The 57,671-nt window shown below is 49.6% G+C and carries 56 protein-coding genes (2 of these 56 cut by a window edge); 44 read left to right on the forward strand and 12 right to left on the reverse strand.

Features of this window, described 5'->3' with window-relative positions; translation table 11 throughout:
- The 27 genes from atpB to glmU form a co-directional block, all read left to right on the forward strand.
- Positions 1 to 20, forward strand: the end of a protein-coding gene (gene atpB, locus LHL18_RS05200) for a F0F1 ATP synthase subunit A (RefSeq protein WP_226766055.1). Its footprint begins 841 nt before the window's first position; only the last 20 of its 861 coding nucleotides appear in the window; its start codon lies beyond the left edge, outside the window; it ends in the stop codon at positions 18 to 20.
- Between the two features lie 45 nt (positions 21 to 65).
- Positions 66 to 299, forward strand: coding sequence for a F0F1 ATP synthase subunit C (gene atpE, locus LHL18_RS05205; RefSeq protein WP_134053432.1), 234 nt, complete (start codon positions 66 to 68; stop codon positions 297 to 299).
- A 49-nt stretch (positions 300 to 348) separates the two neighbouring features.
- Positions 349 to 819: a F0F1 ATP synthase subunit B gene (gene atpF / locus LHL18_RS05210; RefSeq protein ID WP_134053430.1), complete on the forward strand. Its 471-nt coding sequence runs from the start codon at positions 349 to 351 to the stop codon at positions 817 to 819.
- A gap of 12 nt (positions 820 to 831) precedes the next feature.
- A complete protein-coding gene (gene atpH, locus LHL18_RS05215) occupies positions 832 to 1,365 on the forward strand; it encodes a F0F1 ATP synthase subunit delta (protein ID WP_226766056.1) in 534 nt (177 codons plus the stop codon).
- Between the two features lie 14 nt (positions 1,366 to 1,379).
- A complete protein-coding gene (gene atpA / locus LHL18_RS05220; RefSeq protein ID WP_226766057.1) occupies positions 1,380 to 2,921 on the forward strand; it encodes a F0F1 ATP synthase subunit alpha in 1,542 nt (513 codons plus the stop codon).
- A gap of 52 nt (positions 2,922 to 2,973) precedes the next feature.
- A complete protein-coding gene (atpG, locus tag LHL18_RS05225; RefSeq protein ID WP_134053424.1) occupies positions 2,974 to 3,837 on the forward strand; it encodes a F0F1 ATP synthase subunit gamma in 864 nt (287 codons plus the stop codon).
- A 33-nt stretch (positions 3,838 to 3,870) separates the two neighbouring features.
- The gene (gene atpD / locus LHL18_RS05230; protein ID WP_134053422.1) at positions 3,871 to 5,256 is read left to right on the forward strand and encodes a F0F1 ATP synthase subunit beta; all 1,386 of its coding nucleotides are present in this window, start codon (positions 3,871 to 3,873) and stop codon (positions 5,254 to 5,256) included.
- Between the two features lie 23 nt (positions 5,257 to 5,279).
- Positions 5,280 to 5,696, forward strand: a complete 417-nt coding sequence (locus LHL18_RS05235; protein ID WP_027670541.1) for a F0F1 ATP synthase subunit epsilon — start codon at positions 5,280 to 5,282, stop codon at positions 5,694 to 5,696.
- Between the two features lie 229 nt (positions 5,697 to 5,925).
- Complete coding sequence (locus LHL18_RS05240) at positions 5,926 to 7,977, forward strand: winged helix-turn-helix domain-containing protein (RefSeq protein WP_226766058.1); 2,052 nt, start codon at positions 5,926 to 5,928, stop codon at positions 7,975 to 7,977.
- Between the two features lie 103 nt (positions 7,978 to 8,080).
- The gene (locus LHL18_RS05245) at positions 8,081 to 8,269 is read left to right on the forward strand and encodes a hypothetical protein (RefSeq protein ID WP_226766059.1); all 189 of its coding nucleotides are present in this window, start codon (positions 8,081 to 8,083) and stop codon (positions 8,267 to 8,269) included.
- Between the two features lie 21 nt (positions 8,270 to 8,290).
- Positions 8,291 to 8,938: a helix-turn-helix transcriptional regulator gene (locus LHL18_RS19760; RefSeq protein ID WP_319004163.1), complete on the forward strand. Its 648-nt coding sequence runs from the start codon at positions 8,291 to 8,293 to the stop codon at positions 8,936 to 8,938.
- A gap of 412 nt (positions 8,939 to 9,350) precedes the next feature.
- Positions 9,351 to 9,491 carry a class IIb bacteriocin, lactobin A/cerein 7B family gene (locus tag LHL18_RS05255; RefSeq protein ID WP_226766060.1) on the forward strand — a complete coding sequence of 47 codons (141 nt, stop codon included), beginning with the start codon at positions 9,351 to 9,353 and terminating at the stop codon, positions 9,489 to 9,491.
- A gap of 15 nt (positions 9,492 to 9,506) precedes the next feature.
- Entirely contained in the window at positions 9,507 to 9,638 is a 132-nt protein-coding gene (locus tag LHL18_RS05260) for a class IIb bacteriocin, lactobin A/cerein 7B family (protein WP_226766061.1), read from the forward strand.
- Positions 9,639 to 9,653: 15 nt separating this feature from the next.
- A complete protein-coding gene (locus LHL18_RS05265) occupies positions 9,654 to 9,803 on the forward strand; it encodes a hypothetical protein (RefSeq protein WP_226766062.1) in 150 nt (49 codons plus the stop codon).
- Between the two features lie 185 nt (positions 9,804 to 9,988).
- Positions 9,989 to 10,900, forward strand: coding sequence for an NAD(P)/FAD-dependent oxidoreductase (locus tag LHL18_RS05270; protein WP_226766063.1), 912 nt, complete (start codon positions 9,989 to 9,991; stop codon positions 10,898 to 10,900).
- A 560-nt stretch (positions 10,901 to 11,460) separates the two neighbouring features.
- Positions 11,461 to 11,697 (forward strand): hypothetical protein, encoded by a 237-nt coding sequence (locus LHL18_RS05275; protein WP_226766064.1) that lies wholly within the window; start codon positions 11,461 to 11,463, stop codon positions 11,695 to 11,697.
- Between the two features lie 212 nt (positions 11,698 to 11,909).
- Complete coding sequence (locus LHL18_RS19625; protein WP_264190094.1) at positions 11,910 to 12,032, forward strand: hypothetical protein; 123 nt, start codon at positions 11,910 to 11,912, stop codon at positions 12,030 to 12,032.
- A 14-nt stretch (positions 12,033 to 12,046) separates the two neighbouring features.
- On the forward strand, positions 12,047 to 12,169 hold the full coding sequence (locus tag LHL18_RS19630; RefSeq protein WP_264190095.1) for a hypothetical protein: 123 nt from the start codon (positions 12,047 to 12,049) through the stop codon (positions 12,167 to 12,169).
- 139 nt (positions 12,170 to 12,308) lie between these two features.
- Complete coding sequence (locus LHL18_RS19635) at positions 12,309 to 12,431, forward strand: hypothetical protein (protein ID WP_264190096.1); 123 nt, start codon at positions 12,309 to 12,311, stop codon at positions 12,429 to 12,431.
- 140 nt (positions 12,432 to 12,571) lie between these two features.
- Positions 12,572 to 14,665, forward strand: a complete 2,094-nt coding sequence (locus LHL18_RS05280) for a peptidase domain-containing ABC transporter (protein ID WP_134053406.1) — start codon at positions 12,572 to 12,574, stop codon at positions 14,663 to 14,665.
- A 168-nt stretch (positions 14,666 to 14,833) separates the two neighbouring features.
- Positions 14,834 to 15,025: a hypothetical protein gene (locus LHL18_RS05285; protein WP_134053404.1), complete on the forward strand. Its 192-nt coding sequence runs from the start codon at positions 14,834 to 14,836 to the stop codon at positions 15,023 to 15,025.
- Positions 15,026 to 15,101: 76 nt separating this feature from the next.
- Complete coding sequence (locus tag LHL18_RS05290; protein ID WP_226766065.1) at positions 15,102 to 16,511, forward strand: radical SAM/SPASM domain-containing protein; 1,410 nt, start codon at positions 15,102 to 15,104, stop codon at positions 16,509 to 16,511.
- Positions 16,512 to 16,654: 143 nt separating this feature from the next.
- Positions 16,655 to 17,572, forward strand: coding sequence for an ATP-grasp domain-containing protein (locus LHL18_RS05295; RefSeq protein WP_226766066.1), 918 nt, complete (start codon positions 16,655 to 16,657; stop codon positions 17,570 to 17,572).
- A gap of 117 nt (positions 17,573 to 17,689) precedes the next feature.
- Positions 17,690 to 17,938, forward strand: a complete 249-nt coding sequence (locus LHL18_RS05300; protein WP_226766067.1) for a hypothetical protein — start codon at positions 17,690 to 17,692, stop codon at positions 17,936 to 17,938.
- 196 nt (positions 17,939 to 18,134) lie between these two features.
- Positions 18,135 to 19,385, forward strand: a complete 1,251-nt coding sequence (locus LHL18_RS05305; protein WP_134053396.1) for an HlyD family secretion protein — start codon at positions 18,135 to 18,137, stop codon at positions 19,383 to 19,385.
- Between the two features lie 11 nt (positions 19,386 to 19,396).
- Positions 19,397 to 19,750, forward strand: coding sequence for a hypothetical protein (locus LHL18_RS05310; protein WP_134053394.1), 354 nt, complete (start codon positions 19,397 to 19,399; stop codon positions 19,748 to 19,750).
- A 100-nt stretch (positions 19,751 to 19,850) separates the two neighbouring features.
- Complete coding sequence (glmU, locus tag LHL18_RS05315; RefSeq protein WP_226766068.1) at positions 19,851 to 21,215, forward strand: bifunctional UDP-N-acetylglucosamine diphosphorylase/glucosamine-1-phosphate N-acetyltransferase GlmU; 1,365 nt, start codon at positions 19,851 to 19,853, stop codon at positions 21,213 to 21,215.
- Between the two features lie 247 nt (positions 21,216 to 21,462).
- On the opposite strand, the gene LHL18_RS05320 is transcribed toward glmU, so the two are convergent.
- A complete protein-coding gene (locus LHL18_RS05320) occupies positions 21,463 to 22,602 on the reverse strand; it encodes a dicarboxylate/amino acid:cation symporter (protein WP_226766069.1) in 1,140 nt (379 codons plus the stop codon).
- Between the two features lie 237 nt (positions 22,603 to 22,839).
- On the opposite strand from LHL18_RS05320, the gene LHL18_RS05325 reads away from it, so the two are divergent.
- Entirely contained in the window at positions 22,840 to 23,400 is a 561-nt protein-coding gene (locus LHL18_RS05325; protein WP_226766070.1) for a DUF1439 domain-containing protein, read from the forward strand.
- On the opposite strand, the gene LHL18_RS05330 is transcribed toward LHL18_RS05325, so the two are convergent.
- Positions 23,397 to 25,187, reverse strand: a complete 1,791-nt coding sequence (locus tag LHL18_RS05330; RefSeq protein WP_226766071.1) for a flavodoxin domain-containing protein — start codon at positions 25,185 to 25,187, stop codon at positions 23,397 to 23,399. The genes LHL18_RS05325 and LHL18_RS05330 overlap by 4 nt on opposite strands.
- Positions 25,188 to 25,479: 292 nt before the next feature.
- On the opposite strand from LHL18_RS05330, the gene LHL18_RS05335 reads away from it, so the two are divergent.
- The 8 genes from LHL18_RS05335 to LHL18_RS05370 all read left to right on the forward strand — a co-directional run bounded on the left by LHL18_RS05335 (position 25,480) and on the right by LHL18_RS05370 (position 35,651).
- Positions 25,480 to 26,196 (forward strand): PEP-CTERM sorting domain-containing protein, encoded by a 717-nt coding sequence (locus LHL18_RS05335; protein ID WP_226766072.1) that lies wholly within the window; start codon positions 25,480 to 25,482, stop codon positions 26,194 to 26,196.
- Between the two features lie 72 nt (positions 26,197 to 26,268).
- Entirely contained in the window at positions 26,269 to 28,485 is a 2,217-nt protein-coding gene (locus LHL18_RS05340; RefSeq protein WP_226766073.1) for a glycosyl transferase family protein, read from the forward strand.
- A complete protein-coding gene (locus LHL18_RS05345) occupies positions 28,482 to 31,421 on the forward strand; it encodes an NfrA family protein (protein WP_226766074.1) in 2,940 nt (979 codons plus the stop codon). The genes LHL18_RS05340 and LHL18_RS05345 overlap by 4 nt, the downstream gene beginning before the upstream one ends.
- Positions 31,346 to 32,266: a DUF4434 domain-containing protein gene (locus LHL18_RS05350; protein WP_226766075.1), complete on the forward strand. Its 921-nt coding sequence runs from the start codon at positions 31,346 to 31,348 to the stop codon at positions 32,264 to 32,266. Before LHL18_RS05345 ends, LHL18_RS05350 begins: the two co-directional genes overlap by 76 nt.
- Positions 32,267 to 32,348: 82 nt before the next feature.
- A complete protein-coding gene (locus tag LHL18_RS05355) occupies positions 32,349 to 33,116 on the forward strand; it encodes a DeoR/GlpR family DNA-binding transcription regulator (protein WP_226766076.1) in 768 nt (255 codons plus the stop codon).
- Between the two features lie 51 nt (positions 33,117 to 33,167).
- The gene (glmS, locus tag LHL18_RS05360) at positions 33,168 to 34,997 is read left to right on the forward strand and encodes a glutamine--fructose-6-phosphate transaminase (isomerizing) (RefSeq protein ID WP_226766077.1); all 1,830 of its coding nucleotides are present in this window, start codon (positions 33,168 to 33,170) and stop codon (positions 34,995 to 34,997) included.
- A gap of 127 nt (positions 34,998 to 35,124) precedes the next feature.
- Positions 35,125 to 35,358 (forward strand): addiction module protein, encoded by a 234-nt coding sequence (locus LHL18_RS05365; protein ID WP_226766078.1) that lies wholly within the window; start codon positions 35,125 to 35,127, stop codon positions 35,356 to 35,358.
- A complete protein-coding gene (locus tag LHL18_RS05370) occupies positions 35,355 to 35,651 on the forward strand; it encodes a type II toxin-antitoxin system RelE/ParE family toxin (RefSeq protein ID WP_226766079.1) in 297 nt (98 codons plus the stop codon). Before LHL18_RS05365 ends, LHL18_RS05370 begins: the two co-directional genes overlap by 4 nt.
- A 413-nt stretch (positions 35,652 to 36,064) precedes the next feature.
- Here the strand turns inward: LHL18_RS05370 and LHL18_RS05375 are convergent, their stop codons facing one another.
- The 4 genes from LHL18_RS05375 to LHL18_RS05390 all read right to left on the reverse strand — a co-directional run bounded on the left by LHL18_RS05375 (position 36,065) and on the right by LHL18_RS05390 (position 38,183).
- A complete protein-coding gene (locus tag LHL18_RS05375) occupies positions 36,065 to 36,550 on the reverse strand; it encodes a DUF2269 family protein (protein ID WP_226766080.1) in 486 nt (161 codons plus the stop codon).
- Entirely contained in the window at positions 36,534 to 37,184 is a 651-nt protein-coding gene (locus LHL18_RS05380) for a hypothetical protein (protein WP_226766081.1), read from the reverse strand. Before LHL18_RS05380 ends, LHL18_RS05375 begins: the two co-directional genes overlap by 17 nt.
- Positions 37,185 to 37,255: 71 nt before the next feature.
- The gene (locus LHL18_RS05385) at positions 37,256 to 37,849 is read right to left on the reverse strand and encodes a hypothetical protein (RefSeq protein WP_226766082.1); all 594 of its coding nucleotides are present in this window, start codon (positions 37,847 to 37,849) and stop codon (positions 37,256 to 37,258) included.
- Entirely contained in the window at positions 37,842 to 38,183 is a 342-nt protein-coding gene (locus LHL18_RS05390; RefSeq protein ID WP_226766083.1) for an FKBP-type peptidyl-prolyl cis-trans isomerase, read from the reverse strand. The genes LHL18_RS05385 and LHL18_RS05390 overlap by 8 nt, the downstream gene beginning before the upstream one ends.
- A gap of 349 nt (positions 38,184 to 38,532) precedes the next feature.
- On the opposite strand from LHL18_RS05390, the gene LHL18_RS05395 reads away from it, so the two are divergent.
- The 3 genes from LHL18_RS05395 (at position 38,533) to LHL18_RS05405 (ending at position 43,330) form a co-directional block, all read left to right on the forward strand.
- Positions 38,533 to 41,487 (forward strand): TonB-dependent receptor, encoded by a 2,955-nt coding sequence (locus LHL18_RS05395; RefSeq protein WP_134053367.1) that lies wholly within the window; start codon positions 38,533 to 38,535, stop codon positions 41,485 to 41,487.
- A gap of 88 nt (positions 41,488 to 41,575) precedes the next feature.
- On the forward strand, positions 41,576 to 42,298 hold the full coding sequence (locus tag LHL18_RS05400; RefSeq protein ID WP_226766084.1) for a SapC family protein: 723 nt from the start codon (positions 41,576 to 41,578) through the stop codon (positions 42,296 to 42,298).
- Positions 42,299 to 42,328: 30 nt separating this feature from the next.
- A complete protein-coding gene (locus LHL18_RS05405; protein WP_226766085.1) occupies positions 42,329 to 43,330 on the forward strand; it encodes a cupin-like domain-containing protein in 1,002 nt (333 codons plus the stop codon).
- Here LHL18_RS05405 and LHL18_RS05410 read toward each other — a convergent pair.
- The 3 genes from LHL18_RS05410 to LHL18_RS05420 are packed head-to-tail and all read right to left on the reverse strand — an operon-like array spanning position 43,327 to position 48,082.
- Positions 43,327 to 44,295, reverse strand: a complete 969-nt coding sequence (locus LHL18_RS05410) for a glycoside hydrolase family 16 protein (RefSeq protein WP_226766086.1) — start codon at positions 44,293 to 44,295, stop codon at positions 43,327 to 43,329. The two genes, LHL18_RS05405 and LHL18_RS05410, sit on opposite strands and share 4 nt — an antisense overlap.
- Before the next feature lie 3 nt (positions 44,296 to 44,298).
- Positions 44,299 to 46,824 carry a glycoside hydrolase family 3 protein gene (locus LHL18_RS05415; RefSeq protein WP_226766087.1) on the reverse strand — a complete coding sequence of 842 codons (2,526 nt, stop codon included), beginning with the start codon at positions 46,822 to 46,824 and terminating at the stop codon, positions 44,299 to 44,301.
- Positions 46,825 to 46,834: 10 nt separating this feature from the next.
- A complete protein-coding gene (locus tag LHL18_RS05420; RefSeq protein ID WP_226766088.1) occupies positions 46,835 to 48,082 on the reverse strand; it encodes a sugar MFS transporter in 1,248 nt (415 codons plus the stop codon).
- A 154-nt stretch (positions 48,083 to 48,236) separates the two neighbouring features.
- Between LHL18_RS05420 and LHL18_RS05425 the strand changes: the two genes are divergently transcribed.
- From LHL18_RS05425 to LHL18_RS05435, 3 genes are read left to right on the forward strand one after another with little or no spacing between them, the layout of a single operon-like run.
- Entirely contained in the window at positions 48,237 to 49,574 is a 1,338-nt protein-coding gene (locus tag LHL18_RS05425) for a GH1 family beta-glucosidase (protein WP_226766089.1), read from the forward strand.
- Positions 49,575 to 49,618: 44 nt separating this feature from the next.
- Positions 49,619 to 50,980: a glycoside-pentoside-hexuronide (GPH):cation symporter gene (locus tag LHL18_RS05430; protein WP_226766090.1), complete on the forward strand. Its 1,362-nt coding sequence runs from the start codon at positions 49,619 to 49,621 to the stop codon at positions 50,978 to 50,980.
- A 21-nt stretch (positions 50,981 to 51,001) separates the two neighbouring features.
- Positions 51,002 to 52,000, forward strand: a complete 999-nt coding sequence (locus LHL18_RS05435; RefSeq protein WP_226766091.1) for a LacI family DNA-binding transcriptional regulator — start codon at positions 51,002 to 51,004, stop codon at positions 51,998 to 52,000.
- Between the two features lie 118 nt (positions 52,001 to 52,118).
- Here the strand turns inward: LHL18_RS05435 and LHL18_RS05440 are convergent, their stop codons facing one another.
- Positions 52,119 to 53,321 carry an MFS transporter gene (locus LHL18_RS05440; RefSeq protein WP_226766092.1) on the reverse strand — a complete coding sequence of 401 codons (1,203 nt, stop codon included), beginning with the start codon at positions 53,319 to 53,321 and terminating at the stop codon, positions 52,119 to 52,121.
- A 158-nt stretch (positions 53,322 to 53,479) separates the two neighbouring features.
- Here LHL18_RS05440 and LHL18_RS05445 point away from each other — a divergent pair, with 158 nt between their 5' ends.
- A complete protein-coding gene (locus LHL18_RS05445) occupies positions 53,480 to 54,955 on the forward strand; it encodes a coniferyl aldehyde dehydrogenase (RefSeq protein WP_226766093.1) in 1,476 nt (491 codons plus the stop codon).
- Positions 54,955 to 55,605, forward strand: a complete 651-nt coding sequence (locus LHL18_RS05450; RefSeq protein WP_226766094.1) for a TetR family transcriptional regulator — start codon at positions 54,955 to 54,957, stop codon at positions 55,603 to 55,605. Before LHL18_RS05445 ends, LHL18_RS05450 begins: the two co-directional genes overlap by 1 nt.
- Before the next feature lies 1 nt (position 55,606).
- On the opposite strand, the gene LHL18_RS05455 is transcribed toward LHL18_RS05450, so the two are convergent.
- The gene (locus tag LHL18_RS05455; protein WP_226766095.1) at positions 55,607 to 56,584 is read right to left on the reverse strand and encodes an aldo/keto reductase; all 978 of its coding nucleotides are present in this window, start codon (positions 56,582 to 56,584) and stop codon (positions 55,607 to 55,609) included.
- Between the two features lie 23 nt (positions 56,585 to 56,607).
- Positions 56,608 to 57,671 carry the 3' portion of a dGTPase gene (gene dgt / locus LHL18_RS05460; RefSeq protein ID WP_226766096.1) on the reverse strand. 391 nt of this gene lie beyond the right edge of the window, so 1,064 of the gene's 1,455 nt are visible here — the last part of the coding sequence; its start codon lies off the right edge, out of view; it ends in the stop codon at positions 56,608 to 56,610.

The following is a 57,671-nucleotide window of genomic DNA, read 5'->3' on the forward strand; positions in this document are numbered from 1 at the left end:
CCAGTTCAGACAATCACTAATTTTTTTAAACTTTAACTTTAACTATTGAAATATCGGAGAAAAAAATGGAACTAGTATTAGGTCTGAAATTAATCGCAGTTGCTCTGTTAATCGGTTTCGGTGCTATCGGTACTGCACTGGGTTTCGGTAACATGGGCGGTAAGTTCTTAGAAGCCTGTGCACGTCAACCAGAACTGGCCCCTTCACTGCAAGTTAAAATGTTCATCCTGGCAGGTCTGATCGACGCCGTTGCGATGATCGGTGTGGGTATCGCCATGTACATGTTGTTCGCACTGTAATTGAAGGTTTGTGTTAATCCGAACAACTGTTAACTAAGGAGGAGCGGTCGTGAATTTAAACGCCACTCTGATCGGCGAATTAATCGCATTTGCGGTGTTCGTGCTGTTCTGTATGAAGTTTGTTTGGCCGCCGCTGATCAACGCGATCGAAGCGCGCCAGAAAAAAATTGCTGACGGTTTAGCAGCTTCTGATCGTGCGGAAAAAGACCTGGCTTTAGCCCAGGATAAAGCCAAAGATCAGTTAAAAGAAGCTAAAGCACAAGCGGCAGAAATTATTGAGCAAGCGAAAAAACGCGAAGCCAAGATGATTGATGAAGCCGTGCATAAAGCCAATGCTGAACGTGAAAACATTCTGGCGATTGGTCGGGCAGAACTTGAAGCGGAACGTAACCGTTTACGCGAAGAGCTGCGCAAGCAGGTTGCTGCTCTGGCAGTAGCCGGCGCAGAGAAAATTCTGCAACGGTCTATTGATGAAGCTGCTCACAGCGACATTCTGGAAAAACTGGTTCAAGAACTGTAATGAGGATGAGCTATGTCTGATTTGACTAATATTGCTCGTCCTTACGCCAAGGCAGCTTTCGACTTTGCTGTAGAGCAAAACGCGTTAGATGCCTGGCTGCAGATGTTGGCCTTTGCTGCGGAAGTGGCGAAGAATGACCAGGTTGGTGCTTATTTAAGTGCCAATGGCGCTGCGGATAAGCAGGCCGGTCTGTTTATTCAGGTATGTGGTGAGCAACTCAATGAGCACGGCCAGAACTTTATTAAAGTGATGGCAGAAAATCATCGCTTGTTGGCGTTGCCTGAAGTGTTAACTGCCTTTGTTGCACTGAAAGCTGAATATGAAAAAGAAATCGACGTTACTGTGGTTTCTGCTACCAAGCTTTCTAAAGCACAACAGGACAAGTTAGCCACGGCATTATCGCAACGTTTGGCACGCAAAGTTAAATTGAACTGTAGCGAAGATCCTGCAGTAGTCGGCGGTATGCTGATTAAAGCAGGTGACATGGTTATTGATGGCTCGGTCCGCGGCAAGCTGGATCGTTTAGCAACTGCGCTGCAGTCTTAATTGGGGAACAGAGAATGCAACTGAATTCCACTGAAATATCAGAACTGATCAAAAGTCGTATTGCTCAGTTCGAAGTGGTCAGTGAAGCTCGTAACGAAGGTACTATCGTTCAGGTAACTGACGGTATTATCCGTATCAACGGCCTTGCAGATTGTATGCAAGGTGAAATGATTGAGCTTCCTGGCAACCGCTATGCTATCGCACTGAACTTAGAGCGTAACTCAGTTGGTGCCGTAGTGATGGGTCCGTATGCGGACTTAACTGAAGGCACTAAAGTAAAAAGCACTGGCCGTATTTTAGAAGTACCGGTTGGCCCACAGCTGTTAGGCCGTGTGGTTAACACCTTAGGTGCACCTATCGACGGTAAAGGCCCGATTGACGCTGCTGGATTTGAACCGGTAGAAAAAATTGCGCCGGGCGTTATCGACCGTCAATCAGTAGACCAGCCAATGCAAACGGGTTATAAGTCTGTTGATGCGATGATCCCTATCGGTCGTGGTCAGCGTGAATTGTTAATCGGTGACCGTCAAACCGGTAAAACCGCGCTGGCAATCGACGCCATCATCAACCAGAAAGGCACTGGCGTTAAATGTATTTACGTAGCAGTAGGCCAAAAGGCTTCTACTATCGCTAACGTAGTACGTAAGCTGGAAGAGCACGGCGCATTGGCCCACACTATCGTGGTGGTTGCGTCTGCGTCAGAAGCGGCTGCACTGCAGTTCCTGGCACCTTACTCTGGCTGTACCATGGGCGAATACTTCCGTGACCGCGGTGAAGACGCGCTGATCGTATACGATGACCTGTCTAAGCAAGCTGTTGCTTACCGTCAGATCTCGTTACTGTTACGCCGTCCACCAGGCCGTGAAGCTTACCCGGGTGACGTTTTCTATTTGCACTCACGTCTGCTGGAGCGTGCATCACGCGTCAATGCTGACTATGTTGAGCGTTACACCAAGGGTGAAGTAAAAGGTAAAACCGGTTCATTAACCGCGCTGCCAATTATCGAAACTCAGGCCGGTGACGTTTCTGCGTTCGTACCAACTAACGTAATTTCGATTACTGACGGTCAGATCTTCTTAGAAACTGACTTGTTCAACGCCGGTATCCGTCCTGCGGTGAACGCGGGTATTTCAGTATCTCGGGTTGGTGGTGCAGCACAAACTAAGATCATCAAGAAATTAGGTGGTGGTATTCGTCTGGCATTAGCCCAATACTCAGAGCTGGCAGCGTTCGCGCAGTTTGCCTCTGACTTAGACGAAGCGACCCGCGCTCAGTTAGAGCACGGCCAAAAGGTTACTGAACTGATGAAACAGTTACAGTACAGCCCGATGTCTGTTGCTGAAATGGGTGTATCTATTTTCGCTATCGAAAAAGGCTTTATGAAAGATGTCGACGTTGCCAAAATCCTGGATTTTGAAGCCGGCTTAATCGCTTTCATGAAAGCTGAACACGCTGAGCTGATGGCTGATATCGATAAAACCGGTAACTACAACGACCAAATCGAGTCTACGTTCAAAGCTGCCATTGATAAATTCAAGGCAACGCAGACCTGGTAATCAATGCGGGTGGCTTGCCACCCCATTCGTTGAATGAATCGGAGATACAGTCATGGCCGGTGGTAAAGAGATAAAAAGTAAGATCGGGAGTATTAACAATACTCGCAAGATCACCAGTGCTATGGAAAAGGTTGCGGTCAGCAAAATGCGCAAAGCGCAGGACCGCGTAGCTGCAACTCGCCCATACGCTGAAGGTATGCGCAAAGTGATTGGTAACGTTGCCAATGGCAGCCTGGAATACCGCCATCCGTATTTAGCGGAGCGTGAGGTAAAACGGGTTGGTTACATTGTCATTTCTACTGATCGTGGTCTTTGCGGTGGCCTGAATACCAACGAGTTTAAGAAAGTTGCCCTTGAGCTGAAAAGCTGGAAGGAAAAAGGAGTTGACGCCCAGTTTGCCGTTATCGGTAACAAAGCGACGGCCTTCTTCAAGCGTTTCGGTGGTAAGGTCGTCGCGCAACAGGCGGGTTCAGGTGACGTACCACGTTTGGCTGATGTGATCGGTTCGGTAAAAGTGATGCTGCAAGCATTTAACGAAGGCCGGATTGACCGCTTATTCCTGGTGTACAACAAATTTGTTAACACCATGAAGCAGGAGCCAGTGATCGATCAACTCTTACCTTTGCCAAAAGCAGACATAGCACAGAAAGAGCACAACTGGGATTACCTGTACGAGCCGGACCCACAACCTATCATCGATATGTTGATGGACCGTTTCGTCGAATCGCAGGTTTATCAGGGCGTGGTAGAGAACTCTGCCAGTGAACACGCGGCGCGGATGGTAGCGATGAAAGCTGCAACCGACAACGCCGGTAACCTGATGGACGACCTGAAGCTGGTGTACAACAAAGCACGTCAGGCCGCGATTACCCAGGAGCTTAGCGAGATCGTCGCCGGTGCGGCAGCTGTAGGCTAAGGTAAACAGTTTTGAGAAATTTGAGGAAACATCATGAGTCAAGGTAAGGTCGTCCAAATCATTGGCGCCGTTGTGGATATCGATTTTCCACAAGATGCGGTACCTGGTATCTATGACGCGTTAAACGTGACCGACGGTGATCTGGCTGGTCTGGTGCTGGAAGTTCAGCAGCAGCTGGGTGGCGGTACTGTACGTACTATCGCATTAGGTACAACTGACGGTTTACGTCGCGGCGCAGCTGTAGCGAATACCGGTAAAGCAATTCAGGTTCCGGTGGGTAAAGCCACGCTGGGCCGTATTATGAACGTATTAGGCGAGCCAATCGACGAAGCGGGCCCAATCGGTGAAGAAGAGCGTTGGTCAATCCACCGCGCTGCGCCTTCATACGAAGAGCAAGCGGCGTCTAACGCCCTGCTGGAAACCGGTATCAAGGTTATCGACCTGGTATGTCCGTTCGCGAAAGGTGGTAAAGTTGGTCTGTTCGGTGGTGCCGGTGTAGGTAAAACCGTAAACATGATGGAACTGATCCGTAACATCGCAATCGAGCACAGCGGTTACTCAGTATTCGCCGGTGTGGGTGAGCGTACCCGTGAAGGTAACGATTTCTACCACGAGATGAAAGACTCTAACGTACTGGATAAAGTATCGTTAGTATACGGTCAGATGAACGAGCCACCAGGCAACCGTTTACGCGTAGCGTTAACCGGCTTAACCATGGCGGAAAAATTCCGTGATGAAGGCCGTGACGTACTGTTCTTCGTTGATAACATCTACCGTTACACGCTGGCCGGTACTGAAGTGTCTGCACTTTTAGGCCGTATGCCATCAGCAGTAGGTTATCAGCCAACGCTGGCAGAAGAGATGGGTGCGCTGCAAGAGCGTATTACCTCAACTAAGACTGGTTCTATCACGTCAATCCAGGCCGTATATGTACCTGCGGATGACTTAACTGACCCGTCACCAGCAACCACGTTCTCGCACTTAGATGCGACCGTAGTACTGAGCCGTAACATCGCGTCTCTGGGTATTTACCCGGCTATTGACCCGCTGGATTCAACTTCACGTCAGTTAGATCCACTGGTAATCGGTAAAGAGCACTATGAAGTAGCACGTGGCGTACAATCTGTACTGCAGCGTTACAAAGAGCTGAAAGACATCATCGCGATCCTGGGTATGGACGAACTGTCTGATGAAGACCGTACTACCGTATACCGCGCGCGTAAGATTCAGCGCTTCCTGTCTCAGCCATTCTTCGTAGCTGAAGTATTTACCGGTTCACCAGGTAAGTACGTACCGCTGAAAGAAACTATCCGTGGCTTTAAAGGCATTCTGGACGGCGAGTTCGACCACATGCCAGAGCAGGCGTTCTACATGGTTGGTTCAATCGACGAAGCGATCGAAAAAGCGAAGAAACTGTAAGTTCAGGCTTTAGGAGAGCGGAGATGGCGATGACAGTGCAACTGGATGTAGTAAGTGCCGAAGAGAAAATTTTCTCCGGCCTTGTCGAATCCGTGCAGGTCACAGGCAGTGAGGGCGAGCTGGGTATTTTACCTTTCCACGCCCCGTTACTGACCACCCTGAAACCTGGCATGGTCCGTATCGTGAAACAGTTTGGCGAAGAACACGTGATTTACGTAGCCGGTGGCGTACTTGAAGTACAACCCGATACTATCACTGTACTGGCCGACGTTGCGGTACGCGGCGAAGACTTAGACGAGCAAGCCGCTTTAGACGCACAAAAACGTGCCGAAGAAGCGATGCAGCATGCTGGCGCAGACTTCAACTATGCTGAAGCTGCCGCGCAACTGGCCGAAGCCATTGCTCAGCTGCGCATTATTCAGAAAATGCGTAAAAAATAAGTTCGGGTTCCGAAATATAAAAAGCCACCTTAGGGTGGCTTTTTTATTGCCAATTTGTTTTTCAAACTGTTCTCATTCTATTTGGTAATTGTTTTATAACCAATAACTCTAAATCAAACTAATAGCGTCTTAATTAGTATGACGCTTTGTTGTTTTATAAACAGATGATATATGTATAATAAAAGTTGACAAAATAATAACAATGTTTGTTTATTGGGTAAAACTGCTTATGAACTTAGTAAGTATTGGCGAGTTTACCGTCGACCTTGCAGAACGTCGGATTTTCAAAGCGGAAACTGAGCTGGCTGCAGAGCCTAAAGTTATTGAAGTATTGTGTTATCTGATTGAACACCGTGAAAGATTCGTTAGTCTGAGCGAATTACATGACTGCGTCTGGGTCGGCCGGGTTGTTACTGATACAGCAGTAAGAAGAACAATAAGTAAATTACGCATACTGCTTGAAGACACTGATACAGATAACGCCAGATATATAAAATCCCAGATGAAGCGCGGCTATCAACTCGTTTGCCCTTCTACACAATCCAATCATAGTGCTGCTGCCATCGTGCCCACCGCATCCACAAATAAAACTTTTAATATACGAAAAAGCGGCTATATGGCGATATCCGGCTTATTACTCGTATTGTTGTTCTGTGGTTATAGTGTTGTCAGTAAACAGAGCTATAAGCTTAATGAAGCTGAAGCACTTCTGTCCGTATCTGGTCAGAAGACCAGCCTGGCTATAACAAAAGACGGGTCGATACAGGCATTTATTGGCAAAGTCAGTGCTGAAAGAGATTGGGAGTTATTTATTTATGACACTCGAGCCGGGCAACTGAGAAAAGTTGAAACGCCGACAAAACACCTCAGATATGTCAATTTTATTGATAACGATACCAAGCTTGTATATATCGGCTATGAAGATGCTAAGGCAAAATTATATACCCAGTCTGCGACTAACTTTACTGAACCTGCTGTTTTACACCCCACAGAAGATTTTAGTTTCCTCTTTGGCCCAGTGGAGCTGCCGGACAATAAGCTGTTGCTAGCTGCCGGAAACAGCTTGTCTGACAATATCCATTATTATAAGTACGATTTGGTACAGCATACTTTTGAGCAGTTTACCTACAGCGGTAAAGACATAGTGCAGGACGCATTTGCGGTTGTGTCGCCTGATCAGTCACTACTGGCGTTAGGGCGGGCAAATTTAAACGAAAAAAATGTAAAGCTACATATCTACAGATTAGCTGATAAAGAGCTTGTTGCAGAATATCCGTTTCAGAATGATCTAAAGGACTTCAGATTAGGTTGGGTTGATGATGCTAACCTGCTGGCCAGAACAAGTGCAAAACACGAGTTAATTCAAATTAATGATGGAAAGCGCTTTGACGTTCTTGCCGAGCCCGGCCCAATGTATGAATTCAGATTTTCAGACAAACGTGAATTGTTTGCATTGAACTACAAGGTTTCTTCCCGTGGGATCTATCAGGCTGAATGGCCTTTTGATGGTGACTTCAACAAACGTTTTGAGCTCGACGATAGCGTAACGGAACTGGTATTTAGCCGCGATAAAACTTACTTGTGGTTGCTTGAAACTGTAAACGATACATCGAAACTGTATAAGTACTTTTATGCAGAAAATAAGCGACAGCTGGTTATGGAGTCAACTAAACCGCTATCGATTCAAGACCAAAATAGCGATGGGTCTATGCTTCTGCTAAAACGTGATGACCGGCTTGAATTGTTAGATATCAATACTGGGGATACAGTCATCATTTCGATAGCTACTCAGGATGTTTACACCGGAAATTTCAGTAATTCTGGCCAGTACGTCTATTTTGTTGAGGGGATAAAAGCGCAAAAAATTATCAAAAAGTACGATATTGCAAATAAAACACAGTCTCATATTATCGCAGGATATCGTTATTTTGCGGAGTTTGAGAGAGGTTTTGTCGCGGCAGATGCAGACGGTAATGTTTGGCTGCTTAATGACGAACTCAACAGGGAACGTTTGCTGTATCAGGGAGTGCTGTATGATCTTAATTATCAGTTGTCGGTTCAAGCCGGTCAGTTGATTATTGTGTATCGAAGCAGGGTTAACGATTGGGTTTTATCGTCTGTAAATATAAAAACGTCTGAGTTGTGGCAAAAACGCTTACCCCAACAAGATTTCAGTAAGAATTTTTCTATTGATCCATCAGGCAAAAAAATAATATTTATAACAATGAAAAAAGAGGAAAATCAATTGGTTAGGATTGGTTATAACTTTGGTTATAACTAAGTGACAAAAAATTAGCAAATAGTATCACCAAGGTTGTCGGTTTTTTCTGCAGTTTGGATCAAGCTGAATGTGTTCGAAAACACAACTAAATCTGGAGATACCAATGTTTAAAAATATGACTGCTCTGTTCATCGCTTTAGTTATATCTATCTTATTTTCTGCACCTGCTGCGGCGGCAGAAAAAAGATCAGTGAAAGAAATTATCAATATTCCTTCGCCAATGTGTATTTGGATGGGCTGTATACCGCCAAAGGATCCTGGTATGCCTGAGGAATCGAAGTCACTTCGTTAACACTTAATAGAGGACGTGAAAATGAGCCAACTTGAACCTCTGGTTAACGAGTTGCGGGCAATGACCTCTTTAGACGAGTTGCCGGACTTTTTCATGAACATTCAACAGCAATATAATTATGAGTACTGTAGTTTGGTGTTGTGGCGCGCAGACAGCAGAAAAGATGTTATCAGCACTAAAACATCCGATGAGTTTGAATCTGCAATTAGCCATGTTGCATTGAGACAGTTTTGTCAGAAACGCTATACCCCAGCTCTTTGTACAGAACTTATGCAGGAAGTAGTACCGATACCAGATGCCCTGGTGGTTCCATTACGTGGACATGGTGTAGAAGTTGCTGCTCTGATAATAGGCTTGCAGCCAGAACAGCTGACTATGGCTCAGCAAATTGCCTGGTACTGGTCGATAGTTGCGAACTACTTATTTGAAGCTATACACCGTTTCACATCAAGAAACAGTATCGAGGACGCTTTCAGCCTGACTTGTCGTGAGCAAGCTTGCCTGAACTGGGCGGCAAAAGGTAAGACATCCTGGGAAATCAGCCAGATTTTGTCGATATCTGAGCGTACTGTTAACTTCCATTTAGGTAACTGCATTCGTAAAACAAATAGCAGTAACAGGCAACAAGCTATCAGTAAATGTGTTGCCGGTGGTCACATTCACATTTGAGTGATAATACACGATTTTAACTTTGCATCAGAATTACGGAGATGATTATGTACATAAGTCAAAGTAAAGATAGCGACTTGAATAATAATATCGAAGTGTTGTCGTTATACCTCCTGACAGCAGAAGTTGAGCATGCGGTAACGAGCCGAATGTTGCTCAGTAAGCAGGTTAAGGAGTATGAATTTGTACCCCAAAAGGAATTTACTCTGTAGTTTCCTACAACCCGGCCGCAGCCGCTGCCGGGTCATTCAGCCTTGTTTAGGCTGATTCTAATCACATCGCTATACATCATCATGTTGCTGCTTTACACCTGTCATTAATATCAGCTTACTTTAATTAAGATCTCTGGCTAAATTTTACTCGTCGGTAGCTTGCTGGCTCCGATAAACAATAAACTTAATGGAGAAGAGATATGAAAGAACTAACACTCAATCAAGTGGAAGAAGTAAGTGGCGGATTTATTTGCGGTGGCTTATGCATCGCAGGTGCTGCCTTTGCTGCTGGAGCACTTTTTGGTGCAGGCGTAACAATCGGCATCATGAGTGAACGATAAACAGGAGCATTTAACATGAAAGATCTAACAAACAATGAAGTAATGCAGGTAAGTGGTGGTTTTGTATGCGGCGGTCTGTGCGTTGCCGGTGCAATTGTTGCAGGTGCAGCAGTAGGTTCTGCAGTTGCATATTGGCTTTTAAAATAAATTTAAGGAATTGACATGATTGTATTAACTCAAAATGACATTGAACAGGTAAATGGTGGTCTTATTTGTGGTGGTTTATGCGTACTGGGCGCTTTTGCGGCTGGCGCAGGTCTGATGGCTGCAGGTGTTGCCATCGGTCAAGCTATCGGCAAAGCACTTAACTGATCCACAGAAACTAGAGAGCTTATGCTCTCTAGTTTTTTAATCTGGGAGGACTATATGCTGATCGAGTTCTTGAAAAACAGAAGTGACGCAGAAATTGTACTTATCTGCTTTGTAGTGGGTGTTTTTATCCTCTTTGCTGGGGTAAAAACGGGCCAGTTTATTGCTTGGATTATGGAGGCTATTTCATGAATAAGGTAGTTGATTTGGTAATCATCGGCGCAGGATTATCGGGCCTGAGCTGCGCATTAGTCACCGGCAGAGGCTTACTAAAGGTAGCAATTCTAAACGATGAGCAGAAATTGCATGGTGATTTTGACACTCACAACTTTATTACGAACGACGGACAGACTAAACAAAGCATATTTGAAAAAGGTTTAAACGACTTAAAGAAATATCCGAATATTGAATATCACAATAATCCTGTAGAAGATATTGCTCTTACTCTGGATGGTTATCTGGTTACCACCCAAAGTGGACTAAAGTTTGAAGCCAAAAAAATAGTTTTCGCGATGGGCAACTTATTCGATTTCTCTGATTTAGGTATCGATGGTTTGAGAGAGTCATGGGGTGTAAGCGCCTTCTCTTGCCCTTACTGCCATGGCTACGAACTTAAGGGCAAAAAGATATCAATAATTGCTCAAAATGAGTCAGATGTTAATTTCATTAAGCTCGTATCACGGTGGTCATCGGATATAACAATATTTATTCAATCCGAAAATTATCCTCAGATCGAAAAATCTATAAGACACAACATTGAGAATCCAGTTATATATAAAGATAAAATACTGCGTTTAGAGCATAATGCGGGAAATATATCTGAAATTGTTATGGTAGGTGGGGTTAAATTGAAGTCAGATGCTGTGTTTATATCAGATATAAATACAAAATCTAATAATTTAATAAATAAAGTTTATAGTTCTACTGTTTTCAATCCTCAGCTTAACAAAGAAATATATAAAACAGACTCATTCGGCAGAACTGATTTACGCAATGTTTTTATAATAGGTGATTCTAGGACAAGGTTCTCTACCCTAGTCGGAGCTGCAAATGAAGGATTTTTAACGGGAGTCATGATTGTAAATGACTATGTGTACTAGATGCTACACGCGATTGTATACCCGTAACACCTCGGTTGTGTATTTAATTATTTATGACCGAGGTTTTGATTTTTAACTTGAATAAATTCCAGTAAAAATTAAATTCCATTGCTGAAATGAATTTCTATATATCCCATATATTGTTTAAATGAATTTCTATATAGATAAGGATTTTCATTCTTCTATCATAGCTAAGTCTAATCTAAAAACCTGTAAAATATCTCAGTTCACATTTAATTCTTTATAGTGCATTTTAGTTATCGGATTAATATTGATCCGAATAAATGTCATTGGAGCGCGAAATGAGAGAGATTAAATATTCTGAAAGCACAGTTATCAGCGGTGGACGCAGCCCGGAGGTTACAATAGACCCAGTAACTGGTGAAGTAACTATTAGAACCTGTACAGAAGTTAGGTGATATCAATGATTACTATTAATTATGTAGACTTAGTATCTATTCATGGTGGCTACTCTGATGCAGACATGCACGTTAATGTTGCCACCGATAAGGAAAGGGCCACTCAGCGTATATAGCTTAGTAAATAGTACGGGGCTTATTATGTTAGCTGTTATTTTTAACGATCTATATTGCTCAGTTTTCTCTGATTCTAGTTCTGAGTCAGTTTCAGAGATACCTGATAATTTTTCCGGTGTAATGAATAAAGGAGTAATGTATATGAAAGAAATTAAACTTATTAGATTTGAAGCTGTTTCAGGTGGTACAGGCGTTTCAAGTATCATAGGTGATGATAGTGGTCGTGGTTGCACAGAGATTGGCATGGGTATTCCATTATAATTTAAATGATTTTGTAAAAAGCCTATTCAAAAATGAATAGGCTTTTTTATTTATAAAATAAATTCGTATTCTCTGTAATATTTTATTCGAATAGCTGTCATATTTTACAGTGCTCGTGCAACGTGTTTATGTATTAATATCAATTTGTCTTGAGATGCAGCTTGCTGGCTTCACTCAAAGGCATAACTATTTGAATATTGGAGATTTGATAAATGAAAAGTTTAAACTTATATGAAATTAAAGCGGTAAGCGGTGCTTCTGGTGAGTTCTCTGTTTCAGGCTCTGCCTCAAACACTGGCTGGAAAGTTGAAGCTAAATTTACCTGGAAATTTTAATTAAGGAATTCGAAATGAAAAGTTTAAATGCATATGAAATTAAAGCGGTAAGTGGTGCTTCTGGTGAAATCTCAGTATCCGGCTCAGCTTCTAATGACGGTTGGAAAGTAGAAGTCAAAGTAACCTGGAAATTCTAAGGAGTCTGAGATGGTAGATATCAGTTTAGACATGCTTAAGTCGGTAGCCGCCGGCGTTTGGGAAGGTGAAAATGGCGAAGGCTGTATTCCTAACCCGATCAAAATAGGTGTTAAAACGATTTTTTAATGGCGGTGCAATATGCAAGAGCTTAATAAAAGTCAGTTAACCTATGTATTTGGTGGTGCTTTTCTGGCCTACACTCCTGGCCTGGATTATCAGGAGTGGCTGGAATACTACAACGGTGGATATTTATTCCGCTGAGATAAAAACCGCAGCTTGCTGCGGTTTTTTTTGCCTGTCAGATATACCAGCTTATTTCGCTGCCTGTTATACCGCAGAATGTTCTTCAAGGTTCTGGCTCCTGTTCTATCAGCAGGCGTAATTTACTTGAGGGATATCACGTGCAACTTATATATCAATCAGAAGCCGCAGAATGCGGATTAGCTTGCATGGCTATGATAGCCAATCATCATGGCCACAAATTAGATCTAAGCACTTTGCGCAACAGATATGCAGTGTCGTTAAAAGGCGCCAATCTGCAACATCTTATGCAGCTTGGCGATCAATTGGGCCTGGCAGGGCGCGCATTACGGCTTGAGCTGGAGCATCTTAGTCAGTTGCAATTGCCCTGCATTTTGCATTGGAATATGAATCATTTTGTGGTGCTGAAGAAGGTAACCGCGAAGCATATTGTTATTCTTGATCCTGGTTCAGGCGAGCGTAAAGTGGGTATGGAAGAAGTATCCGGCGCTTTTAGTGGAGTTGCACTTGAACTCAAGCCGACTCAGGAATTTAAGAAAGTTGATGAGCGTGTGCAGCTTGGCCTGACAGCCTTTTGGACCAGGGTAGAAGGTCTGCTACCTTCTTTGTTTAAAATCTTTGCTTTATCTTTGTTGTTGCAGCTGTTTTTGCTGGCCTCTCCTTATTATATGCAGCTGGTAGTGGATGATGTGCTGGTAAGCATGGACCAGCCTTTGTTAACGGTGCTGGCATTAGGCTTTGGTTTTATGATGTTGCTCAAAGTGGTCACTCAGGCGCTTAGGGGTTGGGTTATTTTGCATCTGGGGTCAGTTATGAACTTGCAGATGGCGACAAACTTATTCCGCCACTTGCTGCATTTGCCACTGGGTTTTTTCGAGAAGCGCCATATAGGCGACATAGTGTCCCGCTTTGGCTCGCTGGCGCAGGTGCGCGAGCTGATGACCACCAGCCTGGTTGAAGGGGTTATAGATGGCATTATGGCGGTCACTGTATTAGTGATGATGTTTATTTACAGCCCGCAGTTAGCATTAGTGGTTATTGGTGCAGTGGTGTTGTATGCGTTGCTGCGCTGGGCGTTATATAAACCGCTACGCGAGCGCACGGAAGCCAGCATTATTGCCAGTGCGAAAGAGCAATCTAATTTTATGGAAACTGTGCGCGGTATGCAGAGTATTAAGCTTTTCGGTCAGCAAAGTCAGCGGCTGAATCTGTGGCAAAACCGTTTTGCCGACTCCGTAAATGAAGACTTCCGCCTGGGTAAGTGGCAAATTTCTTATCAGACAATTAACCAGCTATTGTTTGGCGTTGAAAATACGCTGGTGGTCTATCTGGCAGCCTATGCCGTTATGGATGGCGTGATCAGTGTCGGTATGTTATTCGCATTTATGACGTATAAGTCTCAGTTTACTGAACGCATGGCGGCACTAATCGAAAAAATCGTCCAGTTGTATATGACCAGGTTACATCTGAACCGTCTGGCGGATATTGCATTAACAGAAAAAGAAGATGAAGGCGGTGTTGGTCAGCAGCGCGAAATAACGGGCGCAGTTAAAGTAACAGGCTTGTCTTACCGTTATTCGGCAACAGACCCACTGCTGTTTAATGAACTGGATTTTGAAGCAAAAGCCGGAGAAAGTATTGCCATTATTGGCCCTTCCGGCGCCGGCAAAACCACACTGGCTAAGCTGATGCTCGGCTTGTTATCTGCTGAGAACGGCAAGGTTGAAGTCGATGGTACTGATATCCGCCATCTGGGGTTACGTCAGTACCGGCAGCAAATCGCCGCAGTTATGCAGGATGATCAGTTGATGTCAGGTTCTCTGGCAGAAAATATCGCCTTCTTTGATACCCAAATGGATATGGACCGGGTGATCGTTTGTGCCCAGTTGGCAGGCATTCATCAGGACGTGGCCGCTATGCCGATGGGTTACAACGCCCTGATTGGGGATATGGGTAGTTCTTTGTCAGGTGGCCAGCGCCAGCGCATATTACTGGCACGGGCGTTGTACCGGCGACCTAAAATTCTGTTTCTGGATGAAGCCACCAGTAATCTTGATGTGCAACTGGAACACCATGTTAATGATGCGATCAAGCAACTGAATATGACCCGTATCATTATTGCTCATCGTCCGGAAACCATACTCAGTGCCGACAGAATTGTGCAGTTGTACCAGGGCAAAATAACGGATGTAACCGAAAAGTATCGTAACGCCGCCGGTGCAAGGTGCGCATGACATAATTATCTAACCCTCTCGTTCCCTTTCAGCCGCCATATGTGCGGCTTTTTTTATAGCAAATTTACCTGTCAGAACTGGCAGCTGTGTTTTTTTAAAGCAAAAAGTAGCATGGATACATCAGGGACTTGCTGGTGCCTGATACCACATACTTAATGGAGAATACTAATGAAAAACGTAAAACTTGATACAAACCATGTTGTTGAGGCTGTAGAGCTACTAAACAAAGTTGAAGGCGGGATTAACGCTACCGGTCAGCGTATCGACTCCTCGGTTTTTACCCACTGTGACTTTTTCGTTTGTGGTGTAGCGCTGTACGGCAGCGTAATTGATCCTCATCGTTTCGATATGTTGCCTTAAACGAGAATGTGACGCCTGACAGGGCGTCACATTTCCTTCTTACCCACTGTAAATCATCTGTTCAGGGAATATCATCATGACATCGCTTGCAAACTCCGGCATTAAACTCCGACACCGCCAAACCTATGCTGTATGGGAAATCACCCTAAAATGCAATCTGGCTTGCAGCCATTGTGGTTCGAGGGCAGGCGATTCACGTGTAAACGAGCTGAGTACCAGCGAGGCGCTGGATCTGGTGCAGCAAATGGCTGAGCTTGGTATCGAGGATGTTTCTCTGATCGGCGGTGAGGCATTTTTGCGACCAGACTGGTTAATTATTGCTGCAGAAATTACCCGTCTTGGCATGAATGCCAACATGACGACCGGGGGCTACGGGATATCACGCGGTACGGCAAAACGGATGAAAGAAGCGGGTATCAGTAACGTTTCGGTATCGGTAGATGGCCTTGAGGCTACGCACGATAAGCTACGTGGTAAGCTGGGTGCCTGGCAGCAATGTTTTAAGACGATAGAACATTTACGCGCCGTGGGGATCAATGTTGGCTGCAATACGCAGATCAATAAGCACTCCGCTACCGAGTTGCCCATGTTGTATCAGCAATTAGTCCAGCATGGCGTGTCGGCCTGGCAGATACAGCTTACCGTACCAATGGGCAATGCGGTAGAGCATAACGCTATGTTGCTGCAGCCTTACGAGCTACTGGAGTTATATCCGGTGCTGGCGTATCTGTCTAAACGCGGCCGTAAGGATAAACTTATGGTGCAGCCGGGTAATAACATCGGTTACTTTGGTCCTTACGAGCGCCTGTTGCGGGAGCCGATTTCCCGTCACCGCGACTTTGCGTTTTTCCGCGGCTGTGGTGCGGGCATAAATACCATAGGCATAGAAGCGGACGGTAAAGTAAAAGGTTGCCCTTCTTTACCTTCCGAGCAATACACTGGCGGTAATATCCGTGAGCGTAGCTTGCGCGATATTTATGAAAACAGTAAAGAGCTACGATTTAACGATATCAATAAGCCTGAAGATGTCACGGCCCATATGTGGGGCGATTGCGCAAGTTGTGAATACGCCAAGGTCTGCCGCGCTGGCTGCAGTTGGACAGCTCATGTCTTTTTTGGTCGGCGCGGTAATAACCCTTATTGCCATCACCGGGCATTGAAGAAAGCCGTGCTGGGCAAGATGGAGCGTTTTTACCTGAAAACGCCCGCTGCCGGCCAGCCATTTGACCATGGTGTGTTTGAACTGGTTGAGGAGCAGATTAAGCCATTTGACCCGACGGACCCGGCACACTTTAGTATTGCCCAAACACAGTTTCCAGCTGAGTGGTTGGCGGAAGAACCTGATCTGCAGAAAAGCCTTATGCTGGAGAGAGGTATGCTGATGCTGCAGTACGTTGAAAGCGGTATAGTCAAACAGGCCGACTCGCCATGGTTTGATCCCGCTAAGCGTGAGGCGATAAAACAGGGTATCGCAATAGCCAGCTAGCCCTGCTATTACATCAACGGCGTATTGTAATAAAGCAACCTTGGACGGTTGCTTTATTATTTTCTGCAGGCTGTGTTCAGTAATGACTTATACCAATGCCTGCTATTTCTTACAGCTTAATTTTTAGCCCGGTCTTTTCTAAGATGAAGTTATCGAAACGCATTGAGGAAAATACCATGATTATTCTGATGGGCGAGCAAACAGATGAGCAGATCATCTGTGTAGCGGCACAGTTAAGCAAGATGCAGCGCGAGTACGCAATACTGGACGGCGCTCTGTTTCCGGTAAGAGACAGTATTAGTTATTTTCCCCAGGCTAACGAGTTTGGTTTATGCATTGATGGCAAAACTGTGATGCTGTCTGAAATTTCCGCTTTGTATTGGCGCAATTACCGGCAACCTGCTAATCCGGCGAAAAATGCTATTGCTGCTAAAGACTCTGCCAGCTTGCTGATTTCTGCCCTGAACGAGCTTGGAGACAAAGCCAAAAACAGCACTGTTGCCGTGCAGTTTCATCAGGAAAAGCCACGCCAGCTGGCTGTAGTAGCCAAATTAGGTGTGCAAATTCCACCTACTTATGTAGGAAACAATGCTGATGCTGTATCCGCTTTCTGCCAGCAGCACTCAGAAGTCATTTTTAAACCTGTTACCGGCGGCGATTATGCGCGTTTGTTAACGGCAGAACACTTGAGCGGGCAGCACCTTGCGCACAGCTTAAGTCAGTCACCGGTGACGCTGCAGCGCTATATCAAAGGTACTAACATCCGCAGTTACGTGATAGGCGACGCGGTATTCAGTGCAGAAATACGTTCGGAGCATACCGACTTCAGAACGGATGGCGATATCGCCTTAACTGTTATTGAGTTACCAGAGCACGTCAAAGAGCAGGCTTTACAGATTAAAACTGCCTTAGGCCTGGCCTGGAGCGGCATAGACTGGCGGCGCGATGAACAGGGGCAATATTACTTTCTGGAAGCAAACCCCAGCCCAATGTTTGCCAATTTTGAACGCTATACCGGGCTGCCTGTTGCCCAGCATCTTGCGCAGTTGCTGGCAGCCTGATGACAGAATTTGTTGCTTCGTGTTGCTGCGCGAACAACAGATACACCACGAAAACGGTGTTTTTAACCAAAGCGTAAACAACCAGGCAAAGCCTGAAAACAATCAATGGAGATTATTATGAACACAACTAAATTAACAGCTCACCCTTTTGCTCAGCTGGCTTCTACAGACGTTGAACAGGTTAGCGGTGGTTACCTGAAAGGCGAAATCAAGCAAGTCACGTTGAGAATTCCTGAAGATGGTATCAGCGATCTGCGTAGCGAAGGCGGTGCTTTCACTGCAGCCGTTGGTGAAGATGGCAATGGCCCGGTTCAGACAACTATGGCTGTAGGTGAAGAGGGTGGCGATTTCCCTGCCACGTTCTAAGCCGTAGTTATTAAAATGCCGGGTCTGTTGCTGCAGAGCCCGGCGGTCACAATCTTAATGGAGATTTAGATTATGTGACCATAAAGATATAGCCCGATTTACGGCCTGTCAATATTTCACCCTGTCATTTGTAACAGCTGGTCAATAATCCGGGCCTGCTTACACTGATACTAAATAGTCTCTGAGGGATTTTGTCATGAGCTCTGACAGCTTATTCCGGCCTGAAGCCGTTAAACAACAAGGTGTAAAGTTAGATGGCGATGTCATCATCGCCCAGCCGATTAAAGCATGGGTATTAGTCGCAGCATTACTCGTTACCGTTGCGCTGGCGCTGTTGTTTCTAAGCCAGGCCTCGTTTAACCGTAAAGAAACCGTTAGTGGTTATCTGAAACCAGACTTAGGTGTCGCGAGGATAGCGCCACAGCGTAATGGCACTGTTGTCTCGCTGTTTGTTAACGACGGTCAGGTTGTAACTGCCGGTCAGAAGTTGGCGTTGGTATCATCTGACGAGTATTTACAACAAGGTTTTAATCTCAGCTCACAGTTATTGAATGCGCTGGAGCAGCAACGCACCAACCTATTGTTTCGGCTGGATGAATATGAACTGAGTTTTCGCCAACAAAAGCAATCCCTGGCCGACAGAGTTGAAAATATCAAAGCGCAATTGCATGAAATTCAGTCGCAACAAGTTGTGATGACCGAAAGGCTTAAACTGAATGAGCAACGGCTGGAAGATTTCAAACATTTGCGTAAGCTTGGGCATATTTCCACCACTGAGCTGAACAATCAGCGGGATTTAGTGCTGAGTATGCAGCAACAGCAAAAAGACCTGCAGATTAACTATCAGAGCCAACATGGCCAGCTTATTCAGCTTGAGGCCCAGTTTGAGGCTCTGCCAAGAGAGTTTGAGCAACAGAAAGCTCAGATTTCAACAGAGCTGGCGCAGTTGTCACAACAGCAGACTGAAATGTCAGCCAGAAGCGAAGTGTTGTTGACTGCGCCTGTCTCCGGAAGAGTGACAAACCTGGTGGCTGAGCTGGGTAGTATGGCTGTGGCAGGCAAGCCGATTCTGACCATAGTGCCCGAAGATAGCAGCTTATATGCTGTGTTGCTGGTGCCAACCCGCGCTTTTGGTTTTATCCGCCCTGGCCAGGAAACCCGCATGCGTTATGACGCCTTTCCTTATCAACGCTTTGGCCTGTATAAAGGCGAAGTAACGCAGTATTCCACCTCAGTGTTGCTGCCAAATGAGGTCAGCACACCGGTACCCGTGAATGAACCTGTGTATCAGGTGCATGTCAGGCTGGACTCTCAGGCGGTAAAAGCTTATGGCGCGGAAGTGCCCCTGCAGTCAGGTATGTTGCTTAGCGCAGATATCGTACTTGAGCAACGTAGCCTGCTGAACTGGCTGTTTGAACCGATCCTGAGTCTGCGTGGCAGATTGTAACGGAGCGTTTTATGAAAAAGTTAGCCATAGTTGTATTTATTCTGGCTGTAAGCTTTATGTGTTACCAACGTTATTGGGTGCCAGTGTATATCACGCTGGACAGCGAGCATCGCCAGGCGCATCAGGACGACAACATATTGTATTTTTGGACTGGAAAGCGGCATAAAGGCTTTTTTCAGGTTGGTAAGCAATATTGTTTGCAGTCAGGTCAGCAAACTGTGCAACTGGCGCTGTTTTCCATCACTTATGCATCGTTGAAGCCGGGCTCAATGAAGTTAGGCTTCAGACTGCCTGATAATAAAGAGATCACTGCTGTCGCAGATGAGTATCAGGTCACGGACATTGCATTATCCGGCACGCTATAAGCTTATTCAGCAAAACTTCACCCTGGCCCTGTAATCTGCGGCGTTATCTATTAGAATAACCGCGTCTGTCGAATGAAAGCGCGATTACAGGGATTCTTTTATGGCATTAAATGTAGTGATTCTGGCGGCCGGTAAAGGCACAAGGATGAAATCCGATTTACCCAAGGTGTTGCATAAAGTGGCTGAGCGGCCAATGGTGCAGCATGTGATAGATACTGCCCGCGCTTTAGGCGCACAGAAACCGCAACTGGTGTACGGCTATGGCGCTGAGGCGTTACAAACTGCCATGGGCGAACAGCCGCTGCACTGGATATTGCAGGCTGAGCAACTGGGTACCGGCCATGCGGTAGCGCAAGCCATACCTAACATTTCTGACGACGATACGGTGCTGGTGCTGTACGGTGATGTGCCATTAACCCGTATTGAAACCCTACAGCAGTTATTGGCGGCGAAGCCTGCCAATGGCCTTGCCATTTTAACGGTAAACCTGGCAAACCCGACCGGTTACGGCCGCATTGTGCGCGAAAACGGCAAAGTGGTCGGTATTGTTGAACAAAAGGATGCCAACGCTGAGCAGCTGAAAATCAGTGAGGTAAATAGCGGTATAATGGCGTTGCCGGGTAAGCAACTGAAGAACTGGCTGGGCCGTTTATCGAACAGTAATGCACAGGGGGAGTACTATTTAACCGATGTTATTGCGATGGCGCACAGCGAAGGTGTAGAAATTGCCACTGCCCAGCCGCAAAACCCGATGGAAGTAGAAGGCGCCAACAACCGTGTGCAATTAGCCGCATTAGAGCGTGCATACCAGCAGCGTAAAGCGGAAGAGTTAATGTTGGCCGGTGCCAACCTGCGCGATCCTGCGCGTATCGATGTGCGCGGTACGGTTGAGGTTGGTAACGATGTGATGATTGATATCAACGTTATTTTCGAAGGCAAGGTTGTGCTGGGCAAAGGCGTGACCATTGGTGCTAACTGTATCCTGAAAGATTGCGTGATTGGCGATAACACTGAAATAAAGCCTAATTCGATGATTGAAAAGGCAAGTGTTGGCGCAGACTGCTCGGTAGGCCCGTATGCCCGCCTGCGGCCGGATAGCGTGATGCTGGACGACAGCCATGTTGGTAACTTCGTCGAAATGAAAAAAACTACGCTGGGTAAGGGCTCAAAAGCTAACCATTTGACCTATCTGGGCGATGCGATTATTGGCAGCAAAGTAAACGTGGGTGCCGGTACTATTACCTGTAACTACGATGGCGCGAATAAGTTTGTCACGACCATTAAAGACGGCGCTTTTATCGGTTCTAACAGTGCGTTAGTGGCGCCGGTAACGGTTGGCGTAAACGCCACCGTTGGCGCAGGTTCGGTGTTAACCCGTGATGCGGCGGATGGTGAACTGGTGGTAGCGCGGGCGAAACAACGCCATATAACAGACTGGCAACGGCCGGCGAAAATTAAAAAGTAATAGCCGGTTAAAAAAACGAAGCCCGCAAAATGCGGGCTTTTTTATCAGTATCGGAATCGCGATTATAGGTTGAAATCCCGGATCGGTCACCACAGAGTGTCTGAGTCCTGCCGCAGGCAAAGGACGACAAATTCGTCCGGAACGAATTTGAACAGCTCTGCTGGCCTGAAAGGGCGTGGGCAGGATGCCCACGCTACTTGCTGTGGTGAGCCGGAACAGGAGTTTCAACCGGCAAAATTAATACTGATTAATCCGCCTTATCAACCAACACGGCAATAGCACCGTCGCCGGTCACATTACAGGCGGTACCGAAGCTGTCCTGCGCCATATACAGTGCAATCATCAGCGCGATAGCAGCATCGCCAAAGCCCAGCATAGAACCGAGCAAGCCTACTGCCGACATCACAGCGCCACCAGGCACACCCGGGGCGGCCAGCATCACCACGCCCAGCATAAAAATAAATGGCAGTACAGTCAGCAATGATGGCATGTCCAGGCCATTTTGCATGGTTACCACCGCCATGGCACAGGTAACAATAGTAATGGTTGAACCTGATAAATGGATGGTTGCGCACAGCGGCACAGTAAAGTTAGCCACATCAAATTTGATGCCATTGTTTTTGGTGGCTTGCAGCGATACCGGAATAGTGGCAGCGCTCGACATGGTGCCAAGCGCAGTAAAATAGGCTGGCAGCATATTTTTTATCAGGGCAAAGGGTGATTTACCGGCCTTGATACCGGCAATAGTGTACAGCGTGATGATCCAGCACCAGTGCATAACTACCGCCAGCAGCAATACGATACCAAAGGTTTTCAGCGTGCTGAATACGGTACCGGCAGCGGCCATCTGGGCGAACTCACCGGCGATATACAGAGGTAACAACGGAATGATGACTTTTTCCAGCAGCAACTGAATCACATCGCGGCCCTGATCGGATAGCTGTTTTAGCTGGGGCGCGCCGGTGGCGGCTATGCCGAGGCCAAAAATAAATGCCAGCACCAAGGCTGTCATCACACTGATGGCCGGTGGGATATCCATTTCAATAAAGGCGGTTAAATGAGCCGCATCTGTTGGCGCCGCAGCACTATTGGCTGCTGTTAGCATCGGTACCACCACACTGGCCACCAGATACGCTAAGGTACCCGCCGTTACGGTAGATAAATAGGCAAAACCGACGGTGCGGCTTAACAGCTTGCCAGAGTTACGTGGTAAAGCCGCAATGCCGCTGGTAATAAAGAATAAAATCAGCAGAGGTACGGTAAAAAACAATAACTCGCCAAATAAGCCCTTAAAGGTGATTAACAGTCGCGTCAGTTCGTGTGGTGCATACAGGCCACAGATCATGCCCAGTATGATACCTGCTATTAGTTTTAGTATTAGCGCCATAGTGTTTCTCGTTATAGTGTTGCTTAGATTATCGTAGCCTGGATGGTCGCCGCTGAGCATATCATAAGTTTGTCAGCCATACTGTGCTTTGCTGGTCGGTTGTGTTTCACGTGGAGCATTAGCAATTCAGCGGCAACTCAGCTAAGGCATGTTATTATCGCCGCGCTAAACGAAGCTGCCATGGTTAACACTTGATGCTTAACCGACAAAATAGCGAAAGAACAAAAGGCACATCCGATGAAAAAAGTTTTAGTTATGCTGGGTTTCATGCTGCTGAGCGCTTGTAGCCAGTTGCAGCAAATGTCTTCTTACAATGTTACAGAAGCCGATCTGGAGCAGTTACTACAGCAAAAAGTACCCGAGCTGACCCGGCAGGCAACAGTGGCCGGCATTCCGCTGAAACTGAATGTCGATAGCATGAAAGTGCAAATCGGCCCGGATAACTCTGATGTGGTAAGAGTAAATACTGCTGCCAGTGCGGCACTGTCATTATTTGGCTTAAGTTACCCCGCCACAATGCAGCTGCAGGTTGAAGGTGTGCCCTACTACGACGGCACCGAAAAGGCCATTTACCTGCGCTCGGTAAAACTGCTGGACTCCAGTATCGAAGCTTCAGGCTATCGCGGTAGCCTCAAACCGGTAACCAACGAGCTACTGCAACTGGTCAACGGCTATCTGGCCAATAACCCGGTATACCGGTTAGATACCGCAAACCCCACCGTTAAACTGTTAACCTCAGTTCCGGTAAATATGGCTGTACAACAAGGCCGTATCAGCTTTATGCCGGGTAAAAACTAGTATAAATCGCGCCGGTAGCGGCCTTGCTGCGTCAGTTGCGCCAGTGCGTCGCTACCAATAGTATCAAGCAGGGTTTGATGTACAGCCTGCCCCATACCCTCCAAGCTGCCACAAACATAAATCGCTGCACCCTGCGCCAGCCAGTCCAGCAGTCGCGCCCGCTGCGCGGCTAATGCATGCTGTACATAGTATTTTTCCGCTTGCTGTTGCGAGAATGCCAAATCACAGTGGCGGATAAAGCCTTGTTGTTGCCATAACTGGATATCGCGGGCAAAGAAAAAGTCGCTGTCCAGGCGGCGCTCGCCAAATAACAGCCAGTTATCACGCTGACCACGTTTTACCCGCTCGGCCAGTAGCGCCCGGATACCGGCAATGCCGGTGCCATTGGCAATAAAGATTATTGGCCGCGCATCATCCGGCAAATGAAATTGTGTATGCTGGCGCAAGCGCAGTTGCACTGGTTGTTGCTCCATCGCCCAGGCGGTTAGCCAGCCGGAACCAATGCCGAGGGCACCGCTGTCGTGCTGCACCTGGCGTACCAGCAATTGCAGGTAGCCTTCATCGGGGATCGACGCTATGGAATAGCTGCGCAGCTGCAGCCGCGGCTGCAGCTTTAACCAGTCAGCCAAGGGGCTGCCAGAGGCCGGTGGTTGCACTTTATCCAGCTCCAGCTCGGCCAGTGCCCAGCACAACGGTACATGCCGGCCCTGATAATGTACCGCCTGACAGCCATTAATTCCATGCCGGGTAAGCCACAGCGCGACTGCACATTTGCTGTTTTCCGGCTGAACATCCAGCAAATCTCCGGCTTGCCAGTGGCTACCTGCCGGCAACTGCAGTTTCACTACATAGCAAGGCAAGCCGCTGCTGGCGGGGTTAGCGATATAGCGGCTGTGTAAACCGGCCAGCAGCCAGTTATCGTTAACCGGTTGTTCCGCAGCGGTTTCAGTATCAGCACCTAACATCGTCAGTAGCTGCTGCCATTGTGTCAGCGCCGGGCTTTTGCTATCTGCGCTGTCCAGCTCCAGCAGCGGCCTTATCGCTTTGGCATCACGGCTGTGCAGCCAACCGTGCAACCAGTGGCCAAAGGCACAAAACTGCTGATAGCTGCGATCGCCAAGCGCCAGCACGGCAAACTGTAACTGGTTAAATGATTGCTGCCATTGCTGTGCCAATTGATAAAACTGGCTGGCATTATCCGGTGGCTCGCCTTCTCCGTAGGTACTGACCACAAACAGCGCCTTGCTGCTTTGGTGCAACTGCTGCTGCGTTAACTGGTTAAGTTCGGCCAGCTGTACGCTGAAACCGGCACTTTGCAGTTGGCTGGCGCTGCGCTTAGCCAGCTGCAGTGCCATGCCGGACTGACTGGCATAGCCAATCAGCCAGTGATCTGTTGGCTTATGGGTGGCTGTGTTAGTTATTGTTGTCTGTTTGGCCCAGTAAATTCTTAGTAGTAGGCCCATTACCGCCAGTTGGCTGTTTAGCCAAACCCATTGCGAAGCCTTCGCCGAAAATGGTGATTGTGGCAGATAGAATAGCCACAGTAAGGTCAGTAGCAGCGTCAGCAGCATGTATTGTTCCAGCCGGGCAAAACCACGGACAGGCGTTACTGCCGCCGTACGGGGTTTCAGCCAAACCGAAGCCGCCACCAGCGCAAGGTATAACAGGTATAAACCAATAGTTTGGTATAGCTGTTGGTAAGCAGAAAAATAGGCATAGTGCAGAGGTAACAGCAGCAGCGCCAGCAGGTGATATTTTTCCAGCAAAGATTGCCAGCGTTGTAACATAAGGCACCAGAGAAAAAGCAGGGGTGGCAAAACCCACCCCTTAACGTGCAAGACAAGTAAAACAACGACCAGAGAAGCCATCCGGGGCCCGGTACAGCAGCCAATCCATCGACTAAGCAGACTATAATACGACTAAATATTAAATGCAAATGATTTTCATTTGCCGCTGGAGAGAAAGTTATTTCTTCAGACAAATGATGTATTTTTGAGCAGCTACAATGTACAATACTCTGTCATAAGTATTTGAAATTTAATGGTAATTTAATTGTTAATGCCAAATGGAGTTGTGTTAATGAGAGGTATGTTGTTAGTTGTAGTATTTGCTGCGTTCGGTTTGGTTGGCCGTGCAACAGCATCTGTAATAGATTTTGACAGTTATTATAGCGATGCTGACAATCCCGTATATTGGTCGGCATTTGACCTGGATATTATGCGCCTATCTTGGGCTGACACGCTTGGGCTGCCAAAACAGGCAGAGCTAAGTGATATCGATTTGTTTGTTGCTAACACGACAGCCGGCTGGCGCTGGGCAACATTAACAGAGTTTGCATTGCTGCATCAGTTTTTTGATACCGATGCTGACGCGGATGGTTGGTCGCAAGCCCAAAATGCCGGTTCTTCATTGTTTTTCTCACTGAATGGTGTGGGCCCAGCGTTTGCTGCGCAAGCAGGTTATGATTTTGAAGGTTATACATACTGGCAGTTTGGTACGCAGATTGATGGCGACATGCACTATGTCTGGATGGCAGACTTCGCCACAAACTTGCCAGGGATTAGCTGTGCCGAATATTCAATGCTGTGCGGTAGCGGTTATTTTACCGACGCTAATTCACCTTTATGGCTGGCAAGTAACGTGTTGAACATGGCAGACATTAACGTAGCACCGTTGTTGGTCAGAGATAAAGTACCTACCCCTGATAGCGCTGTTGTAGTACCAGCCCCGGCATCGCTGTGGTTAATGACGTTGGCTGTAATTTCCCTGCTGGGTCGTCGTCGTGCTTTGAAGTAAAACCTGCGGTAAAGCTGGGTACAGGTAACAAAACAATGTCGTTTGCTGTAGTTGTATGGTGTTAAAGTTAGTATGAATGTCATCGATTTTGTTGCGCTATACCTGTTTCTGCTGAAGTATGTCTCGGTAGTGCTGTTGGTTATGTTATTGGCTTTTGCATTAGATGATGTCTTTATTGATGGCTACTACTGGTTGCGACGCTTATGGCGTGGTTTGACGATCTACCGTAAGCGCGCTGTATTCGATGAACAACAACTGTACTTCTGCAAAGAAAAGCCGTTAGCCATTATGATTCCTGCTTGGCAGGAAGTGGGGGTCGTCGGCAAAATGGCTGAACTGGCTGCGTCGGAGCTGGATTATGAGAACTATCAGATTTTTGTCGGCACTTATCCGAATGATCCTGGTACTCAGGCTGATGTCGACGCTGTTTGTCAGCGTTTTCCCAATATCCACAAAGTCATCTGTGCCCGGCCCGGCCCTACCAGCAAGGCGGACTGTTTAAACAACGTAATCACGTCTATTCTGGAGTTTGAGCGGCGGTCTAAAGTTAAATTTGCTGGCTTTGTGCTGCACGACGCTGAAGACGTAATCTCTGCAATGGAGTTGCGGCTGTTTAATTATCTACTGCCGCGCAAAGACCTTATCCAGTTACCAGTATATCCTTTTGCTACCGGGCCACTCAATTTTACCTCCGGGCATTATCTGGACGAATTTTCCGAGATGCATGGTAAAGACGTCGTAGTGCGTGAAGCTATGGTTGGCCAGGTACCCAGTGCAGGTGTCGGAACGTGTTTTAGCCGACGTGCCATCTTGAAGTTGTCAGAAGAAGGTGACGGCTTGCCGTTTGATGTGCAGTCATTAACAGAAGACTATGATATTGGTTTCCGGCTAAAACAGTGGGGCATGGAGGAAATTTTCGTCCGCTTTTCTGTAACCAATAATAAGCTGGCTGCCTTTGCTGAGCGCAATCGTAGCCGCAGCAAAACTGACGGCAATGTGGTTTGTGTCCGGGAATACTTTCCGGAAACTTTCAGCACTGCTGTCCGGCAAAAAAGTCGCTGGATCATTGGTATCGTGTTTCAGGGCATGAAAGTTCATAAATGGAGCAGCGACTGGAAGCTGAACTATTTTCTCTGGCGCGATCGCAAAGGTGTTATCAGTTATTTTGTCAGTTTTCTGGCCAATATTGTTTTTTTGCAGCTGACAATACTGTGGTTGTATCAGTCCTTGGCAGCAGACCCTTACAACTTTATCAGTGTGTTTTCCACAGACCCACTAATTGTGACATTGCTAAGCTGTAACCTATTGTTTTTCCTCAATCGTATGTTGCAGCGTATGATTTTTGTTCGCCGTTACTATGGCATAGCGCAGGCATTACTGTCTGTACCACGCCAGTTGTGGGGCAACATTATAAATTTCTTTGCCAATATCCGTGCAATTCGGCAGGTGCTCGCTCATGGCGACCCCCGCCGTGTGGCCTGGGACAAAACCCAGCATCAATATCCAACGGTAAGCGAACGTAGTCTGGGGTCTTCTCTGGGGTATATATTGCGTCAGCAGCATATTATAAGTGATGAGCAGCTTAATCAGGCGTTAGAGCAGCGGACAAGAGGCGAACGTATTGGTCAGGCGATGTTACGGCTAAAGCTTATTTCACCACAGCAACTAGCGGCAGCTTTGGCACAACAGGCTTCTGTGGAATGCAGGCTAATCGACCCCTTTGTCCTTGAAGCAAAACCTATTATTCAGTTTCCGGAAAAGCTGGCTTTTAAATACGCTGTTCTGCCGCTGGGAATAGAAGACAATCTTCTGGTGCTGGCCAAGGAAAGTGCTTTATCGCCGGTAGCTCAGGGCGCGATTGAGCGGGCACTGCAGCGCAAAGTGCGTTATGTTATTTGCCAGGTAGGTGCGGTTACTCTGGGCCTGCGCTATTGGTATAAATTCGATTTGGCGTGTAATCCACAGCAGCAACTGTCACAGTGGTGTGACACTGGTGAGCTCTCAGCTGCGGGTGCAGAAGCCATTCGTCAGCAGTACTTTGCCAGTCAGTTAATGCTGGGGGATGCACTGCTTCAGGCGTCTAATTTAGAGCCCGCAGTAATTAATCAGGTGTTGATAGGTTTCGAATACGACAGCAACCTGAGGCTGGGTACCTATCTGGTGCAGGAAAAACTGATTTCTGAACAGGTATTGCAGCAAACACTGGCGTTGCAGCAAGCACAACAAAAATCATTGCAACAGCTGTTCAATGAGTATAAAGCCCGGCTCAGCGGAGCTATGCTGGCATGATGACACGTCTAGCCTTGGCGTTACCTTTGTTGCTTTGCAGTTTGTGGTTGCAGGCACAACCCTGGCAAGATGGGCTAACAGAACTGCAACAGTTTCGCGCTTATCCGTACGTTAACAAAGCTTTTTCGCTGCAAAGCCAGCAGCAGTTTGCCGCAGCAGCAATTGAACTGGAAAAGGCTCTGCGGGTAGTCCCTCAACATGCTCCGCTCCTGCTCATGCTGTTTGATTATCAGTTGGCGATACCTGATACCTCGGCAGCACTGCGCACCTATCAACTAATACCTGCCTCCCAGCGGCAGGGCAATTTATTGCGTCTGGCGCAAACTCAACTCGACTTGCAGCAACCGCTAGCATTAACGCAATTTGCCGCCTTGCTGGATAACCTTACGGTTGCTGAGCGTTGGCAGTTATCTCAACTAGTTGCCCAACATCTGATAGCGCAGCAACAGTTACAGCAAGCGTTAGATTGGTTGCTGGCGCAACCGGTGCTAAGCGATGCTTTACTGTTGCAACGTGCTGAGCTAGCCAGTTTGTTATCCTTGCCAAAACAGGTTATTAGCGACACTGAAGCAGTATCAATCAGCAGTCTTGCTCCGCAGGACTGGCGGCGCTATCTGTCTGCGTTATTGCAGCAGCAGCTGGCTGAAAAAGCGGCGCGTTTGGCAGATAGTCATGCTGGCAGTGAATGGGCCGTTTGGTTTTACCAGCAATGGTTACAAATGCAACTGGCTGATAAAGACTGGTTGGGGGCTGAGAGCAGCTTTATCTGGTTATCACAGCACTCGATGCTCAGCAGCCAGCAGCAACTGCAGCGTTATCACACGGCGATTCACAACCAGCAGTTGACGTTGGCGGCAAAACTGATTAGTCAGTTGGATGTCAGTTGTCTGAAAAAAGTCGAAATGTATTTGCAAGCTGATGCAGTGTCAAAGGCCGGTGCGCAGTTTGCACTTTGCCCGGTGCAGTCATCATCAACCTGGTTAGGTTATGCAGAGCGTTGGTTATCTGCTGATGAATTGGCGGCTGTTAAATTGACGAATGCCACCCTGGCCAGTCAGCAGGTCAGTATGCTGACACAAAAGCGTATTGCGGCTAAGAATTACCAGGCCTTGTTGCAGCAGAAATTCTCCCAGCCTCTACAGCAGCAAGACTATGCCATGCTGGTTGCCAGTATTAGCGAGTTGCCTGACCCCATTGCACAACTACATTATTTTTCCCGTTTGTATCAGGCGATGCCAGACGACTATTTGCTGGATAAGTTAAGTTACTTATATCTTACACAGGGGCAGCACGACGAAGCCCTGAGCCTGTTGCTTCACGCCTTGCCGTTTTCTGCTGCCGCTCTGGCAGAGAAAAGCTTACCGGAGCGCTTACTTAATCTGTTGTTGCAGCGCCCAAATATGCAAACTCCTGCAATACTTCAACAGCTGGACCACTGGACGCAGTTTCATAGCAGCCGGGCAGAGCTGTGGCGTTTAGCTGGTAATTGCGACAAAGCACAGCATTTATTGGCTCCTGCACCCAGCACTGCAGCGGGTTGGCAAACCCTGGCGCTTTGTGCCAATAACTGGCAGCCTGCGACCGCTATTCAGTTTTGGCGGCAAGCGTATCAGTTACAGCAGCAAAGCAGCTATTTAAAACAAATTGCTTACCAGCATCAGGCGATGAATGAGTCTGCAGCTGCTCTGGCACAATTTCAGCAGTTGCCAGCCAGTGATTTACTACCAGCAGATCTTTTGACAATGGCTGAACTGGCGATACAGCAGGGTGACACAGATATTGCGGCCCGCTATTTAAATCAGGCTAAGCCGGACGGGCAAAGTGGACTGGCCAGGTCATATGCTATCCGCGCGACTTTATATGGTGCTTTACACCAAGCCGAGCCAGCGCTGCAGAGTTGGCGGCAGGCAGCGCAACTGCAACCACAGCGTTCTGCTTATCAGCTGGGTTATGCCTATGCGCTTGCTGAGACGACCCCCCGGAAAGCGTTAGAAATAATGCAGCAGTTACAAAGTAGCGGGTATCAGTTCAGTGCCACTGAAGCGGCACAGCTGGCGTATTTAAACCAACGCCTGTTGTTGCAGAATGCTACCTCATACTGGACAAACCGCGCATTGTTGCTGTACCCACAGCAGACAGATCTTACCGATGCTGAACTGGTGGCGCAGTTTAGCCTGGTGCGGTTACAACAGCAGTTACAATCTCATTGGCAGTTTAGCAGCAGTGCAACCTTCACCAGTGGAGCAGTTACCGGGGAGCGTCTGGTTGCTGACAGCACAGAACTGGCTAAACACGGTATTGCAGTTAAAGCAGAGTATTTTATCAACCCGCTACAACGCGATCTGTCGCTGTATGCTTTGCTCGCCGGTAGCGGCAATGACTCGCCCTGGCAAAACGGTGGGCACCAGCTAGGTATAAGCTATAAACCATGGCATCAGCATAATCTGTGGCTTAGTGCTGGTATACAGCAATACCCGCTGGCCGAGGGGGACTGGCAGAGCTTACTGCGCCTTACTGCCGATATATTAAACCAAACACCATGGCAGGCGGAATGGCGGCCGGTGCAGCAGCGCTGGTGGGAACGCAAATTATATATAGACGCAGTGTGGTGGCCCGAAGCAGATAACCAATTGCTGCAACTGCGTTTTGATCAGGGTGCTGTGTGGAAACTTGATAGCAATTTAGCGCAAACCATGAAGTGGTATGGTTTGGCGCAGTTTGACTTTCGGCGCCAGCAAAATGATTCCGGCTTGACTGACAGTGGAAAGCAGTTAACCTCGGGCATGGGTGTGCAGTGGCGTTTCTGGCTGGGACAGACACCAGCACGGTTACAGCGGCAGCGTTTCGAGGTAAATCTGGAATGGCAGTATCAACTTACCGGCGACTTAAATCAGCGACAACATGCGCTGTTGTTGCAGTTTTATGCAGCCTGGTAGCTTGTCAATCCTCTGTCGGCACCACGGGTAAAGCGGTATTTTACCAGCCGTTAAACCAGGACAAACAGGTTGACATTGCTCAGTGGCAGCAGTTACTGCAAGCAGCGGCCAAAGATGGCTACACTACGCTGGTTGTGCAATGGACGCGTCACGACGATACCGACTTTGTTGCTCAGCAGACGCATCTTCGCAACGTCCTGCAGGCAGCACAGCAGGCTAACTTTCGCATCTGGCTTGGTCTGAATGCGGATAGTCAATATTTTCAACAGATGCAACAACCGTTGGCACTGCGCCAACTGTATTTCAGGCAGCAACTGGCAAAGGGCCTGCTGCAGCTTCGCCGGCTGACAACAGATATGCCGGTAAATGCAGCACATTTTGCAGGCTGGTATCTGCCGGCAGAGCTAAATGACACCGATTTCATGACTGCTGAGCAACTAACCTGGCTGACACAAGAACTTAAGTTGTTTAAGCATAGTGTGGCGCAGCCCGTTGCAATCAGCTTGTTCAGTAATGGTGGCTTGCCCGCTGCCGATTACATTAACGCTATGCACAGCTTATCTGACAGCGGTATACAGCTATGGTTGCAGGATGGGGCCGGTGCTGGCCTGCTTACGTACTCACAGCGTCAGGCATTACTTAGTAAGCTGCCTTGCCATTTTGCATTAATCAGTGAACGCTTTCGCCAAACAGACGCAACAGCTACGCCTTTTCAAGCCAGACGTGCAACCAACAGTGAGCTCGTATCAGCGCAGCAAGCTATTAAACCATGTCATGCCGATATCGCATTTTCCCTACGTTATCTGCCTTTTGCCAACACCGTGCTGCTACCACCCGGCCAGTAATTTTCTATTTAAGCGTAAGTTTTGCTTGAAAGTTCGGTAATTTCTGTTATTTTTCTTTCGTTTTGAAACTTAATCGAAAGATATGAACAAGCGAAATACTCAACAGCGGCGACATTTAATTGTCAGCCAACTGCAGCAGCAGGGCGAACTGTCGGTAGAGCAACTGGCCGAGCAGTTTAATACCTCTGAAGTGACGATTCGTAAAGACCTGACAGTGCTGGAACAAGCCGGTTTGCTGCTGCGTCGTTACGGCGGTGCCGTGCCGGTACCGCAGGATTTTGTCAGTGACAGTAGCTTAGAAAAAGTTTCAAACCGAAAGTTAGCCATCGCTAAAGCGGCTGCCAGCCTGATTAAAGATCATTACCGCATTATTATCGACAGTGGCCGCACCACTGCTGCCCTGTTACCAGAGCTTGCCTGCAAGCGCGGCCTGGTGGTAATGACCAATTCGCTGGCGATAGCCAATACGCTGCGTGAGCTGGAAAACGAACCCACCTTATTGATGACCGGTGGCACCTGGGACCCGCAATCAGAAGCGTTTCAGGGCCAGCTGGCCGAGCAAATGCTGCGCAATTACGACTTTGATCAGCTGTTTATCGGCGCTGATGGCATCGACCTCGGCCGCGGTACCACCACCTATAATGAATTGTACAGTTTAAGCCGGGTGATGGCCGAAGTAGCACGTGAAGTGATTGTGATGCTGGAGTCGGACAAGCTGGGGCGCAAAATTCATAACCTGGAATTACCCTGGTCAATGGTGAAAGTACTTATTACCGATGAAGGTTTAGCTGCAGCGGATGCAGCACAGATTGAACAACAGGGCGTTAAGGTGATCCGGGTTCAGGCCTGAGTCAGCTGTACGCCGTAACGTTAAAGTATCAGAAATTTATGGAGAGCTCGCATGTGTGGAATAGTTGGCGCCGTAGCGCAACGTGATGTGGTAGACATTCTGGTTGAAGGCCTGCGCCGGTTGGAATACCGTGGTTATGACTCAGCCGGTGTGGCTGTGGTTACTGAAAGCGGCGAACTCACCCGCCTGCGCCGCTTGGGTAAAGTAAAAGAACTGTCAGATGCGGTGGCAGAAAAGCCAGTCGCCGGCGGCACCGGTATTGCTCATACCCGCTGGGCTACCCATGGCGAGCCAAGCGAGCGCAATGCGCACCCGCATGTGTCGAGCAACATTACCGTGGTGCATAACGGTATTATTGAAAACCACGCGCCACTGCGTGAAGCACTAAAAGCCAAAGGCTATGTGTTTACCTCGGATACCGATACTGAAGTTATCGCCCATTTAGTCGAAGAAGAGCTGAAAAGCGCTGGTTCATTGCTGGCCGCAGTACAAAAATCTGTTAAGCAGCTGCACGGTGCTTACGGCACGGTATTACTGGATAAAACCGACAGCAGCCGTGTAGTCGTGGCCCGCTCAGGCAGCCCGCTGGTAATTGGTTTAGGTATAGGTGAGAACTTTATCGCCTCGGATCAGCTGGCGCTGTTGCCGGTAACCCGCCGTTTTATCTTCTTAGAAGAAGGTGACGTAGCCGAAATCACCCGCCACAGCATCAGTATTTTCGATAAAGACGGCAAGCCGGTAGAGCGTGAAGTACACGAGTCAAACGTCAGCTACGACGCCGGCGACAAAGGCCAGTACCGCCACTTTATGCTAAAAGAAATCTACGAGCAGCCCCATGCGATCAATAACACGCTGGAAGGCCGCTTAAGTGCCGATTCTGTACTGGATGAAACCTTCGGTAACGGCGCGGCTGAACTGTTCAAAAAAGTAAAACATGTTCAAATCGTCGCCTGTGGTACCAGTTACCATTCAGGTATGGTGGCGCGCTACTGGTTAGAGTCGTTAGGCGGCATTTCCTGTAACGTTGAAATCGCCTCTGAGTTCCGTTACCGCAAATCGTTCGTACAGCCAAACAGCCTGCTGGTCAGCATTTCGCAATCAGGCGAAACCGCCGACACGCTAGCCGCGCTGCGTCTGGCAAAAGAAGCCGGTTACTTAGGCAGCTTAACGATTTGTAACGTAGCCGGTTCATCCCTGGTGCGCGAATCAGACTTAGCCTTTATGACCCGCGCCGGCGCTGAAATCGGTGTCGCTTCAACCAAAGCCTTTACTACGCAGTTAGTTGGCCTGGCCATGCTGACCATGGCCATTGGTAAGTACAACGGCTTAACCGGCGCGCAGCAGCGCGAACTGACCGACGCCTTAAAGAGCCTGCCAGCAAAACTGGAGCAAACCTTAACCTTAGCGCCACAAATTGAAGCCCTGGCAGAAGAGTTTGCCGACAAGCACCACTCGCTATTCTTAGGCCGTGGCGATCAGTACCCAATCGCAATGGAAGGCGCGTTAAAGTTAAAAGAGATTTCCTACATTCACGCCGAAGCCTATGCAGCCGGCGAGTTAAAACACGGCCCACTGGCGCTGATCGACGCACAAATGCCAATTATCGTGGTGGCGCCAAACAACGACTTATTGGAAAAGCTGAAATCAAACGTCGAAGAAGTGCGCGCCCGTGGCGGTATTCTGTACGTATTCGCCGACGCCGATGCTAAATTCCAGTCTGACGACACCATGCGCGTAATCAACGTGCCACACGTCGCCGACATCCTGGCACCTATCGTCTACACCCTGCCACTGCAGTTGCTGAGCTACTACGTTGCCATTATCAAAGGCACCGACGTAGACCAGCCACGCAACCTGGCGAAGAGTGTGACAGTAGAATAATTTACGTTGAAAAATAATAAGGCCATCAAAAGTTTACTGTGATGGCCTTTTTTATTGCTGTTTCCCCGGCTTGGCTCAGTAAACCAAACTGCTACAATCAAAATTCCACAGCGTTAAGGCAGCAAACATGACTACCTTATTTGAACAAGTACTGGCGTCCAGTAAACGCCTGACTGCAGATGAACGGGCTAAGCTGGCACATGCGCTGATCGCCAGCCTCGATCAGCAACAGAATGATGATGCCGAACAGCAGTGGCTGGCAACAACTGAACAGCGTGTAGGCGAAATTGAAGCCGGTTATGTAGCCGCTGTGTCATGGCAGGATATAAAAAAGCAGTTGGGTAAAGACCAGGCTAAATGACACCGCTTAAGTTTCACCCCGCGGTCTATCATGACATTGCCGATGCTTACAATTGGTATCAATTGCAGTTAGATGGGCTGGGTGATGACTTTATCAACGAACTGGAGTCCGCCTACAGCTTAATAAGCCAAATGCCGCAAAGCTGGCCAAAGTTCGGTAAAAAGGCACGCCGTTTTCTTCTGCATCGTTTTCCTTTCGCTGTAGTGTACTTTCCATTTAATAACGAGCTATATGTAGTTGCCGTAATGCACCAAAGCCTCAGGCCAGGCTTCTGGCGTAATCGAAAAGTCTGATATTAGGGCTTAATATGACCCTTATAGCTTAACGAGCAGCTGGTTTATCACCTCTGTGTGGCACTGGATTTGATATAAAAGAGCCCAGTAGCAAACCGATTGGGGTGCTCCAAAAGATAACGTGTCTGTGGTTATAAATATCTGCAAGCAAGTAACTTGTCAGGCCGACAAAAAGTATAAAGAACAGACTCCGATATAAGAATCCTAGCTTGGATAGTACATACTGTTGTTTGCAGTTAGGGCACTCAGATGGAAGTGTTGGGTGAAGAAAAATATTACGCCAGATAGAAAGCCTGTGTGTTTTACAATGAGGACAAAATTTATACATGTTTACAGCCTCCCGCACTTTGAATACATGTCAGAATAATGAAATTTTTCAGGTTCGAATTACGGTAAAGCTGGTTACTCCAACCTCACCACAGTGCTTGTTTTGACACCGCCAGCCACATTATTACCAACACGGTAGCGGGTAGCGTAATAAGCGCCAGATTGGTAAACGCTTTATGGTAAAACTGCACTAGCGCCTGCTGGCGTGGTGTTAAGGCGCTACCTGCGCTGCGCTTAGCGATGAGCTGTTTTACCTTCCAGTTACCCAGCCAGATATCGACAATTTCCAGCTGCACAATGATTAAAAGCACCAGCCAGAGCTTTTGCTGCAACCACGGCATGCTGATAAAGCCATACATAAAAGCCATAGTGGCGCCGCTTATCAGCAGGGTAACTAAGGCGATATGTTCCAGTGTAAGCGTCCAGAAAAACACCCGGTACACTTTGGCGGTAGCGCGCGATAGCTCGCCATCTTGCTGCTGCATATAACGCAGTACCAGCCAGGAGCCGAACGCCGGGCCTAACCACATTACCAGCGAGCCAAGATGAATAACCTTAAGTGCGGCGTGCATGCGGTGTGCCCCATAATTTCCATGCGATTAGCACAAACCAGCCGGTACTTAACACCATACTGGCGGCTGTAAAATATTCCGCCAGTTTTAACTGCTGTAGCGCAATGGCCACCGATAAGCCTAAACCGAGCAGCCAGGCAACAAGGCCCGGATATAACCACAGTTTTAATGCCGGTTGCTGCTTTAGCAGCGCCAGTGTCAGCAGCAAACCGCTAATATTGTATAAGCCATTCCCCAAAAAGCCGGTCAGGTGCATGGCCAGTACATCTATAAATTGCAGCAAGGCCAGTTGCTCAATAGCGATATGCGGCATGACAAAGGCGTACAGGGTTTCAGCCATCAGATCGGGCGCCATACCCAGCGCCACCAACAACACGCCATACTGGCGGGCGGCGCCCGGTTTCAGTTCGGTGGACAGCATTACCGCAAACGCCAGCAAACTCAGCGCGGCCAGCATCCAGCTAAGCCAGCCCCATTGCCATAACGTCAGGTTGCTATTGATATAACTTAGCCGGGTGGCTAAATCGTCGCCGACCGGTAAGCCGGGACGCATCGGGCCATTCATCATCAGGCAGGCTATAAAAATCAGCAGTGCAATGAACAGCGTGGCGTAAAAGTAATGTGGTTTGGTCATAACGGGCTATCCATAGCAAACAGGCTGCTATCTTAGCGGCTGATCAACACAAGTGGAATGCTTTGTGTTATTTAACCTTTTGAGTTATCGGGTTTTCTTTGTGCTTCTTGCTGCAAAAACTGCTGTTTAGCCTGTTGTTGTTTTGCTCGGGCGTTAAGGTGCGCAGCTAATTGGCGTGTTTCATCTGGTGTGCCGCGGACGATAATCCGTCTTACATCAGTATCAAAACACAATGCCTCGTTTTTACTCCAGGCCTGCATCGTTATGCGGTTTGTTAGCAATGTCAGTGTCGGGCAAGGCTTGTAGCCGGCATACTCGGCTTTATTCTGCCAATAAGCGTTAATGACAAAGTTACCGATAACCACCAAAGCTAAACCGGTTAGCACACCGATTGCTGTCAGCTTACCGTTATTTGCAGATAACGTTTGCTGGCGCAGACCCCGCCAAAGCCGGTTAGCGGCATAGCCTGTCATAAATACCAGCGCCAGTAGTGCACCCGGCAAGTAACCATGAAAGCTGCTTAATACGATAAGTGGCTTTGCGCTGATTAGCTCGGCACATTGCGTTTGTACTTCGTGCAATAGCGTCCAGCAGCCTGCAAATAAAAGCAGGCTGAACAGAAAGAAAGCTATGGCGTCTTTTATTACTGCAGAGTTGCTAATCATCCCGGGTCAGCACTTCCAGCAGTTCAATCTCAAAAATCAGGTTACTGTTCGGTGGGATCATAGTGCCAATCTGCCGCTCGCCGTAGGCTAGCTCCGCCGGTACCCAGAGCTTGCGTTTGCCGCCGGTTTTCATGCCTTTTAAGCCTAAAATCCAGCCCTGAATTACCCGATTATTACTCAGCACTATCTGAAACGGCTCGCCGCGCTTGTAGGAGGAATCAAACTCGGTGCCATCTTCTAACCAGCCCCTATAATGCGCGGTGACTAACGCGCCGCGTTTTGCGGCTTTACCGCTGCCTTCAATCAAGTCTTCAATTTTTACTTCTGCGTTCATAATAATGAATGTGGTTGTTTCAGCTTGCGGCAGTATAAAGCATCTGCAAAAAGATGCTGAAAAACATATATATATCGCATCTGTCTGTTGCACTAATTCAGGGCGGTTCGCTGTTGCTGGTTTTTATTTGGTGCAATCTTAATCTTTGAATCTTAATGTAAAAGTAATCATGGCTTCACGTTTTGCCCCAATTTGGTACGGCTTTTTATGGCGGCACTATTGACGGGCGATTTTTAATCATCTACGCTTTGTAAGCGCTTACATTTCAGCTTTCCGCCGCTTACGGAGATATGTAAGCGCTACCAAACAACAAAAACACTAAATACTCAGCAAACACGGGAGAGAGGGTATGAACCAGACACGTTTCAAACTGTCGCGCTTGGCGCTCAGTTTGTCACTGATTACGGGAGCGGGTGCACTGGCGCCGGTTTCTGCTAATGACGATGTGGCAGCAACCACTGACGTTGAAGTGATCCAGGTGACCGGTATTCGCGGCAGTCTGGCCAAGTCGATGGACATTAAACGTGAATCAACCGGCGTGGTAGATGCCATCACGGCAGAAGATATCGGTAAGTTCCCTGATACCAACCTTGCTGAGTCATTGCAGCGTATTACCGGCGTATCAATTGACCGCAGTAACAACGAAGGCAGTAAAATTACCGTACGGGGTTTTGGCCCTGAATTTAACCTGGTTACACTGAATGGCCGGCAGATGCCGACGACCGGCGGTGGCCGTTCATTTGATTTTGGTAACATCGCGACTGAAGGTGTCAGCGGTGTGCAGGTACATAAAACAGCCCGTGCTGACGTACCAAGTGGTGGTATTGGTGCCACGGTAAATATCTCTACTGCGCGGCCACTGGCCAACCCGGGTCTTAAAGCCTCGGTGGGTGTTAAGGCCGTGCATGATACCTCAAATGAAGTGGGTGATGATTTAACACCGGAAGTATCTGCGATTTTCAGTAACACCTTTGCTGACGATACGTTTGGTATTCTGGTATCAGGTTCAGTTCAGGAGCGTAATAACCGTGCTGAGGGCATGGCAGTTGATAACTGGATCCCGAATGTGGATTTGTCCATTTCACCGGATCTGCAACTGACCGATAACAACCAACGGGCCGATGGCAACACCTGGTATCCGCAAAATGCTGGTTACGAGATGCTCGACAATGACCGCAAGCGCACTAACGGCCAGGTTGTGCTGCAGTTTGCACCAAGTGACGCCTTTAAAGCGACGCTCGATTACACCTATTCCAAAACAGAACTGGACGTTGAACGCGTTGGTTTTGGTATCTGGTTTAACAATGGTGGTAACGTAAAAAGCGCCACCATCAATGAAAACGGTACCTACGTTGACATGACCGAAGTCAATGGTGACTTCGCAACTAACCTGAACCGCAACGGCAGCGCCAGTGAAAATAAATCACTAGGCCTGAACCTGGAATGGCAGGTAAACGATGCCCTGCACCTGGAGCTGGACGCGCACAGTTCGGAAGCTGTTAGCATGGGTACGGGCCTGGGCCACGATGCCTATATGATAATTGGTAACACTTCATGGGGCGGTAATGCAGACCATCCTAACGCGACGGCAAATTTAGAAACGAAATCAGCTGCATTTACTGCCGGCGGTATTCCGGTTATCGACTTCACACTGACCAATGGCCAGGCGGAATTGCTGCCGCAAGATATGGGCTCGCTGTTTGGTGGTGTCAGTAAGAATGAAGACAAAAACGAAATGGATCAGGTGCAGCTCAAAGGCCAATGGCTGAACAGCAGCAACTCTGCGCTGGTCGCGATCGATTTCGGTGCCGCATACACTGATACGTCTTTCCGTTCGACCAACGCTTACTCAGGTCAGCTGGCTGCCGGTTGGTGGTTATGGTCTGCCGACTGGTATCCGGATGATATGTTCTACCGTGTAGACACCAGCAGCCTGCTGGATCAGTTCTCAGGTGGTGGCAGCGATAAGAAAATTAATTACTTCTACATGGCCGACTTCTACGACGTGGTCGATATTGCCGAAAGTATCGACTGTGACAATGTAGACGCCGGTATTGGTGCCTGTAGCTGGCCGGCTGAGCTGGGTGGCGTATTTGGTGCCGGCCCTATTGACGATGATCACCGGGTAAGTGAAGAAACGCTGTCGTTTTATACCCAGGCCCGCTTTGAGTCTGAGTTTAACGGCATGCCAATTAACATCACCACCGGCTTACGCTATGAGCAGACTGATGTTACGGCCAACAGCTTAGAGCGCCCGGCGGTCAGCATGCAGTGGGTTAACGGTAACGAATGGGCTTATACCTATGCGACAGACCGTTCATTCTCTGACGGCGAAGGTAAAACCCGCGAGTTTTTACCTAACGTCGATATGAATATCGAAATCAAAGACGATTTGATTGGCCGTTTCTCATACAGCCGTTCGCTGACCCGCCCACCTGTGGGTGCGCTGCGTTCAACCACGTCATTTGATGGTAACCCGAAAGTAGGCCAGCGTAAGGTTACCGTTGGTAACCCGGCACTGAAGCCTTATACGGCGGATAACATCGACCTGTCGCTGGAATATTACTACCAGCCAGGTAGTTATGTTTCTGCCGGCTACTACCGTAAGCAGGTAGAAAACTTCCTGGTGAAAACCACATCGGAAGAAAATCTGGCCGGTATCCGCGATCCGTTTATCGGCCCGCGTGCAGAGCAGGCCATTGCTGATTTAGTCGCGGCGGGTTTACAGCCAACCGACCAGGCGATTCATGACCAGATCAATGCTAATCAGGGTACGCCACAGGGCACGCCTATCACCGGTGATGAGAATGACCCGCTGACGGTATTCTCGGTATCGCGTGATACAAACGTAGAAACCGCTAACCTGTGGGGTTGGGAGCTGGCTGCACAGCATATGTTCGGTGAAACCGGCTTTGGTGTGCAGGCTAACGCCACGCTGGTATACGGTGACGTTGAGGCTGACGTAAACGCTATTGGTTACCAGTTTGCCCTGCCAGGCCTGAGTGACTCTGCCAATATGTCGCTGATTTATGAAAACTACGGCTTGTCTATGCGTATTTCATACAACTGGCGTGATGAGTTCCTGTCAGGCTTTGACCAGCACTCGGCACCGGTATTTACTGAAGCTTACGGCCAGTGGGACTTTAACGTAAATTACGCGGTCACCGACAACCTGACAGTATTTGTTGAAGGCCTGAACATTACTGAAGAAACGCAGCGTACTTATGTTCGCTTTAAAGAGCAGTTCCTGCGTGGTTACCAGTATGGCGCCCGTTACAATTTAGGCGTACGTTACACCTTCTAAGCATTGGCGCAGTTTGCTACGCTAAAAAGCCGCTGACACCAGCGGCTTTTTGTTAGCCGGGCGCGTTATTACATTGACAGGAGTTGCTATGGCACAGCATGCCGTACTGGACAACATCAGCCATAAAGACATTAGAATTATCAGCCAGCGTGGCGCTGATTTTGGCGACAATGTCAGCCTGACTACCGCCTTTATCAGCGAATTTATGCAGCTGCAAAGCTGGTATCCGCTGTTTTTCCGCCATAAGAGTGACAACAACAGTTATGAGCCGGTTGCTTTGCTGGGGTTAAAACCGGGGCAAAATCTATTTTTGCAGCCGCAAGGCTGGCAGGCCGGTTATGTGCCCCTGAGTATGCAGCGGCAACCGTTTTTAATCGGTTTTCAGCAACAGGTTGAAAACGGCGTACCGCAGCAGGTACCGGTAGTGTGTATCGATTTGGATCACCCTCGTGTTAGCCAGACACAGGGCGAACCGGTGTTTCTGCCGGATGGTGGCAGTAGTCCGCTGTTGCAGCAGGCCACTGCGGTACTGCAGCAAATTCAGCATGGTCATCAGCAAAACCAGGCATTCTGCCAGACCCTGGCAGAGCTGGAGTTACTGCAAAGTACCACGCTGGAGCTGAGTTACCACGGCGCTGTGCATAAGCTGACCGGGCTGCACAGCGTGGCGACTGACAAACTGAATAAGTTAACGGCAGAACAACTGCAGTTGCTGCAGCACCAGGGCTATTTGCAGGCACTGTATCTGATGCAGGCATCGACCGGTAATATTGCCAAGCTACTGAGTAAGATGGAAAACCAGCCCGGCTGAGACAACGCGGGCGACAGAGACGGATTGACGATGCAGAGCATTGAACAGATAGATTGCGACAGCAACTTTGCACTGAGCACCCAACTGAGTGGCCGTACTACGCCATTGGTGCTGCGTAATCTGGTAAAGCACTGGCCGTTGGTACAACAGGCGCTGCGGTCTGATCAGGCTGTCGCTGATTATCTGCGCAGCCTGTACCCGGGCGTGCCGGTGCAGGCGTTTTTTGCTGAGCCCGAAGCTGGCGGCCGGTTTTTTTACAACGCTGATATGAGCGGCTTTAACTTCAGCCAGCGTCAAACCCGGTTAGATGCGGTGCTCGATGGTATTTTGCAGCATAGCGGCTGTAGCGATGCACCGGTATTTTACATGGGTTCGACCACCGCTGACTATTGCACGCCTGGCCTGACCGCACAGAACCCGCTGCAACTGGATGGAGTAACGCCTCTGATAAGTTTATGGCTGGGTAATCGCAGCCATGTGGTAGCGCATTACGACGTGCCAGATAATATTGCCTGCGTTGGCGCCGGTAAGCGGCGTTTTACACTGTTTGCGCCACAGCAGCTGGCTAACCTGTACCCGGGGCCACTCGATTTTACCCCGGCCGGGCAGCCGGTCAGTATGGTAGATGCACGCCAACCCGATTTTGCGCGCTATCCGAAATACCGTGACGCGCAGCAACATGCGCTGGTCGCCGAGTTGGAAGCCGGAGATGCTATTTATATTCCGTCTATGTGGTGGCATCAGGTAGAAGGGTTAAGTGAGCTGAATGTGCTGGTTAATTACTGGTGGCGCCAAACGCCGTCGTACTGCGGTTTGCCAACAGATGCCTTGCTGCATGCAATGCTGAGTATCCGCGACTTGCCGCCGTCGCAGCGGCAAATCTGGCAGCAACAATTTGAGCATTATGTGTTTAACGCCAACGACCAGACCAGTGCTCACTTGCCGGCAGAAAAACGCGGTGTGCTGGCGCCGATGCTGGAGCATACGGCCCGCAAGCTTCGGGCAATGCTGCTTAACCGGCTAAACCGTTAGCGCTGATAAACCCGCACATAGTCTATTTGCAGGCTTTGCGGGTAGGCGCTGGCATCAACGCCTTTTTCATTCACATTACCGGCCCAGTTGCCGCCAACGGCTAAATTCAGCAGCAGATGAAAGCGCTGATCAAAAGGCGCATGCGGCCCTACGTCATCGCGGCTGTAACTGGCGGCAGTATACCAGTCGCTGCTGCGTTGGGTGGCATATAACACATCGTCAACATACCAGCGGATTTCGCCGGCTTCCCATTCAATAGCATAAGTATAAAACGCATCTGAGGGGCTTTTGTCATCGCGCAGCTTATAGCTTTTGCCGCTGTAAACGTTATCCGGCGGCAGTTTGCCGTAATGCAGGGTACCGTGCACGCGGCGCTCGCGCTCGTCGGCCAGCGCACTGGGCTCGTCAGATACGGTGCCCAGGTTCACAGCTTCCATAATGTCGATTTCGCCTGACAACGGCCAGCTGCCGTAATGCCAGTCAGTTGGTAGCATCCAGATCGCCGGCCAGCTGCCCTGCCCGTGTGGCAATTTGGCGCGGATTTCAAAGCGGCCATACAGCCAGTCGCCCTTGCCTTTACTGCGCAGCCTGGCCGAGGTATACGGCTGGGTTTTGCGCTGATGCGGGCTATGCGCCGGGTCGTCTTCGTTCAGTGCAGCGCCGGTGTAAGTTTCCTTGCGGGCAACAATATGCAGGATACCGTTTTCAACATAGGCATTTTCACGCCGGTTGGTGTAGCACTGCAGCTCATTGTTACCGCCACCCTGACAGTTTTGCTCAAAACCCCATTTGGTTGAATCTATGCTGTTGCCGTCAAATTCGTCCTGCCATACCAGTTGCCAGCCCGGCTCAGTTGCTTGCTCTGCCGGTGCGGGTTGTTCGCTTGGCTGTTCTGTAGCCGGTGGTGCCAGCTGACAGCCGGCCAGAACAGTACAGGTAAACAACGACAGAAGCTGACGGCGCATAGGTTAGTCTCCGCTACAGGACATATTGGCAGTTTCTGCAGATGCAGGCACCAGCCGGATATCGGCCAAGCTTAACACTAACGGGGCGGCACTGGTCAACGACACGGGTGTGAATATTTGGCTGAAATCCGCTCCGGCGCGGCCAAAGCAGGCTAAATCTACACTCAGTGTTTGCCAGCTATCATCAGCCATCGCCTGCAGTTGCGGCGCAATGTTTAACGCGCTGTCACAGCTTTGGGCGCAATCCATGCCCAGCACAACGTTATCCGGCACCTTACCCGTGCGTTTCAGCTGCAGTACCAGTGCGGCGGAGGCCTCCTGATAAGAGCGTAAATCGGCCGGGAAGGCACTGCTCAGGCTTACCTTCGCCGGGCCGCTAAAACTGAGGCGGCGGGCATCTTCCTGCACGGCTTTGTCGAAGGTGCGTACGGCAATATTGCCCAGCTGTTCGACGCTGCTGTTCATAGCTTTACTGCTGCCATCGCTGTGCAGCATCAGCTGATAAGGTGGTTTCACTGCGCGTTCAAACAGCACCAGGTCCTGCAGGTTCTGGCTGGTTTCTACCTGCTCTGGTAGTGCATTACTCAGCGTACTGGTATCACCGTAGCGCAGGCCAAAGCCATATGGCAGCAGTGGCTGGTAGCTGGCATCGCCCCGGTTAACGATTTGCTGTGGCGTGGCAGGCCAGCTGAACGATAATTTGCCATGGAAGTCTTTATTCACGCTGCCATCTGTGTTGGCGACGATCACATCCGCTATAGCCGCACCTTCACTGCCTGGTAGCCAGATAGCGACAAAGGCATCCGAAGCATTAAGCTCCGGGTTAACCCACATTGTCCGGCCGCTGATAAACAGCGAAACCACTTTAACGCCGTCTGCTTTGAGCTTTTTAAGCAAGGCCAAATCGGTTTTATTGCCGCGCTGATATTCAAGGTTATCCAGATCACCATTGCCTTCGGCATAGGGCTGTTCACCAAATACCACAACGGCAACATCAGGCTTGCTGTTGTAACTGCCATCCGCGCTCAGCTCAGTGCTGCCACCTGCTGCGGCAACGGCTTTGGCAATACCGGCATAGATTGAACTGCCACCGGGGAAGTCGCTGTTGCTGTTGCCGGTGCCCTGCCAGCTGATGGTCCAGCCGCCGGATTGCATACCGATATTATCAGCACCGATACCGGTCACCAGAATGTGCTGCTTGGGATTAAGTGGCAAGGTTGCGTCGTTATTTTTCAGCAGCACCAGTGACTGCTGCACGGCCTGGCGCGCTACAGCCCGGTGTTCGCTTGAGCCAATCAATTCGGTTTTGCCCGATAATGGCCGCTTAGCCGGGCTGGGTTTATCAAATAAGCCAGCGCGCAGTTTTACCCGTAAAATGCGCCGTACAGCATCATCAATCCGGCTTAGTGGTATCTGGCCGCTTTCGGTCTGGGCCAGCAGGTTTTCATACAGCGGTTTCCAGGCGGGTGTTGGCACCATATACACATCAAGCCCGGCCAGTGCTGCCTGGGCACAGTTGTCGTTGCTGCAGCCCGGGATCTGGCCGTGGCCATTCCAGTCGCCGACAACAAAGCCATCGAAGCCCATACGATCTTTTAATACGTCGGTGAGTAAATACTTACTGCCGTGAATTTTTTCGCCATGCCAGCTGTTAAACGATGCCATTACGCTTTGTGCACCGGCTTGTAAGCCGCCGACATAACCCTGCGCATGGATGCGGAATAAGTCTTGCTCGCTGGCGATATTATCACCCTGATCGTCACCGCCTTCAGTGCCGCCATCGCCGAGGAAGTGCTTAACGGTACTGATGACGCGCTGCTCGCCGAGAAAATCTTTATCGGCGGCGCCCTGTAAACCGGTAACAATAGCCGCGGCGTAGTCGCGCACGATGTCTGGATCTTCCGAATAACCTTCATAGGTTCGGCCCCAGCGGTCATCGCGCACCACTGCTACCGTAGGTGCGAATACCCAGTCAATACCGGTTACCATCACTTCACGCGCAGTCACTGCTGCAATCTGCTCAATTAACGCCGGGTTATTCGCTGCACCCAGGCCAATATTGTGTGGAAACAAGGTCGCGCCGATCACATTATTGTGGCCGTGTACCGCATCGGTACCCCACATGGTTGGAATGCGGCTGCCGTCGAGGCTGTCGTCAATTGATGCCTGATACATGGCCTCGGCCAGTGCTATCCAGTCTGCCGGGGTGGCATGTTTGTTGTTGTCCGGAAAAGCTCCACCGCCATTGAGGTAGGAGCCAAAACCATATTTACGCATGTCTTCAACGGTAATATCGCGGATTTCCGGCTGGATCATCTGGGCTATTTTTTGTGCCAGAGTCATATCGGCCAGCATATCGCTGATACGCTGCTCCATAGCCGGATCCTGTGCTACCGGCAATGTCAGCTCTGGCCAGACAGCAGCTGCTTTGCCAGAGGGTTCAGTCTGCTCCGTCGGTGCTTTGGCACAGGCGTTTAATACCAGCGCGCAGCTGATACTTAATGCAGAAAGTTGCAGGCGAAATGTCATCCGGTTCTCCTTAAGCGACGTTGCGGGGTTTGCTGCCGACAGCGCCATACCAGGCAATATAGACATAACAAAGTAGCGGAATAATAAAGGCCAGTTGCACGCTGACAGCATCTGCCAGTGCGGCTTGTGCCAGCGGTAATACTGCGCCGCCAACAATGGCCAGACACAAAATACCTGAACCCTGGCTGGTATGCTGTTTCAGGCCGTGAATGGCCAGGCTGAAAATAGTCGGGAACATAATGGAATTACACAGACCCACCAGCAAGATGGCAAACATGGCCAGACTGCCGCCGGTAGCAATAGTAATGGCAAGTAAAATCACCGCACAGACAGCGTTAAATGCCAGCACTTTACCCGGTGCCAGGTGTTGCATTACCACAGCACCGATAAAGCGCCCGGCCATAGCGCCGCCAAAATACCAGGCAATATAGTGTGACGCCGTTTGAGCTTCCAGCGCGCCGATATCAGGTTGGGTAATAAAACTGATCAAAAAGCTGCCGATGCCCACTTCGGCCCCCACATAAACAAAAATACCCAGCGCCCCCAGTACCAGATGGCGGTACTGCCAGGCGGCACCGGTAACGGTGATGCTGGCGTCTTTTTTGCCCAGTTTAGGCAGGCGTAAAAAGGCAAAAATCATAGCCATCACAATAAGCGCTGCTGCCAGCAGTAAATACGGCAATTGTACGGTCGACTCGGTCACTTCACCGGGTGTCGGCGCCTGCATACCGCCGAAAATCAGCCAGGCGCCGAAAAACGGTGCCACTGTGGTACCCAGTGAGTTAAAGGCTTGCGTCATGGTCAAGCGGCTGGATGCTGTTTCCGGCTTGCCCAGTACGCTGACATAAGGGTTAGCAGCAACCTGCAGTATGGTTATACCGGAAGCAAGGACAAATAATGCCAGCAAGAACAGCGGGTAGTAGTGTGCTGCGGCAGCCGGATAAAACAGTAAACAACCGGCGCCGGCAATCAGCAGGCCGGTGACAATACCGGATTGGTAACCAATGCGGCTGACCAGCATACCTGCCGGTACTGACACCACAAAGTAGGCACTGAAAAAGCAAAACTGGATCAGCAGCGCCTGGGTATAGTTCAGATCAAACAGGCCTTTAAGGTAAGGCACCAGAATGTCGTTCAGACAGGTGATAAAGCCCCACATAAAAAACAGTGTGGTCAGAGATGTCAGAGCAAAGCGGTAGTTACTCTGAGATGCTGCGGCCTCTGGTGCGGCGTCGCTGATTATTGGTGTTGCTGCCATCTTGCCCCCCGGCGATAAATGTTTTTCATTGACGGCTGCAATTGTGCCGTCTAGTATTATGTAAGCGCTTTCATTTATAGCATATATCACGCTGTTGGCAATCATTTTATCGCTCAGCAGCCCATAACAGCCTGACCAGAAGATAGTACAGCCAATGAAAATTACCTTAGCCGACAGCTCTCCTTTGCTTAACCCTGAATTTGTATTTGGCGTGGCCACAGCGTCGTTTCAGATTGAAGGCGCGGCCGACAGCCGGGAACCCTGTATCTGGGATACTTTTTGTGCACAGCCGGGCCGGATTAAAGATGGTTCAGACGGTCTGACAGCCTGTGATCATGTGGCACGCTGGCGCGAAGATGTGGAGCTGATTGCCGCGCTGGGTGTCGATGCTTACCGCTTTTCGGTGGCCTGGGGTCGGGTTATCCGGGCCGATGGCAGCATTAATCAGGCCGGGCTGGATTTCTACATTCAGCTGCTCGACGCACTGAAAGCGCGCAATATTAAAGCCTTTGTCACGCTGTATCACTGGGATTTACCACAGTATTTGCAGGATGAAGGCGGCTGGCTGAACCGTGCTACCGCGTATAAATTTGCCGAGTATGCTGACATCGTATCCCGGGCATTCGGTGACCGGGTGCATTCCTATGCCACGCTGAACGAACCGTTCTGCAGTGCCTACTTAAGCTATGAAGCCGGTATTCATGCCCCCGGCGTGCAAAACCGCCAGCATGGCCGTCAGGTTGCGCATCATTTATTGCTGGCGCATGGTTTAGCAATGCCGGTACTGCAGAAAAATGCCCCGGCAGCATTAAATGGCATAGTGCTGAACTTCAGCCCCTGCCATCCGGCCAGCGATAGTGAAGCCGATATCCGTGCAGCTGACATGGCTGACCAGTACCATAACCAATGGTATATCCAACCCTTGATGGAAGCGCGTTACCCTGAGCTGTTGCAGCAATTACCGGCATCAGAGCAACCGGTGATTGCTGAGGGTGATATGGCTATTATTGCCCAGCCGCTGGATTTTCTCGGCGTAAATTACTACACCCGCACCGTGTACCGCGCCAATACAAAAGGCTGGTTCAGCGATGTACCGCCAACAACGCCACCACTGACCGATATGGGCTGGGAAATTTACCCACAGGGTCTGACTGAAGTGTTGCTGGCAATGCACCGGCGTTATAACCTGCCTCCGGTGTATATCACCGAAAATGGTGCAGCTATGCCAGACTCTCTGCAGCATAATCAGGTGGCAGATCTACGGCGCGCTGCTTACTTTGAACAGCATTTACAGGCCACCGCCGATGCGATTACCGCCGGTATGCGGATCGACGGTTATTTTGCCTGGAGCCTGATGGATAACTTCGAATGGGCGGAAGGCTATGCCAAACGTTTTGGCATAGTGTATGTCGATTACGTCACGCAGCAGCGCACATTGAAAGCCAGCGCCATAGCACTGCGCGATTTATTTGCTACTCGGCGCGCTAAGTAGCAACAGTAAAAAAATAATAATAAACAGAATATTACGGGGATAGCATGCTAACAAAGCGGGAGAAAGTGGCCTACGGCCTGGGCGATACCGCCAGCAATATCGTGTTTCAGACGGTAATGCTGTTTTTAACCTTCTTTTACACCGATATCTTCGGTATTCCGCCGGCGGTGGTGGGCACGATGTTTTTGCTGGTACGGATTATTGATGCGGTAACAGACCCGTTAATGGGCGCACTGGCCGACAAAACCCAAAGCCGGCATGGTAAATACCGGCCTTATCTGCTGTGGCTGGCGCTACCTTTTGCGCTGTGCAGTGTGCTGGCGTTTACCACGCCGGATTTATCGGCCAATGGCAAAGTTATTTATGCCTTTGCCACTTACACTCTGCTGATGCTGGCGTATACCGCGATCAATATTCCTTACTCGGCGTTGGGTGGCGTATTAACCGCTGATCCGACCGAGCGGGTGTCGGTGCAGTCATACCGTTTTGTGTTCGGCATGCTGGGCGGCTTGCTGGTGACTGCCTGCACCCTGCCGCTGGTTACCTTTTTTGGCAACGGTGACAATGCCAAGGGCTACCAGCTGACGATAGTTGCCATGAGCGCATTGGGACTGGTGTTGTTTTTACTGTGTTTTGCCGGTACCCGTGAGCGGGTGAATGCACCGGTGGATCAACAGCTTACATTAAAACGCAGTTTTGCGTCGCTGTGGCAAAACGATCAGTGGCGGGTATTGTGTGTGGCGGCGTTTTTTCTGCTAACCGGCATGGTGCTGCGCACGACGCTGGCTATTTATTACGTAAAGTATTTTTTGGGACGAGAAGATCTGATCACGGTGTTTGTTACGCTCGGTATGGTGGGCAATATTGCCGGTTGTGCGGCTGCGCAGTGGCTGAGCCGTTATGTCGATAAAGTAAATGCGTATATCGGCCTGCAGCTGATTGCTGCGCTTATCAGTGCGCTCAGTTTCTTTGTTGGCGCTGCGCAACTGGAACTGGCGTTTGCGCTGTATTTTCTGTGGGGCTTCTTTTTACAAATGGCCACGCCGCTACTGTGGGCTAAAATGGCCGACACTGTTGACTATGGCCACTATAAAACCGGTATCCGTATTACCGGTCTGGTGTATTCGTCTATCGTGTTCTTTATCAAACTGGGGCTGGCACTCGGTGGTGCGCTGGCGGGCTGGTTACTGGCGTTTTATCAGTATCAGGCCGACAGTGTACAAACTGCAGCAACGCAACAGGGCATTTTACTCAGCTTCACGGTGCTACCCGCTATCGGTTCGGTGCTGGTTGCGCTGGTGATGAGCCGTTACCGGCTGCGCAGCAATACCGTGCTGGATATTCATCAGCAGTTGCAGCAGCGTGCTGGTGAAACGGCGCCGGAGCATGCTAGAGTAAATGCCTGAATCTATTAAGACAGGCAGGCAATGGCAACCATTTACCAAGTTTCAGAGCTGGCAGGCGTATCGTTAGCCACAGTGTCGCGGGTGATGAATAACAACGCCCGCGTCAGCGAAGCCACCCGCAACAAAGTGCTGGATGCTATGGCTCAACTGGGCTACCGGCCCAACTCTATTGCGCAGTCACTGGCGTCAAACCGCTCAAACAGCGTCGGCATTCTGGTATCCGAGCTGCACGGCCCGTTTTATGGTGAAATGTTGAGCGGCATTGAGAACGAATGTCGCGCGGCTGGCAAGCACGTTATTATTGCCGCTGGCCACAGTGAAGCTGAAAGCGAAAAAGACGGCATTGAGTTTTTGATCAGCCGTAACTGCGATGCGCTGATCCTGCATGTTGAAGCGGTATCGGATGATTACCTGATCAAACTGGCAGGCGGTAAACTACCGATAGTGCTGATCAACCGCTACATCGCCAAACTGGCCGATAACTGTATCAGCCTGGATAACGAACTGGGCGGCTATCTGGCAACCCAACAGCTATTACAGCAGGGCCATACCCAGCTGGCCTATATTGCCGGGCCAATGTGGAAAAGTGATGCGAAAGACCGTTATGCCGGGCACTTGCGTGCTATGGCTGAGCATGGCCTGACATTTAACCCGGCCCTGTTGGCTGAGGGGGATTTTCGCGATAGCGGCGGCAGCGCCTGTATGCAGCGGCTGCTGGCCACCAAGCTGCCTTTTACTGCCCTAGTCTGCGCGAACGATGAAATGGCCGCCGGCGCAATGGAAGTGGCACGCGAACAGGGGCTGCAGGTACCGCAGGACTTATCGATAGTGGGTTTTGATAACCTGATCCTGGCGCGTTACATTTATCCTAAACTGACCACTATTGACTATCCTATCGGCGAAATGGGCCGTATGGCTGCACGCTGGGTGCTGAAAAACATCTATCAGCAGCAGGCTCTGCAGTTGAAAAATGTGTTTGAACCGGCTTTGGTCTGCCGCGACTCGGCCTGTAGCTTATAACCTCAGCACCAGGCCGTACCCGGCATTAATAACTGCACGCCGCCGGCCTGCCAGCCCCACCAGACAGCAGCCAGCATCAGGGCCAGTAGTAAATACAGCAGTTTTATCAGATGTTTTTTCATGCTGTTGCCGTTTTCAACGTTGCGCTTTGCTCTTTTACCGGCAGATTCAGCAAAGCGGCTATGATGCTTAAGCCTATCGCTATCTGCCACACTAAATCATAGTTACCGGTTTTGTCATACACATAGCCGCCAAACCAGCCGCCCAGAAAGGCGCCTAACTGGTGAAACAAAAACACTATACCGCCCAGCATCGATAAATAACGAACGCCAAAAATACTGGCGACAGTACCGTTGGTCAGTGGCACGGTCGAGAGCCAGAGTAAACCCATGGCCATACCAAACAGGTAAGCACTCCAGTTCGTCAGTGGTAACAGTAAAAACGCGACAATCACCACTGCCCGCAGCGCATACAAGGCACTTAGCAACAGTGGCTTGGATAAACGCGCGCCCAAAGCGCCGGCGGTGTAGGTACCAAAGATGTTAAACAGGCCGATAAGCGCCAGCACAGTAGTGCCAACCGCAGGCGCCAACTGCTGATCCACCAGATAGGCCGGCAGGTGAATACCGATAAATACCACCTGAGAACCGCAGACAAAAAAGCCCAGTGACAACAGCCAGAAACCTTTGTGTGCCAACGCTTGTCGCAGCGCCTGTTCAATACTTTGCTCCGGCCCGCTGTGGGACCCCGTATCCGGCGTGCGCAGCATCAGCGCCAGTGGCAGTATCAGCAGCGCCAGCATACCCAGTGTGGTCAATGCCGCAGCCCAGCCCAGCTGGGTGATCAGTGCCAGTGTGCCAGGCAGCATAATAAACTGGCCAAAAGAGCCGGCGGCACTGGCTATGCCCATCGCCATACTGCGTTTTTCCACCGGCACGGCGCGGCCAATCGCGCCCAGAATAATGGTAAAAGAGGTGCCGGACAGCGCCAGACCAATCAGTAAGCCAGCACTTAGTGCCAGCGTAATGCCGCTGCTGGCCATCGCCATCGTTATCAGGCCCGATGCATAACAGAGGCCGCCCGCCAGCACCACTTTTTTCGCGCCGATACGATCAGCCAGCGCGCCGGTCAGGGGTTGCGTCAGGCCCCAAATCAGGTTTTGCAGCGCTATGGCCAGCGCAAAGGTTTCCCGGCCCCAGCCAAACTCGTTGCTCATCGGCGTTAAAAACAGGCCAAAACCGTGACGAATACCCAGCGCTATCGTCAGCACGACAGAACCTCCGAGCATAATATAAAACGCAGATTGCACCCGTGATGACATAACGGCTCCGGTACCTGGTAGTAAGGTGTAAAGCATATCAGGTTCTGCAAGGCCAGTGTTACTGGCAGAAGGTCTTAAGTCCAAGCGTTTTATTGACAAAATGACCGCTGGTCATTAGTCTGTTGTGAAAATGACTCTTGGTCAGTTCAGGGTGAACAATGCACGCAGCGAACTCAGTAACTGATAGTACAACCGGCAACAGCAATACGGCTGACCATAACGCGGCCTTTAGCCGCTTCGCCGATTGTTTGGCGCAACAGCGTTTGGCTCAGCAAGCTGATCCGGTGCCTGCATTACAACAACGGCTGGCCGATCTTGAGGCGCTAAAAGCGTTGATCCGCGATAATGAGCAAGCTCTGGTCGATGCGGTGAATGCCGATTACGGCAGCCGCTGCCGCTTTGAAACCCGCTTTTCTGAAATTCTGATGGTGCTGGAAGACATCAGCCGCACCCAAAAGCAGTTAAAGAAATGGCTGAAACCGCAAAAACGCCATATCGACCGCTTATTGTTTCCTACTTCATCCTGCAAAGTACTGCCGCAGCCGTTGGGCGTTGTTGGTGTGATCGTGCCGTGGAATTTCCCCATCATGTTGTCACTGGCCCCACTGGTGGCCATTTTTGCCGCCGGCAACCGTGCCATGGTCAAAATGTCAGAAAACTCAGAGCAGCTGGCACAGCTGTTGATCAAGCTGGCACCGCAGTACTTGCCGTCTGACAAACTGCAGTTTTTCGCCGACGACAACGGTAGCGGACCGGTGTTTTCACAGCAGCCGTTTGATCATCTGTTTTTTACCGGCTCGGCCCAAACCGGCCGTGCCGTAATGGCTAATGCAGCAAAGAATCTGACCCCGGTCACACTGGAGTTGGGCGGCAAATCACCGGCGGTAGTGGCGCCGGACTTTAGCCTGGATAAAGCCGCAGATCGTATTTTATGGGCGAAAGCCTTTAATGCCGGCCAAATCTGTACCAATGTCGATTACCTGTTTCTGCCAGCCGGTAGCGAGCAGTCATTTACTGAGTTGGCGCTAAAACTGGTAGCAAAACGCTATCCGGATATCAACAGCAACGATTACACCGCTATTATCGATGAACGCGCGTATCAGCGCCTTAAGGCGACGTTGGAAGACGCAGTGGCCAAAGGCGCGACCGCAGTAAACCTGATGCCGGGGCAAAATGCAGTGCCTGGCACGAGAAAATTCCCACTGACGCTGCTGTTTAACGTAAGCGACGATATGCTGGTGATGCAGCGCGAGATTTTTGGCCCTTTGCTGCCGGTAAAAACCTATACCGATACCAGCGAGGTGGTGCAGTATATTAACGCCCGGCCACGGCCGCTGGCGTTTTATCCCTTTACCCATGACAAAGCGTTACAGCAGCGTTATTTAACCCAGGTGATGTCGGGTGGTGTCACCATCAACCATGCCATTTTGCATGTCGGCCAGCATGACTTGCCCTTTGGCGGTATCGGTGAAAGCGGCATGGGGCATTATCATGGTTATGAGGGCTTTTTAACCTTCAGCAAACTACGGCCGGTGTTTGTGCAGGGCGCTTATAACAGCGTCAGTATGTTGTTGCCGCCTTACGGCAAGCTGGCGCATAAGATGACCGATTGGCTGATCCGCTTAAAAGGCTGATGATGAAACAGAATGCGATGACAGATGCCGCAAAACTGCAGCGGCGTCAGGACTTTATTATTACTGCTCACCGGCTGTTTTTACAGCAGCAGCGCCTGCCCGCCGTGGCGGATATCGCCGCTGATACCGGTTTGGCCAAAGGCACAGTGTACCGCTATTTTCGCAGCAAAGAGGAAATCTTTATTGCGCTGTTGCAGGCTGAGTTCGCCACCTTATTCGATGCACTTAGCGACATTATTTCTGCTTTACCTGCTGCGCCGGCCAAAGCTGCTGCCGGCTTTGCTTCCGCTTACTGCCAACAGCTGCAGCAATTACCGGCGCTGCTGCCGCTGGCAGCCATGCTTAACGCTGTACTGGAACATAAGTTGGCATTGCCGGTGTTGAAGCAGTTTAAGCAGATGCTGGCGGGTGCCCTAACGCAGCTTGGTCAGCAGCTGGCGGCTAAGATAAAAGTGATATCAGCAGAGCAGGCGGCCGATTTATTACTGCACAGCTATGGGCTGACCCTGGGCTTGTGGCAAACGCTGCAGTATCCGCCTGCGGTGCAGGTGTTACTGCAACAGGAACCAGAGCTGCAAAGCCTGCAGCGTGATTTTGCCACCGAGCTGACACAGGCCATTAACAGGCTGTGGTTGGGGGCTTTACGCTGAATTACGGCAAAGCTTTGCCACGGGCGGATAAATACAGTGCATACCAGTGCTCGCGGCTCAGCTCTACCTGCGTCGCCTGGGCACAGGCTTTGATGCGTTCAATATTAGTCGTGCCTATTACCGGCTGGATCTTTGCCGGGTGGCGCATCAGAAAGCCCAGCACTATTGCTTCGCGGCTGACCTGATATTCTGCCGCCAGGCGGGCAACCAGCTCTGCTGTTTCAGCAATATGCGTTGCTTCACTGCTGACATCTTTGCCGCTGAACAAGCCCTGGCTTAAACTGCCCCAGGCTTGCAGCTGCACTTTATTACGGCGGCAGTATTCGATAGTACCACTACCGAAATTCACCAGTGTCTCGCCACTGCAACCAGCTGTGGTGCCTTCATCCAGCCAGGCCAGATGGCTTAAACTCAGTTCCAGCTGGTTAACTACCAGTGGCGTAGTCAGTGCGTCCTGCAGCAGCGCCATCTGGTGCTGCTGCATATTCGACACGCCAAAATGCTTTACTTTACCGGCTTGCTGTAAAGTGCTGAACGTGGCGGCAACTTCTTCCGGCTGCATCAGCGGATCGGGCCGGTGCAGCATCAGCACATCCAGCTGTTCAATCTGCAGCCGCGCTAAAATGCCGTCGACAGACTGTGCTATCCACTGCGCGGAAAAGTCATAGCGCTGCGGCTCGGTATCTGTAGCAAAGCGGATGCCGCACTTAGACTGCAGCGTGATTAAACTGCGCAGTTCAGGCCGCTGCTGCAGCACCTTGCCAAACACCTGCTCGGCTTTGCCGCGGGCATAAATATCAGCATGATCAAACACACAAATGCCGGCCTCAAGCGCTGCATCAATCGCCTGATGGCAATGGGCAATATCATCGGCACTGATCGGGTTTTGGTTCCAGCCACCACCAAGCGTCATACAGCCAAATATCAGGGGACTGTTGTGCGTCACGTAATTGCTGAGCGGGTTGTGTTTGGCTGTCATATAAGATCCTGAAATTAAATGTATTACTGCTGGCATTGTACCAGCGTTTGATACTCATCAAAGGCAAAATGGTCGGTCATGCCGCTGATAAAGTCCTGCAGCAGACGGCAACGATAATACAGCTCCTGCGCGCCATCGTCAGTGGTCAGTTGCGCCACCGCCAGCCGGTAAGCCGCCAGATGCTTGTTAGGTAGCCTGTGCACCAGCCGTTGCTGTTGCGGCCAGTGATAACCTTCATTGCGCAACAGTGCGGTAAAATCGGCCTGCGATAAATACAGCAGTGGCCGGTAGCTGTCAAACAGGCCGGCAATAATACGAAAACCCTGCAGCTCCAGTGTTTCTACTTCGCTCTGGTTAAACACAAATTGCCGGGCAACCTGTTTAAAGGCGCTGGTAATGGCATGGTACTGGCTATTATCTTCAAGCAGGGCGCGGTTTAAGCGGCCACTGTATACCGCTGCTATATTATCGATAAACTGCTGTGCGGCATGGCGCACCAGTGGGTGGATCATATCGACGCGCAGTTTAATAAAGAACGCTGAGGTTTTGTTAATCGGCTCTTCTTGCGCTTTATCCAGCGCGGCTTTTATCAGCACCGAAAAGCTGGCGCTGGCCCCGTTATGGGTAGCAATCAGCCGCTGCTGCGGTTCCAGTGCCGTAAAGGCTTTGTTTAGCTCATCAGCCAGTTGGCTCAGGCTGAGCAAGCCCTTTTCCACGGCATCTTCAATATCGGCCAGGCAGTAAGAGATATCATCTGCCGCTTCCATAATGTAGGTCAGCGGGTGGCGGCAACCCGGCTCGGTACCCAGCTCCTGCCACAGTTTTTCTACCACTGCCTGCTCAGTTGCATAGTAGCCGGGTTTCTTTTGCAGGTAGCTCAGTGGGTCGGTTTTATCTGGCTTCGCAGCGCTGGCCAGCCGGGTGTATTTTAAAATGCAGGCCAGCTGCGAGTAGGTCAGGTTCATCCGTTGCAGGCTGTATACCAACCGGATGGCCTGGGCATTGCCTTCAAATTGCGCCAGTTCCTTACAGAGTGTTTGCCAGTGGCTATTGTCTTCTAAGTTATGGTGTTTACTCAGTAACGACA

The organism is Rheinheimera aquimaris (assembly GCF_020531985.1).
Classification (GTDB): Bacteria; Pseudomonadota; Gammaproteobacteria; order Enterobacterales; family Alteromonadaceae; genus Alishewanella; species Alishewanella aquimaris.

Coding starts and splice junctions, on each gene's coding strand:
- LHL18_RS05260 (WP_226766061.1), top strand. CDS start 9,507: ATGAAAGATCTAACAAACAATGAAGTAATGCAGGTAAGTGGTGGTTTT.
- LHL18_RS05330 (WP_226766071.1), bottom strand. CDS start 25,187: ATGTTACAACGCTGGCAATCTTTGCTGGAAAAATATCACCTGCTGGCG.
- LHL18_RS05355 (WP_226766076.1), top strand. CDS start 32,349: ATGAACAAGCGAAATACTCAACAGCGGCGACATTTAATTGTCAGCCAA.
- LHL18_RS05375 (WP_226766080.1), bottom strand. CDS start 36,550: ATGCACGCCGCACTTAAGGTTATTCATCTTGGCTCGCTGGTAATGTGG.
- LHL18_RS05285 (WP_134053404.1), top strand. CDS start 14,834: ATGAAAAACGTAAAACTTGATACAAACCATGTTGTTGAGGCTGTAGAG.
- LHL18_RS05240 (WP_226766058.1), top strand. CDS start 5,926: ATGAACTTAGTAAGTATTGGCGAGTTTACCGTCGACCTTGCAGAACGT.
- LHL18_RS05255 (WP_226766060.1), top strand. CDS start 9,351: ATGAAAGAACTAACACTCAATCAAGTGGAAGAAGTAAGTGGCGGATTT.
- LHL18_RS05235 (WP_027670541.1), top strand. CDS start 5,280: ATGGCGATGACAGTGCAACTGGATGTAGTAAGTGCCGAAGAGAAAATT.
- LHL18_RS05415 (WP_226766087.1), bottom strand. CDS start 46,824: ATGACATTTCGCCTGCAACTTTCTGCATTAAGTATCAGCTGCGCGCTG.
- LHL18_RS05445 (WP_226766093.1), top strand. CDS start 53,480: ATGCACGCAGCGAACTCAGTAACTGATAGTACAACCGGCAACAGCAAT.
- LHL18_RS05325 (WP_226766070.1), top strand. CDS start 22,840: ATGAAAAAAGTTTTAGTTATGCTGGGTTTCATGCTGCTGAGCGCTTGT.
- LHL18_RS05310 (WP_134053394.1), top strand. CDS start 19,397: ATGAAAAAGTTAGCCATAGTTGTATTTATTCTGGCTGTAAGCTTTATG.
- LHL18_RS05370 (WP_226766079.1), top strand. CDS start 35,355: ATGACACCGCTTAAGTTTCACCCCGCGGTCTATCATGACATTGCCGAT.
- LHL18_RS05295 (WP_226766066.1), top strand. CDS start 16,655: ATGAAGTTATCGAAACGCATTGAGGAAAATACCATGATTATTCTGATG.
- LHL18_RS05335 (WP_226766072.1), top strand. CDS start 25,480: ATGAGAGGTATGTTGTTAGTTGTAGTATTTGCTGCGTTCGGTTTGGTT.
- LHL18_RS19625 (WP_264190094.1), top strand. CDS start 11,910: ATGAAAAGTTTAAACTTATATGAAATTAAAGCGGTAAGCGGTGCTTCT.
- LHL18_RS05380 (WP_226766081.1), bottom strand. CDS start 37,184: ATGACCAAACCACATTACTTTTACGCCACGCTGTTCATTGCACTGCTG.
- glmS (WP_226766077.1), top strand. CDS start 33,168: ATGTGTGGAATAGTTGGCGCCGTAGCGCAACGTGATGTGGTAGACATT.
- LHL18_RS05290 (WP_226766065.1), top strand. CDS start 15,102: ATGACATCGCTTGCAAACTCCGGCATTAAACTCCGACACCGCCAAACC.
- LHL18_RS05410 (WP_226766086.1), bottom strand. CDS start 44,295: ATGCGCCGTCAGCTTCTGTCGTTGTTTACCTGTACTGTTCTGGCCGGC.
- LHL18_RS19635 (WP_264190096.1), top strand. CDS start 12,309: ATGCAAGAGCTTAATAAAAGTCAGTTAACCTATGTATTTGGTGGTGCT.
- LHL18_RS05390 (WP_226766083.1), bottom strand. CDS start 38,183: ATGAACGCAGAAGTAAAAATTGAAGACTTGATTGAAGGCAGCGGTAAA.
- LHL18_RS05405 (WP_226766085.1), top strand. CDS start 42,329: ATGCAGAGCATTGAACAGATAGATTGCGACAGCAACTTTGCACTGAGC.
- atpA (WP_226766057.1), top strand. CDS start 1,380: ATGCAACTGAATTCCACTGAAATATCAGAACTGATCAAAAGTCGTATT.
- LHL18_RS05425 (WP_226766089.1), top strand. CDS start 48,237: ATGAAAATTACCTTAGCCGACAGCTCTCCTTTGCTTAACCCTGAATTT.
- LHL18_RS05400 (WP_226766084.1), top strand. CDS start 41,576: ATGGCACAGCATGCCGTACTGGACAACATCAGCCATAAAGACATTAGA.
- atpE (WP_134053432.1), top strand. CDS start 66: ATGGAACTAGTATTAGGTCTGAAATTAATCGCAGTTGCTCTGTTAATC.
- LHL18_RS05420 (WP_226766088.1), bottom strand. CDS start 48,082: ATGGCAGCAACACCAATAATCAGCGACGCCGCACCAGAGGCCGCAGCA.
- glmU (WP_226766068.1), top strand. CDS start 19,851: ATGGCATTAAATGTAGTGATTCTGGCGGCCGGTAAAGGCACAAGGATG.
- LHL18_RS05365 (WP_226766078.1), top strand. CDS start 35,125: ATGACTACCTTATTTGAACAAGTACTGGCGTCCAGTAAACGCCTGACT.
- LHL18_RS05340 (WP_226766073.1), top strand. CDS start 26,269: ATGAATGTCATCGATTTTGTTGCGCTATACCTGTTTCTGCTGAAGTAT.
- atpD (WP_134053422.1), top strand. CDS start 3,871: ATGAGTCAAGGTAAGGTCGTCCAAATCATTGGCGCCGTTGTGGATATC.
- LHL18_RS05345 (WP_226766074.1), top strand. CDS start 28,482: ATGATGACACGTCTAGCCTTGGCGTTACCTTTGTTGCTTTGCAGTTTG.
- LHL18_RS05270 (WP_226766063.1), top strand. CDS start 9,989: ATGAATAAGGTAGTTGATTTGGTAATCATCGGCGCAGGATTATCGGGC.
- LHL18_RS05305 (WP_134053396.1), top strand. CDS start 18,135: ATGAGCTCTGACAGCTTATTCCGGCCTGAAGCCGTTAAACAACAAGGT.
- atpH (WP_226766056.1), top strand. CDS start 832: ATGTCTGATTTGACTAATATTGCTCGTCCTTACGCCAAGGCAGCTTTC.
- LHL18_RS05455 (WP_226766095.1), bottom strand. CDS start 56,584: ATGACAGCCAAACACAACCCGCTCAGCAATTACGTGACGCACAACAGT.
- LHL18_RS05450 (WP_226766094.1), top strand. CDS start 54,955: ATGATGAAACAGAATGCGATGACAGATGCCGCAAAACTGCAGCGGCGT.
- LHL18_RS19760 (WP_319004163.1), top strand. CDS start 8,291: ATGAGCCAACTTGAACCTCTGGTTAACGAGTTGCGGGCAATGACCTCT.
- LHL18_RS05435 (WP_226766091.1), top strand. CDS start 51,002: ATGGCAACCATTTACCAAGTTTCAGAGCTGGCAGGCGTATCGTTAGCC.
- LHL18_RS05245 (WP_226766059.1), top strand. CDS start 8,081: ATGTTTAAAAATATGACTGCTCTGTTCATCGCTTTAGTTATATCTATC.
- LHL18_RS05385 (WP_226766082.1), bottom strand. CDS start 37,849: ATGATTAGCAACTCTGCAGTAATAAAAGACGCCATAGCTTTCTTTCTG.
- LHL18_RS05430 (WP_226766090.1), top strand. CDS start 49,619: ATGCTAACAAAGCGGGAGAAAGTGGCCTACGGCCTGGGCGATACCGCC.
- atpG (WP_134053424.1), top strand. CDS start 2,974: ATGGCCGGTGGTAAAGAGATAAAAAGTAAGATCGGGAGTATTAACAAT.
- LHL18_RS05440 (WP_226766092.1), bottom strand. CDS start 53,321: ATGTCATCACGGGTGCAATCTGCGTTTTATATTATGCTCGGAGGTTCT.
- LHL18_RS05300 (WP_226766067.1), top strand. CDS start 17,690: ATGAACACAACTAAATTAACAGCTCACCCTTTTGCTCAGCTGGCTTCT.
- LHL18_RS05395 (WP_134053367.1), top strand. CDS start 38,533: ATGAACCAGACACGTTTCAAACTGTCGCGCTTGGCGCTCAGTTTGTCA.
- LHL18_RS05320 (WP_226766069.1), bottom strand. CDS start 22,602: ATGGCGCTAATACTAAAACTAATAGCAGGTATCATACTGGGCATGATC.
- LHL18_RS19630 (WP_264190095.1), top strand. CDS start 12,047: ATGAAAAGTTTAAATGCATATGAAATTAAAGCGGTAAGTGGTGCTTCT.
- LHL18_RS05265 (WP_226766062.1), top strand. CDS start 9,654: ATGATTGTATTAACTCAAAATGACATTGAACAGGTAAATGGTGGTCTT.
- LHL18_RS05275 (WP_226766064.1), top strand. CDS start 11,461: ATGTTAGCTGTTATTTTTAACGATCTATATTGCTCAGTTTTCTCTGAT.
- LHL18_RS05350 (WP_226766075.1), top strand. CDS start 31,346: ATGGCAGTATCAACTTACCGGCGACTTAAATCAGCGACAACATGCGCT.